The following is a 57671-nucleotide window of genomic DNA, read 5'->3' on the forward strand; positions in this document are numbered from 1 at the left end:
TAGAAACAATGTACCCCGATTCAATTTGAACTTGTTGTGCTAAAATTTCTAACGTATCAAGAGCAAGCAACGGAATACCTAAAGCATAACACAAACCTTTTGCTGCAGAAACCCCAATACGTAATCCAGTGTAAGAACCCGGCCCTTGACTAACCGCCACAGCATCTAAATCAGCTAAACTAAGGTTTGCTTGTTCTAAAACATCGGCAATAAAAACATGTAAGTTTTCGGCATGCGCAAATCCTTGCGTAGCAATTTCTTTTAAAGCAACAATTTCATTTTTATTAGAAAGAGATACAGAGCAGTTTTTGGTTGCGGTTTCGATGTTTAAAATAAGTGCCATAGCTGTTTTTATATTACGCACAAAGATACAACCAAAAAATAAAGATTAAAAAGTGATAAAATAAAAAAACTCACTGTTGCAAAAACAACAATGAGTTTTAAAAAATCAATAATTGGTTGGAGGTTTATTTTTTAGTTTCGTTAGTTACTTTGGTACCCGAAGTTAATGTTTTAGAAACCACAGAATAAGGCCCAATAATTACTTCATCACCTTGAGCTAACCCGCTAATGATTTCGATATTTGAATCGTCTTGAATTCCGGTTTTAACCACTTTAATTTTGGCTTCATCTCCGTTTTTAACAAAAACACATTCAAATTGCGTGTCCGATTTTTTTGCAGAATCGCTAGTTTTTGCGGTTGCAGCAACAGCACTTGTGTCGGCTTTTAAAACCACAGCGCTAATAGGAATGGCAATAATATTTTCTTTTTTATTGGTAATAATATCAACCGTTGCTGTCATACCTGGGCGGAATGGTGAATAAAATTCTGATTTTCCTTCCATTAAATCAGCATACGAATCTTTATCAATTCGAACTTTTACTTTAAAGTTGGTAACCTGATCGGCAGAAGTTGCATCGGCAGATGAATTAGAAATGCTGGTTACCGTACCTTTAAATTTCTTTTTGGCATAAGCATCAACTTCAATATTTGCTCGATCGCCAATATTAACTTTTACAATATCATTTTCGTTCACATCAACTTCAACTTCCATATTGTTAAGATTGGCAATACGTAACAATTCGGTACTTGACATACCTTGCGTACCCATAACGCGCTCGCCTAATTCTACAGAAAGTTTAGAAATAGTTCCGTCTGATGGTGCGTAAATGGTTGTACGGCGCAAGTTATCTCTACTTTCGGTTAAAGTTGCTGTAGAACTTTGTACATTGTAATAAGATGATTGTTTAGCAGCAACCGCAACCTCGTAAGTAGAAACTACTTTATCCCATTCAGATTTAGAAATTACGCCTTTTGCAAACAATTGTTTGTTACGGTCGTAATTTAGTTTTGCTTCTTTAAGTTGAGCTTCGGCTTGTTGTAAACCTGCTTTAGAAGTTGATAAAGTTGCTTCGGCACGATTTACACCCGATTGATATAAATCTGGGTTGATGCGCACCAACAAATCTCCTTTTTTAACTTGTTGTCCTTCTTTAACAGGTAATTCGATAATTTCTCCTGAAACCTCAGAAGCAATTTTCACTTCGATTTCTGGTTGAATTTTTCCGGTGGCAGAAACCATCTCGGTTACCGTTTGCATTTCAACCAAGTACGTTTCTACCTGCGTATGATTTGCATTTTTATCTTTACTTAGCGTTTTAAAAGCGATAAAACCAACTATTAAAATCCCTAATCCAATAAATATTTTTTTCTTCATAACTTATTTTGTTAATTCTGTTACAGGAATGCCGAAGTAAAATTCTAAAATTTTTGTTTTAAAAATATAATCATATTTGGTGCGCAATGCTTCTGATTGTGCGTTTACATGCAAGGTTTGTACTTGCGTAAGATCAAAAACGTTTAACAAACCAACTTCATATCTTTCACGGGCATATTCTAAAGATTGTTCTCTAAAACTTAATGTTTGCTCGGCAGCTTCATAAGCTTTAAGAGCCGATTTTGTATCGGTATAAGCCGTGTAAACCTTTTTTTCTAAGTTTTGAGATTCTAACTCATAATTTAATTCGGCACGTTTTACGTTTACTTTATTTCGTTCTACATTATTGCGAACCGATAAGCCATTAAATACCGGAATAGATAATGCCAAACCGTAGCTATGCCCTTTGTTGTTGTCAAATTGTTTCCAAATATTTTCTGGACCGCCTAAAATAGGCGAAAAGTTTGGCGCAATTACATTTTCACCGGTGCTTTGCACTGTTCCTACAACAGAATAAGGAGTTGTTGCATTAGGAATATAACCAACCACGCGATCTGAATAGGCTGCACGCGTATTAAAGTTGTAATAAGCTTGTAAGGTTGGCTGAAAACGACTACGTGCTATTTTTAAATCACGGCTTGCCAATTCAATGTTAGTTTCTGCAATTTTAATTTCGGCTCTGGTTTCTTTAGCGCGTTTTACAATTGCAGCAGGTTCTTCTAACATAACTGCGCTTTCTGTAATGGCATAATGTCCTTGATCGGCAATATCAAACGTTTCAAAATCTTCTAACTGTAAAAGTTGCGCTAAACTAATTTTAGAAATAATTAAATTATTTTCGGCAGTAATTACATTTTGTTCGTCTTTTGCAACCGTTGCACTAATATCTAATAAATCACCTTTAGGTAAACTTCCGGCTTCTACTAAATTTTTAGTACGTTCGTATTGTTTTTTATCGTATTCGTGTTGTTGCGTTTGTACACGTAAATTTTCTTTATTAAAAACAATTTGCAAATACGCGTTTATTACGTTTAATGCTACATCATCTTGCATTTTTTGCAATTGATATTTTGAGGCATGCAACGCCAAATTAGAACGGCGCAGGGCATATTGCTTTTCTAAACCACGGTAAATATCTACCCCGGCTTGAATTGCTGCTGACGAGAACTGCGTGGTTTGATTTTGTAACAAACCTGTTGTAATATTTTGGTTTAAACCTACGTTCCAAGAATGGTTTGCACTTGCGTTGATAGAAGGTAAAAAAGCTGCTTTAGCTCCCGTTCTGTCAATCTCGGCAAGTTTAACTTCTAGTTCTGTATTTTGCACAGAAACGTTATGCACCAAGGCATGTTCTACACATTGTTCTAACGTCCACAGGTTTTGCGCGAATGTTGAACCAGAAAAACAAAAGATTCCGAGAAATAGTGATTTAAAAATGAAATTATTTTTCATACCATTTAGTTTATATATGAAGAATTAATTTGAAATTCTCATACCTATATGTCGTATAGGTTTTAAATTTGTTACAAAATAATTAACAATAATGAAAAATATAATAAAATATAACCTTTTAGCTTGTCTTGCTATATTATGCGGGCTGCTTTCAAGTTGTGGCAGCAGCGAAAAAATCATGGCAACAAAACCAGAAGCTGAGTTTCAGAATAAAATTGCGTACAATACTAAAACTTCGTACGTGGGCATGCCCATAAGCGTTGCTATTAAAGACATACAAACGGTATTAAATCAAAACATAACGCATTTAATATATGCAGATAGCATTTTAGCCGATGATAATATGGAAATTAAAATATGGAAAACCAACGCCATACAATTATCAGCAGAAAACGGTAAAATAAAATCAGTTTTACCAGTAAAAATTTGGGTAAAATACCGCTATGGCACTCAGTTTATGGGATTAAATGATACACGCGAATTTAATTTTAACGGTACATTTACCTTTTTAAGCGATGTTGCGTTATCGAATTGGCATTTATCAACAAAATCCAATTTACAACGCATTGTTTGGAATGAAAGTCCGAATATACAAATTGGTAACAAACAAGTTGCTATTACATATTTGATTAATCCGGCTATGAATTGGTTTAAGAAAGATATTGCCAATCAGGTAGATCAGGCAATTGCTAAAACATGCGATTTTAAACCGCAAGTACTTGACGCATTAAAAGCTTTGGCCGAACCTAGGTTAGTAAACGACAAATACGAAACATGGTTAAGCATCAATCCATTAGAAATTTATGCAACTGATGCCACGCTAGAAAAAAACAATGTCGTTTTAAATATGGGGCTAAAAGCCAATATTAGAACCGTTATTGGCAACAAACCGCAGGAAAATGTAAATTGGAATCAATTAAAAATTACAAAAGTAAAAAGCATACCTAACTATTTTAACGGAACTATTGCTGCAATAACCACCTACAAAAGTGCTGCACGGGTTATAACAAATAATTTTAAAGGAGAAACCTTTAGCTCTGGTAAGAAAAAAATTACCATTCAGGAAGTTGATATGTGGCAACAACAAGATAAAATAATTATTGCCTTAACCTTACAAGGTAGTTTAAACGGAACGATTTATTTAAGTGGCATACCAAAATATAATGTAGATTTGCAACAAGTTTATTTTGAACAATTAGATTATGTATTAAACACCAAAAATGTTTTGCACAAATCGGCAAGTTGGTTATTAAACGGATTAATTGTTAGAAAAATTCAGGAGAATTGTACATACAGCATTGCAAACGATATTGAAACAGGCAAAACCATTGCACAACAGTTTTTAACGCATTATTCGCCCATGAAAGGTGTTTATATTGATGGTAAAATGGACAATCTTACTTTTGATAGGTTTGAACTACTAAACCATGCCATGGTAAGTTATATTAACACCAATGGTAACGTAGCAATTTCTATTCAGGGATTAGAATAAAAAAAGAGGTTAAACAACCTCTTTTTTATTTTTATCTTCTTTTTTATTTCCATTCATGATGCGATAAACAACAATACCAACAACAGCAACTAAAATGTACGGAATGACCATTAAATAAACAATTCCGTCGTTTACAGCTTCAGCGGTAACGCTATTTCCATCGCTTTCTAAAACGGCTCTACACATAGCACATTGTGCAGATGCAGGCACGCTAACTACAAACAGCAATAAAACTAAAACAATATTTTTTAATTTAGTGAACATAGTAAGGAGATATCATAATATAAACAATAACCCCGGTAACAGCTACATACAACCATAAGGGGAACGCATATTTTGCGATTTTTTTATGTTGCGGAAAATTACCTACCATAGCACGAGCATAGGTTACTAAGACAACTGGAATAATAATAATTGATAGTAAAATATGCGTGATTAAAATAAAGAAATAAACATATCTAATTGTTCCTTCACCACCAAAAGGAGTAGAATCAGACGTCATGTGATACGCAACATATAATCCTAAAAAAACAACCGAGCAAAGCATGGCAAGTTTCATTAAGTTTTCGTGCAATTTACGTTTACCATTTTTAACAGCAACAACAGCAAGTACAAGCAATACTGCAGTAAAGCCATTAATCGTTGCATAAATTGGAGGTAATTGGCTTAATGGTTCTACATCGTAACCAAAATCTTTTAATTTAACACCAAAAAGCAGTGCTACAACAACTGGAATAATAATTGAAATTACAGTAATTAATTTGTTGTACTTTTTAGCATCTTGAGCAGTTTCCATTTCTTATTCGTTAATTAATTTTTGAATATCTTCTTTAATCATTTGTACACCTTCTTCAGACAATCCGTCATAAAAAACCATTGGGTTTCCGTATTCATCTTTACGAGTACGTATATTCCCGTCTTTATCAATTAAGCAAAAGCTGCCTGAGTGATAAAATCCACCGGGTGAATTAGGATCAACGCCAGCATTCAACTTAAATTCTTTTTCGGCTAAGTTATATACATAATCTCCATCGGCACGTAAAAAGTTCCAATTGTAATGTTTGGCACCCAAATCGTCAGCATAAGCTTTTAATTGTTCAACCGTATCGGTTTCTGGATCGATTGAAATGGATGCAATACCAAATTGAGGATTCCCATAAAATTCTTTTTGCAATTCCATCATATTACGATTCATAATCGGACAAATGGTTGGGCAGGGTTGTAAAGAAAAATTCTACCACATAAACTTTGCCTTTGTAAAAATCGTTGGTTATGGTTTTTCCGTCTTGATTGGTAAGTTCGAAAGATGGGGCAACACCAACGGCCATTAAATCTGATTTTTGAAATTTAGCAGCAATTTTTGGAACAAAGTAAATTCCAAAAATTAAAATAATAAACGAAATGCCTATATAGGTTTTGTTCTTATTCATTTACAATAATATTACGGTTATTTTTTTTAAGAGCTAATCGGTATTCGGCTAAAATTACTTTAACATCGTCACTCATTTCGTTATGCAAATCTGCTGCCGAAATGGTATTATATCCTTCTTTATAAGATGATTTTCCGTCTTTTTTGTTGTAGCCTTTACGCCGCGTAAATTTAAGTCTTTATCTATAATAAAAACGTTTGGGGTAAAATAATGTTCGTTTAAATCACCTACCAATTCTAATTCATTATAATAAGCAGCAATTTCTGCAGGAGGTGCAAAAACAAAAAACCAACGGTATAAATCAGACATCGGATTTAATTCTTTTAAAAGTTGTGCTGCATCTGCTTCAGTACCTTCTGGTAAAACATAAACCAACTGAAAATCATTAAAATCACGATTTTTGTTGTATATTTTTTGTAGAAGATTAAATGAGTTACCTTTTTCTTTTAGTAAATCATATCCAGGAAAACCAAGAATAGTAATTTTTTCTGAAAGAGAAATCGTATCACCTGAAAGGGATTTCCAGGCTGGAATATTAGGAATTTGTTCTGTAACTACAGGTAATTTGGTAAATCCGTTTTTACCAGATGCAAAAAAAACATAAAAAAGCAAAGGCAAGCAAAATAAAAAAAGACATACCGTTAACTTAATAACTTTGCTTTTTTTAGATTCTGGAAAGGCATTCATAGGAACTGATTTTTAATACTATACAAAAATAGAAAAAGGCGGTTAGAAAACCGCCTTTTTTATGATAATATATAGTTTTTAGAAAATCCAAAGATATTGTTGATCTCTAAATACGTTATGTACATAATCTCCTTCTACCAATAAGATAAAAACAAGATACGCAATTAAGAATGCTAATGTACCAACAATGGTCCAACGTAAACTTGCCTTTTCACCTTCTAAGTGCATGAAAGCCCACATAATGTAATATGCTTTCCAAATAGTTAAAATAATGAAAATCCAGTTTAACAAGTTCATATATAAGAACTTTGTTTTATATAATGAATCGGGTTTGTAAATCCCTAAAACTACTTCAATGATTGTAAGTACTGATAGGATAATAAATACATTCCAAATTCTTTTTGTACTATTCTCTGAATGTGCAGCCATAATAAAATCTTTAATTGAAATAATAAATTATACTAAGTAGAAGAATGTGAAAACGAATACCCACACTAAATCTACAAAGTGCCAATATAAACCAACTTTTTCTACCATTTCATAATTACGTCTTCTTTCATAAGTACCTAAAAGTACATTGAAGAAAACAATAATATTTAAAATAATTCCTACTGAAACGTGGAAACCGTGGAAACCAGTAATAAAGAAGAAAAAGTTACCAAAGTTTTTATGACCGTATTCATTACGTATTAAGCTTGCTCCTTCAACAACCATGTTTGCATCTTTAATACGCTGTAAAGATTCTTCACGATTTAAAATAACTTTTTTCTGATCTACAACTTGTTCAGTACGGATCAAGATATTTGGATTAGCTTCAAATCCTTTTACTACTTCTTCTAAAGAATATGTAGGTACTTTTGCAGTGTTTGTAAACCAAACGCCTTCGTTACGTCCTTTTTCAACTCTTTCATGAGGAATTGTAGCAGCAAAATCTCCTAAAGCAACACGTTCACCATCTGTATTCACAAACTGAATGATAGAACCACCTTTTGTTTCTAAAGCACCGTAAGTACCTTGAATAAAGTTTTTCCATTCCCAAGCTTGAGAACCAACGAAAACTAAACCTCCAATAATTGTTAACAACATGTAGAAGGCAACTTTAGTTTGTTGCATTTTTTTACCTGCATCTACAGCTAAAACCATAGTTACAGAAGAGAAAATTAAAATAAATGTCATCAATGCAACATAGTACATTGGTGCATCTACTCCGTGTAAAAAAGGAAAGTGATTAAACACCTCATCGGCTATAGGCCATGATCCTATGAATTTAAATCTAGCAAACCCATAAGCAGCGAGAAAGCCAGCAAATGTTAAGGAATCAGATAAGATGAAAAACCACATCATTAATTTACCATAACTTGCTCCAAGTGGTTGAACACCTTCTCCACCACCCCAGTGTGTTTCGTTAGCTATTGCTCCCATTATTAATTTATTAGTTAAAAGTTTTCAAATTTACGTTTTTTTTTAATTATAGAAAGAGAAAAATAAAAACAAATACAGCCACAACACACCTAAAAAGTGCCAAAACGTTGCAGACAACTCAATTCCAACAGGTTGAGCGGCCGTGTACTTTTGTTTAGAGTTATTATAAATAACAATCAACAATGACACAATCCCTCCAACAAGGTGGGCTAAGTGCACAATAATTACAATATACAAAAAGGAAGTAGTAATTGTACTTTCTGTACCTGTAAAATATAATCCTGAATCTATAACTTGTCCAAATCCTACAAATTGTAAGATTATAAATACAATTGCTAACAACAAAGTAAGCCAAAGCATTGAACTTGCTTTTTTAGGATTACTGTGTTTTACGCTTTTTACAGCAAAATGAAAGGTAAAACTACTTAATATTATAACAATTGTACTAAATAAAAAAGCCGAAGGCATTTGAAAATCATCTAGCCAATCGGGTCTAGATTTACTAATTACGTAAGCACTAGTAAAACCAGCAAACATCATTACTATACTAATCATACCAAACCACAGCAACATTTTGTATGATTTGGCTTTTTTATCGTATTCTTCTTGATTAATCATTTTATCTTAAAAATTTATCTACAACATACACAATTTGCAATAAAGAAATGTAAGATACGCTCACTAACATTAAAGATCTTGCGGCTTTAGTTGACATTTCTTTATACAATCTCATAGCATAATAAAGCATCCACAAACCAAGTGCAACAACAATAACTGCAGCAGTAAAACTAAGCTTTAAAGTTCCGGTAATACCAAACGCAGGAATTACAGAAGCAATAATTAACCAAATAGTATATAAAATAGTTTGTAATGCAGTTTTTTTATCTCTTTTACCTGTTGGTAACATATAAAAACCTGCTTTACTATAATCGTCATATAAAAACCAACCAATTGCCCAAAAATGCGGAAATTGCCAGAAAAATTGAATTAAAAATAAAGTTCCTGCTTCAATACCAAATTGATTGGTAGCAGCAACCCATCCTAACATAAATGGAATAGCTCCCGGAAATGCACCAACAAAAACAGATAAAGGGGTTTTTGTTTTTAACGGAGTATAAACACTTACATATAAAAAAATAGAAATTGCTCCAAACATGGCTGATTTTGGATTAATAGCATATAAAATTGCTAAACCAATCAGTGTTAAAACAGTTCCTAATATGAACGCGGCTTGCGTTGACATGGCACCAGATGGAATAGGACGCTTTTTGGTTCTATCCATTTTAGCATCTAAATCTTTCTCTATAATCTGATTATAAACATTAGAAGCACCAACCATGCAATATCCGCCAATTGCCAATAAAATTAAAGTACTCCATTTAAAAGGAAACTCAGCAGAAACGCCTAATAAATATCCCACAATGGCTGAAAAAACAACACTTACCGCCAACCCCATTTTTGTGATTGCTTTAAAGTTGTCAAAAACAGATTTTAAGGAAGTTTTTTTATGTAAAGTTTCCAAATTAACTTTTGTTTACAGATTACTAATTATTGGCAAATATACTTCTAAAATACATTTAAGTCCAATTAAAATCTGCATTTTTAGCGATTGAATTTGCTAAAGTTATATTAAATGTTGCTTTTAAATTAAAAAGTACTTTTTTTAAATAGAAAATCTAATATTTACAACGGTAAAATGCCTTGTATACTAAACTAACAAGTTACGATTAATAATCTGTATACCAATTAAAAAGATCTGTACGTAAACCAACCTGAAACCAAGTTGTGTTTCCTTTTGGGGTTGACACAGTGCTTTCTAAAGGACTAAAATCACGATAAATAACCGAACCAAATAATTTTAAATTTAAACTTGGGTTAACCAAATACCCTGCTTGCAATTCGCCATTAAATAAGTGCGTTTTATTTCCTTGACCAATTTTAACATCATTATCTCGATAGCGATTATAATCGTACGATATGTTAATGTTGCTTCCGTAATTTATGGCTGTAGCATCGGTTCCAAAATCAAATCCTTTTACACCGTAAACCAATTTTGCATTAGCAAACCAACGCCCTTTGTAATAATTTGCAATGGCAATTACTTCTCTAAAATTGGCCCCCCACAAATGCCCCATAGATTGGTTGTTTTGTGCGTAATTGGTTATTACGCGGCTGTGCGAATAGGTATAAGGGCGAACGCTGTTATATTCTAACTGCAACATTAAATTTTTAACCTTAAAAGCATTGTAATATTTGGCACCTATTTGGTAGGCGTATTTATTTTTCCAGCTATTGCTTCCGTTTGTCATATCGCTTAAAGAAAATTCATCTAAAAACAACTGACCATACATGTTAATCGAATTAGAAAACTTGTACTTTCCTGTTAATCCTAAAGCTGCATTGCCTGTTCTGGATGAAGAGTTAAATTCTACCGAACGGTAAAAAATAATTGGGTTAATAAAGTTCATATCAAAACCACGATTGTTTGTGTTTTGCCAAATTACGGTTTCAAACAATCCTAAGTTTAATCGGTTATTAACATTCCAGCTTAAATAATGATTGGCCATATATTTTGTAGCATATGTTGCATCAACCGTTGCTTCACGACTCGGATCTTTTAACCACATAAACGTATTTGTGTATTTAATTTTCCAGAACTTGGTGTTAATTTTAAAATACGGATACGGGCTAGCTACATCAGAAATAATCAATGAGCGATATCCGTCACCAATAAAATTACGACCATATCCTAACTGAAAATCAAAAAATTCGCTCGGTGTGTACGTAATATTAGCATGCGCCGAAGGAACATCAAACGCATCTGTTTTAAATCGTTTAGCAATACCAATTCCGGGAATAATTGCTGGGTTACCACCATCTGGTCGAATACTTTCGGCATATTGCGTTACATAATCTGCATATCGCGCCTGCGATTCAAAAACAGTGGTAGTAAACGAAACTTGTTTACCTAATTGCCCAGAAACTTTAAACAAACGGGTATTGGTGTAGGTATAATCCTGATCAGAATTTACATCTTTTCCTAATCGTAAATCAACAGAAAAATCAATCAAAAACCAATAATTATTGCCTTTAACCGCAACAAGATTTTCGTTAAATATTTTACGGCCCAACCAGCTGTACTTATTTAGTTTTATTTCGTTGTAACGTTTTTCAAAGTCATAATATTTTGCTACATCTTTATACAAAAAAGGTTTGGATGCGGTATGAAAGTTTGCTCCAACTTGGTTAACCATGGGGTCAAATTCATTATAATACAAATGCGTAAAAGGAATATCTAAATCACTCGTAAAAATTTCGTTGTTGTACTTTTGTGTTTTTATAGACTCAACTTCGTTTAACCCCTTATTTCCGTTAGCAAAAGAAACACTGCTTTCGCTGGTTTGCCCCAACAAATTAGCTTGCGTATCATGATTAGAAACCGATTGCAACGGAATATTGATACGCAACGAATAACGAAATGTTTTTTTTACGCCATTTACTTCGTAAGGTTTTACGGTAGGTAACGCGTTAATAACTTGCTGCGTTGCTTCGCGCAGTTCATTAGTTTCTGCATCAATATATGTGCTGTTAAACTTTCCTAACGTATCAATTTGTACTAAAGCATAAATTGTACCTCTATAATTACTTACAACTTCTTTTTCAGGCACTTTAAAATTGTGAAAAATAAAATTTTGCATGGTATTGTAAAAACAAGCTTCTGTTGGCGTACTTTCGCAAGATGGAAAAAGCGGAACTTGTTGTTTATAGCTTTGTTGGGCAAACAATACCGAGGTTAGTAAGGTGGTTAGTAGGACAATTAAGCTTTTAGTATTCATATTTAGTTTTTGGTTTTTCTTTTAATAATCTGACGTGCTTTCGTAGCCGTTTACAATTGCATCTGCGGATGATGTACCAATGCGTTTTACACCCAATTGAATAAATTGTAAAGCTTCGTCTGTATTTCGCACACCTCCAGAAGCTTTTACCGGTAATGGTGATGCATTTTCTAGCATTAATGTTATTCCTTCTCGCGTAGCACCATTTGCAACCCCAGGTTCTGTTTTATAAAACCCAGTAGATGATTTAACAAATACCTTTTCGTAAAACTTTTCATCAAAATGTTTCATTACTACATTTTTAATTAAAGCCGAAAGCTGCGCTATTTGAATGGGTGTTAATGCAGCAGTTTCTATAATCCATTTTACAACTTTATTATTATCTAATCCTAACTTAGTTGCCAAATAAACTTGTTCTTTTACATAATCAATTTGCTGATTTTTAAAAGCAGTATAATCAATCACGTAATCTAACTCATCAACGCCATTATTAATAGCTTGTTGTGCTTCATCTAACTTTTCTTGTGTCGAATTTGTACCTTCCGGAAAAGAAATAACCGTTCCAACCACCACCGGCGATTTTTTCGCTGTTATTTCAGCTTTAGCTAAAGCAACAAATTCTGGTCTAATCATAACACATTTATACCCACCTTTTATTGTATCTAAAATAAAATTGTGTACAACTTGTTTATGCGTTACCTCATCAACCTCAGCTTGGCCAGAAGTTTTAAGGTATGTCGAATCTAAATATTGTTTTATGTCCATAAGTATAAAAATACAAAAATCCCAATTGAGAAATTGGGATTTTTTATAATGTATTAAAAATTAATTGGTTTTAATTTTTATGTATTGTTGGTAAGCAACAAGCGCTAAAACAATTCCTACAGTATTTGCCAAAACATCATAAACATCGGCAAATCGGCTGGTTGTTAAAGTTGCCTGTAAAAACTCAATAAACACACCTAAACAAAAAGCTGAAATAGCTACTTTACTATTTACTTTTTTTAACGATTGTTTATTAGGTTGAAAATAAATCAGCCAAAATAAAACTAAAAAAAAAATAAATACCGGTATGTAGTACTTTATCATAACCTAAAAAGGGAACCTGTAAATCTGAGATCGATTTTGCAGGCGCTAAGCAACTAACTATTATAGTTAATGTCCACCCTAAAGCTATGAAAAGCTTAAGTTTATGCACCAATAATTTCTTTGTATGCTGCGTCTGATAATAAACCTTCTAATTCCTCAGTATTAGTAAATTTAATTTTAATCATCCAACCTGCACCGTAAGGATCAGTATTTACAGATTCTGGAGCAGTTTCTAACTCTTCATTAAACTCAACAATTTCTCCTGTTAAAGGTAAAAATAAATCCGAAACGGTTTTAACAGCCTCAACTGTTCCAAAAACTTCGTCTTTATCTAATGTTTGATCTAAAGCATCAACTTCAACATAAACAATATCTCCTAATTCTTTCTGAGCAAAATCAGTGATTCCTACTGTTGCGATATCTCCTTCAATTGATACCCACTCGTGATCTTTTGTGTACTTTAAGTTTGCTGGTATATTCATCGTGTTATTATTTTAAGCAAATGTATATTTAATATTTATTATTTAAAAATTTTAAGTCTTAATTTCCAAGTATATATCGTAATGTTAATCCTGCCCTAATATTTGTTGTAGGAAAAGTTGTTGATATAACAGCTTGCGAGAACGTATGATCGTAATAAAACAACGCCGTTAAGTTTCGTGAAAACGAATAATCTGCTGAAACTCGAATACTCCAAATATCTTGTCCTGCAGTTAGCTCACTGTATTCGTAATCTAAATAACGAACAAAAGTTGATGCGCGTCGGTACGAAATATCTCCTTTAATGTTTAAATCGCTTCGAATAACACCGCGGTTTGCTTCTGCAAATCGAGAATTAATTGTTACATCTTTTACTCGGTATCCCAATCCAAAAATATATTCATTTCCTTGCACTTCGGTTAACAACGAATTATCTAAACTTAAAGATAAGGTTCTGTCGCGTTTTACTTCACCCAAAAAGCGGAAAGAATTTTTCAACTCAAACTCAACCTTAACCAACGGATTAAATTGCTCTGCTAAGTTAACGTTAGATACAATGGTTTTGTTGTAAAAGTTTCCAACTCCGTTATTATCTTGTCCGCTCGGATTTACATCATAATCTAAATTCGATCTAAAATTATTTATGGTATAGGATGCGCGATAACCGTGTTGAACGGTAAACCTTCTAAACGTATCCTGAAAATATTTAAACTTCATCAAGCCATCGTATTTTACATTCCAGTTCGGAATTGGCACATCTCTAAACAAACCTTTTTTAACGCTGCCCGCATCACCGCCAGAATAGGCTGCCAACATAGACGGTATTAAAACGCTTTGGCTGTTTTTACCAAACCCAACCGGATAACCTTGGTTGGTAACAAAAAACTTGTAGCTTGGATGCGTACTTGCCGGAATTGGGTTGTTTGCATCTCCGTATCTCGGAATGTTTGGTCCGTAATATTCTTCAGCCAAACGGTTTGCCATAACCATTCTATTTTCTCTAAACTGATCAAATGTTTTAGAATTATTTTCGTCTGATGTTGCAAACGATGTTTTAATTAAAACGGTCGAAATCGAGAAATTACCATAACTATTTGGTGATAACGAATTGTAAATTCCTTGCGGTGTAACTTCGTATTGCTCGGTATAATTTTGGTTGATGTTACGATCGGCGTAAATATCAATTTTTAAATCAGGTAAAATTTCTAACTGCCCGGTAATATTTAGCGTTTTGTTAGAAACCTTAGTAAAGCTTTGGTTAAACTCCGGATAATAGGTTAAGTACCCGTTGCGTGCCATTTCATATCGAATATCCGATTGGCTACCAAAAATAAATCCTAAGCCTGGTTTTGTTGTTCCCCAAAATCCTAAACCTGGCGTATAGCCTGGTAAAACCGTTCCGGAATTATCTGCATAATTTACCTGCAACATTTTTAAACTGGTTGCTATACCGATTAATTTTTCAGATAAAAAAGAACGTTTGTTATCTAACCTTTGCGGTTGCGCCGTAACCTTTTCTCCTGGTTTAGGTGGTAAAGCTGGCGTTGTTGGCTTTTTAGGTTGCTTGGTTTTTGTTAACCCAATGTATTTGTAAAACGAATCCATGGTTAACGTGGTATTTAATCGATGCGCGCCCGAGTTCTGAATCGTATTCCCTAAATCAAACGTTGTGCCTTGGTAAGCAATGCTCGACATGGCATCTGGCGATCGTTGCCAGTTAAAATTACTGGTATACGAATACGATGATTTTACAAACGAAAACACCGGAATTTTATTAATTGGTAAATCATAATTTACAATAAGCTGTTGATTATGCGTATTGGCCGTACCAACATCTAAATAATTATGATAAACGTTATAATCTGCAATCTGGTTTAGGTTATCGTCTAAATAATTTCGAACCAAATTATTATTCGTTCCGTTGTAATTTAAACGCAAGCTTTTGGTTAAATCAAAACTAAATCCGTACGTATAATTCATAAAATAATTGCGTCTGTAAAGCGGATCAATTTCGATGCCTTGCACCTCAACTTGTCTAAATTGTTGGCGGTTGTATTGGCGGTTTACATCGCTCGAAAACGAAATGCTTGATGGCAAATAATTCAAATTAAAATCGCGCAACAAATCCCAATATTTACTTTTTTCCATAAACTTGGTTTTCTTAAACGGTTCTACTGCATCAACCGCTGGAAAAGCATAAACATAATCTACCGACGATCGGGTTTGAATATCGGTACGTTCTTGAATTTGAAAATCGCGATGATAAACTTCGTTATGCGAATGCGAAAGCGTAAAGTTTTCTACATCATAGATTTGCGATTTCTTTTCCGGATTTTTATCCTTACGTAAACCAATTACGTTAATACTGGTACGTTTGGTATAATCTTCCGCCTGATTTTCAATTCTTGATTTTTCAGCCGGATCTTGCGTAATGCTTAATAAACTTTTCAGCTCAATATCTTGGTAATACGGATCGTATTTTGGCGTAATGGTTTCTTCACCAACCGAATAATTGAACGGAATATGAACGCCCCATTTTTTTGGCAACAATTTTCCTAATCCAATATTGGTTAAAACGTTGTACTGAAACATATCTTCACGGCTACGTTCGTTCGCTCCATCTTCAATACCACCAAAACCGCTGGTAGATTTTCTTGTTGTTGCAGAAATAGATGCAAAATCGGCCAAATTGGTATCCATGCTGGCAACAGCAGCCCAACCGCCTTTTTTATCTAAGCCCGACATACGCAATTCATCGGCCCAAATTTCGCCTTCAATGGTTGTTGATGAAAGGTTGCGCACCCCAATCATTAATGTACGTACCAAACCAACATTTGGGTTACCACGTATTCCAATTAACGTTGCGTTTTCTCGAACACCTAATGATGGATCGATTTGATAATCGTATACATAAGCAACACCATCATTCGGATCATCATCGGGTGGTAAATTATTTTGTAACGCCAATATTTTTACTTTAGAAAGCAATTCTATCGGAACTTCAATTTCGTTAGCTAATGGCCAAACGCGGTACGGATCGCGTTCGTTAGGTTGCGTAACTTTTAAAGGAATTTGGATCTCATAAAAGTTTTCTGTAAAATCGTTTCCAAAACGAATAAAAGCAGCCATCTGATTATCTAACAACGCTGCACGGTTAGGTAAACTTTCGGCGTGTAAAAACATACGTACGTTTTTGTACTGACGCATATCTACGCTAACGTTTTTAAATACCGCACGGGCATCACCCGGTTCTAAACCACCGCTTGGAGACCCGTCGTAACTGTAAACTTTTAAAGCTAACGATTGCTCGTTTTGATTGATTATGGTATTGTTGTTGTTAAATTGTTCGCGTACAACTCCCGGAGGTAATACGTAATTTACAGGTTGTTTATTAAAGTTTTCTTCAATACTAACCGTGGTAACATCAAAACCAGTATTGTCATTATTTACGTTTGGATCTTTATAATCTAATGATGATGTATATCTTCTCCATTGTCCGGTAACCAAATCTAATGATCCGAAACGCACAGTAATTTCTTCTTCAAAACCGGTTAAAAACATACGCATAAAACGAATCGATCTAAAATCAGAAATATCACCAATTACGTTACGTGCATCTTTTGCAATTTCGGCAATTGGAATTTTGTACTGCACCCAACGCACATTTTCAGATCCGGTTGGGGTTCTAACACCGTTTGTAGTTACTACATCGCTTACATAATTTGTACCTACGGTAGGATTTGGGGCAATTTCAACCTCAACCTTATAATAAGCTTCAATGGTATTTAAGGTATTATCGCCATTTATATCTTCAACATCTGGTTTGGTTGTAGATCCGCGGCTGTTGTTAGACACATTTACTGGTGAGTTGCCTTGCGTGCCGTTGTAATTTTTATAACGTTCAATAACATTACCCGAAGCTTCAACAAAATATTGGTAATTATCGCCTGCCGGATCGGCTAAACTTGCAAAACCAGGATATAAAGCAGCTTCTTCAGCATCTGTTAATCCATCTAAACCAATATCTTGAACCGCACGATTTGCCGGATCGGTATCAAACGCATAAATTAACGATTGTGAAGATGGAATTTTACCCCATGCTGATGTATGCGTTGGTACGGTTGAACCTACTGATGGCAATCCGTTTTCGTAAAACTTACGGCCATCTTTTAAAATGTCTTCTGATACGTCACCTAAGTTTAAAACAACTTTACCGTTATTTGTTGTGCTTGTTGCACCGTCAGGATCGGCACTGTAATACGGATCCATCATCCAAAATTGAATATATTCTACGTTAGATTGTTCAAAGTTTGGTGTAGATAAGGCACGCATAATTCCGCCCCAATTGTTTCGTGGGTTCGCTAACGATTCGTCAGACAAATCGATCGCCGGATTAAAGTTATACGGCCCACGCTGATTTGGATAGTAGGTTAAATCTAAAGTTGAAACAACCGTACTTTCGCCTTGTACAATATTGGTGTTTGGATAAATTTCTTGACTGTAAATACGACGGGTTTTGTTGTTAGAAACGTCGCGCAAGCTTAATCCGTTTGGGCGTTGGCTGTCAATATAAAAAATAGGATCAATGGTGTACCAAGATAATTTAGCACGTCTAAATCCTGCTGACAAATCGTTTTCGGGCTTTTCACCTCCATAATTTATAGGCGGGCTGGCAATAAACCACGATTGCGGCGAACGCAAATCAATGTAATTCTGAGAACCTTCAAAATCATCAATATAAATGGTTGCTTCTCCATTCATCTGATCTTGTTTAGATGCGCCCGGCATTAAGTAAGCCATTTCTGCACGAACTGAAATGTTTGACGGCACATCGGTATCTACGTTTGGCAACTTGTTAACCAAGCGCGTTAAGAAAGGAACTTCTGACGAATAAATTCCGTTAAAACCAAAAATGGTATTGTTAACCGATTCTTGACCGTAGTTTGATTTTACGGTAAACGGGCGTTCTACCATGCGCAACAAAGTTCCGCCAACTTTAATTTTATCGCTAAATTTATGTTCTACATCAAACCCAAAAAAACGTCTGGTTTGTTGACCAAAAACAGCATTATTTTCTAATGAAATTTCGACAGGAATGCTTGAGTTTTGTAACGAAGGATCTAAAATATCTACCATTCCGGCCTGATAATTTACGGTATAATCTACCCCTTCAACCAAAACACGACCACCAGCACGAACAACAACTGATCCGGGTGGTACATTAAAAGCACCTAACGGAATTCCGCCACTGCCCGCAGCCGATTTAAATCGTCCTTTAATTTGAAATTTATTTTTAGAGCTGTCTTGCAGTGCTAAAGATTGTGATTTGGTATAAATGCTTTTATATACATATTTTCGCTGGTTGGCGTTGTAATTGGCTACATTATTTTCGTCAGCTGCTAAATAATCCTCGGTTGGGCTGGTACGTAATTGCTCAAATAAGCTGCTACCAAATGGCTCAACCGAAGTAAAAATAATTCGACCGTTTTGCTGATCAACCGTAATACCAGGAACAAAGTCAAAAAAACCATCGCCATTTGGCGCAATATCGTTAGTATAATTTAAACGGTCTAATCCAAAAACACGAATTAATGGCGTATCGGCCACGCCTTGTGGTAACGCAACCTGAGGCTGTGTCATAGAAAAAGCCGGCGCAGGCGAGATATAGTTTAATGGTGACGGATCGGTATAAAGAATATTTAATGTAAAATCTTCTTGAGATAATTGATACGCGCCAGGTAATTGATAAATGTTTTTCATCATCAAATCCCAAGTTGGCTCGTTAATGCTGTTTAAACTACTTTTTAAAAGTTTTAAAACTAAGTTTTGAGATGAAGGAACACCGTTTGGATTTACAACAGTTGCATCAATTCCGTCGGTTCCAAATTCACCTACCTGATAAATTTTATCGCCAATGGTATATTGGTAAGCAACTGCCAAAACCTCATCGTTAGCTAAACGTTGGTTTAACGAAATATAACCTAATTGCTCATGATAAGTAAATTCGGTTTCAGTAAGTTTACGAGCGTTTTCAAGTTTAGAATAATCTATTCCTTCACGCACCTGAACTTGAGCGTTAAACCCATTGTTTACCGTTGCAATATCTCGAATCGCATTATTTAGTAATCCACCTGCACCAATTAAGCTTGGATCGAACAAGTTGTTTTTGTTATCGGTTGGTACGTTAAAAGGCGTTCCTCTAAAAAAGTTCGGAATGTTTTGGTCTGCCACACCAACGGCACGTTGCGTAATATCAACATTACGATTGTTTGAAATCCTTGATTCTCCTAAGTCTTGAATACCGATTAGGTTACGTACATTATTGTTTGTGGTATTTACAACTGTTTGCTTATTGGTTACCCAAACCTCAATACGAGTAATTTTTACTCTTGAATTAATATAAGGATATGACTTTAAGGCTTCGTCATATTGATTTCTAAAGAATTGTGATAAAAAATAGTGGCGGTCGTTATCATAATCTAAACCAAATAAAGCAAATTCGGTTAAGGTACCTCCACCCTGAGCGGTTACGCTACGCGTTTGTGATTTTTGTTCGGAGAAAACTCCGGTAACGGTTGTATTACCAAACTTTAACTGTAATTTGGCTCCAAATAAACTTTGTGCTCCACGAATTAAAGAATTACTTAGCGGAAAGGTTACGTTACCAACTTCTACTTTTTGTAGAATACTATCTTCGTTCGGTTTAAAATCTAATTTAAACTGATTTTGAAAAGTAAAGGTTGATTGGGTATCATAATTAGCCATTACGTTTAATCGGGTACCTACCTTACCTTGTAAACTCATGCTAATACGTTGGTCAAAATCAAAAGTAAAATTACTTCTGTTTCTGGGAGAAAATGCTGGGTTATCTTGTTTAGTAAAACGCCCTCCTAAATCTACTTCTACAGATCCGGTGGGTTTGACATCGATTACGTTACTACCAAAAACCAGCTCGAAAAACTTAGAATTAACGTAATATTTAGGTAATAAATCACGTCTTTTTTCTTCTGGTGCTTTTCCGTCAACAGCTTTAATTTTATCGCGATAATACTCGCGCATAGAATCTTTAATCGCCAATTCATGATATTGTTCTGGCGTTAAAAAAAGTGGATAACGAATATTAAAATCTTCATGCTTGCTACTATAAATATACCGATCGGTAACCGGATCATATGTATAGGCATCTAAAATAGTACTAGGGTTTTTAAGCTCTATTTTACCAAAGCTTGCTCCGCGTATGCTATCTTGTTCTTGTTGTTGCGCAAATAAGGCACTGTTAAATAGTATTGTTAGTAGTACAACGGCTATTTTAAAATTGAATTTTGGTTGGTAGGTTTTCAATTCTTATAAATTTTTAAGCGCTTTTTTAATCAGAGTTTCAACACTTGCTTGCGGATCTTCTTTAATTATTTTGTCGATCACCTTTTCTGCAGTTTTACGTACAAAACCAAGTACCTCTAAAGCTTCTAACGCTTCATTACGATTGGTAGTACTTATAACTTCATTCTGCATTTCAATATTATAAATCTTACTAATTTTATCCTTCAAATCAATAATTACACGCTGCGCTGTTTTTAGCCCTACGCCTTTTGCCGATTGAATGGTAACATTATCGCCATTTGCAATAGCCTGAATAATGGTTGTTGGTGCAATGGACGATAACATGGTTCGTGCTGTACCAGGACCAATACCAGAAACCGAAATTAACAACTTAAAAAGTTCTCGTTCGGCTTTATCAAAAAAACCATATAAGGTATGCGCATCTTCTTTAATATGTAAAAAGGTAAACAACTTAATTTCTTCCTGATCGGGCAGGCTAGAATAAGTGTGCAACGAAATGCTAAGTAAATAACCAACACCATTAGTTTCTATAACTACTTCTGTTGGCGATTTTTCGGTTAACTTTCCTTTTATGTACGCTATCATTATAATATGTTTTTAAGTAAAAGCTGCCTTGACAAAATCAAGGCAGCAATTAAAATTTATTTTTTTGTTTGTTTGCGTTTCGCTTTTTCTTGAGCATCTACAACTGCAACAGCAGCCATATTTACCATCTCATCAACGCTGGCACCTAATTGGAAAATGTGAGCGGGTTGCTCTAATCCCATTATAATTGGTCCGATTGAGGTAGATTTATTAAGCTCCTTCATTAACTTGTAAGTAATGTTTGCAGCATCTAGGTTTGCAAAAACTAAAGCATTAACCTTTTTATCAACTAATTTAGAAAACGAAAAGTTTTGTTTTAACATGGTTGGGTTTAAAGCAAAATCGGCTTGTATTTCACCATCAACTACCATATCAGGGAATTTTTCGTGTAAAATTTTAGCTGCTCTGTTCATTTTAACTGCACTTGGCGCTTTAGACGAACCAAAGTTTGAGTACGATGCTAAAGCAATAGCAGGTTTTTCGCCAAACATTTTCATTGTATGATCTAACATAACCGCAATGTCAGCAATTTCTTCTGCTGTTGGATCTGGATTGATTGCTGTATCTGATAAGAAAACAGGTCCACGATCGGTAAGCATCATATTTGTTGTAGCAACTTTTTTAATGTTTGGATGCTTATCTAAAATTTCTAGAATTGGTTTTACAACCGTTGGATAACTTCTAGAATATCCTGTAACTAACGTATCAGCTTCACCATGTTTTACCATCATTGATGCAAAATAGTTACGCTCGCGCATCATTTTGTTTGCATCATATAAAGTTAATCCGCGACGGCTACGTTCTTTCCATAATAAGCTTGCGTATTCTTCACGTTTTGCTTTAAATTCTGGTGCTTTAGGATCAATAATTAAAACTTCATCATCAAAACCGATTTCTTTTTTCAGTTCTAAAATTGTTTCTTTATTACCTAATAAAATTGGGAAACCAATTTCTTCTTCAAATACAATTTGAGCCGCTTTTAAAACATCTAAGCTATCTGCCTCAGCAAATACTACACGTTTTGGATCTGTTTTTGCACGGTTTGTTAATAAACGTACCATTTTATTATCAGATCCCATACGGTCGTTTAACTCTTCTTTGTACTTATCCCAATCAGTAATTGGATCTAAAGCAACACCAGATTCGATAGCTGCTTTTGCGATTGCTGGTGGAATTTCAGTAATTAAACGCGGATCAAACGGTTTAGGTAAAATATAATCTTTACCGAAAACTAACTTTTTCTCGCCGTATGCAATGTTTACTTGTTCCGGAACGGTTTCTTTAGCTAAGTTAGCAATTGCATAAACTGCTGCTAACTTCATTTCTTCATTAATTTTAGTTGCTTTAACATCTAAAGCACCTCTAAAAATGAATGGGAAGCCTAAAACATTATTAACTTGGTTTGGTTTGTCTGAACGGCCAGTTGCCATAATAACATCATTACGCGTAGCAACTGCTAAATCGTAATCAATTTCTGGAACTGGGTTTGCCATAGCAAAAACAATTGGGTTGTTTGCCATAGAAAGTAACATATCTGCCGATAATACGTTTGGCGCAGATAATCCTAAAAACATGTCAGCGCCTTTTACAGCTTCTGCCAAAGTTAATCCGGTTGCATCTTTTGCGTATTGACGTTGTACATCTAATAAATCTGCGCGATCCGTAGATAAAACACCGTCTTTATCGAACATAATAATGTTCTCGATTTTTACACCCAATTGTAAATATAAATTAGCACAAGCTAAAGCTGCAGAACCTGCACCTGAAACAACTAATTTAATATCTTCAATTTTTTTGTTAGCAATTTCTAATGCATTTAACAATCCAGCTGCAGAAATAATTGCTGTTCCGTGCTGGTCATCGTGCATAACTGGAATATTTAATTCCTCTTTTAATCTGCGCTCAATTTCAAAAGATTCTGGCGCTTTAATATCTTCTAAGTTAATTCCACCAAAAGTTGGGGCAATGTTTTTAACGGTTTCAATAAAAGCATCAATATCTTTTGTATCCACCTCAATATCAAAAACATCAATATCTGCAAAGATTTTAAAAAGTAATCCTTTTCCTTCCATTACTGGCTTAGAAGCTTCTGGACCAATATCTCCTAATCCTAAAACTGCAGTTCCGTTAGAAATTACAGCAACTAAGTTACCTTTAGCGGTATATTTATATACATTATTTACATCTTTGGCAATTTCTAAACATGGCTCTGCAACCCCTGGTGAATATGCTAAAGATAAATCTCTTTGTGAAGCATATGGTTTAGTAGGAACAACCGATATTTTACCAGGCTTTGGTTTAGCGTGGTACAATAAAGCTTCTCTTCTTTTCGTGTCTTTGTGCATTTATGTTAGTTTGTTTATTTTAGAACTTACAAATATAGTCAAAAAATTCTCATCCTATATTTCGTTATTTTTTAAAAAATTTATATTACGCTGTAAACCTGATATTTTGGTGCGTTTTACTGCCGATTTGCTAAATATTTTATTGAAAGCTTCCAGATTTATTTCTTCCCAATCAGATTTACTGTATTTTAATAAATCGGTATTCGGTGCAAACAGCGGTTCTGCATGCGGTTTTGAGAACCGATTCCAAGGACAAACGTCTTGACAAACGTCGCAACCAAACATCCAATCGTCAAATTTACCTTGCATTTCGGTCGGAATTGCATCTTTTAATTCAATAGTAAAATACGATATGCATTTACTACCATCAACCAAATAAGGTTCAACAATTGCTTCGGTTGGGCATGCATCAATACAAGCGGTACAAGTTCCGCAATGATCGGTAGTTGGATTGTCGTACGCCAAATCAATATCAAGCACCAATTCGCAAATAAAAAAGAATGAACCGGTTTTACGCGAAATTAAATTGTTGTTCTTGCCTACCCAGCCTAAACCGCTACGTTGCGCCCAAGCTTTATCTAAAACCGGTGCCGAATCTACAAAAGCACGTCCATTAACTTCGCCAATTTGCTCGTTTAACGTATGCAGCATTTCTTTAAGTTTAGTTTTAATTACATGATGGTAATCTTGGCCGTAAGCATATTTAGAAATTTTATAGGATTCCGGATTTTGTTGCTCGGCTGGATAATAATTTAAAAGCATAGAAACTACAGATTTTGCCCCGTCAACAATTAAACGCGGATCTAAACGCATGTCAAAATGGTTTTCCATGTATTGCATTTGTCCGTGTCGTTTTTCGCTTAACCATTTTTCTAAACGCGGCGCTTCGGTTTCTAAAAACGTTGCTTTAGAAATACCACAAGCTAAAAAACCGAGGCGTTGGGCTTCGGCTTTTATTAAGTCTGAATATTTTTGCTTTTGAGAATCAATCATTTACTTATCGAATAATCCGGTTTGTAAATTAGGATTGGTTTTGTTTAAGTGCTTATATGCTTTTTCGGTTACTTCGCGCCCACGTGGGGTTCGAACCAAAAATCCTTCTTGAATTAAAAACGGTTCGTAAACTTCTTCAATAGTTTCGGCATTGTCTGACACAGCCGTTGCTAAGGTTGAAATACCAACCGGACCTCCCTTAAATTTATCAATAATTGTGGTTAAAATTTTATTATCCATTTCGTCCAATCCGTGTGCATCAACATTAAGCGCACGTAAAGCGAATTTAGAAATTTCGACATCAATTTTACCATTGCCTTTAATTTGGGCAAAATCGCGAACACGGCGCAATAAAGCGTTAGCAATACGTGGAGTTCCGCGACTGCGTCCAGCAATTTCTATAGCTGCTTCTAAGGTAATTGGCATGCCTAAAATATAAGCGCTTCGCTCTATAATTTGGCTTAATAATTCGGTGGTATAATATTGCAATCGGGACTGAATACCAAAACGCGCTCGCATGGGCGCAGTTAATAAGCCCGAACGGGTAGTTGCCCCAACCAAGGTAAACGGATTTAGATTGATTTGAACGGTACGTGCGTTGGGCCCCGACTCAATCATAATATCAATTTTAAAATCTTCCATGGCAGAATACAAATATTCTTCGACCACGGGGCTTAAACGATGAATTTCATCAATAAAAAGCACATCACGCTCTTCTAGATTTGTTAACAAACCGGCTAAATCGCCAGGTTTATCTAAAACCGGACCTGAAGTGATTTTGATACCTACCCCTAATTCGTTTGCTAAAATATTGGCTAAAGTTGTTTTACCTAATCCGGGAGGACCATGAAAAAGCGTATGATCTAAAGCTTCATCACGTTGGTTTGCAGCTTGTACAAAAACCTTTAAGTTTTCTAAAACCTGATCTTGTCCGGCAAAATCATCAAAAGACAGCGGACGCAGCTTGCGTTCGACATCATTTTCTTCGTGCGAATATTTTTGGTTGGTTGGATCTAAATTCTCGTTCATGGGAACAAAGATAAAAAGAAAAATGTTGATTGGTTACTTTTTATTTGATTGGCAGCGCGCGTTAGCGGTTGCAGCCTTGCTTGAGCTCTAAGCGCAAGGCACTGGAGCTTAAGCGAGGGTGTAAAACGCGCCCCGCCCTTGAAAAGGCGGGGAACGCTATGTTATTAATTTGTTGGTTTAGTTACTTTTATTTTATATAAATCTAAACGGCGGTCTTTTAAGTTTTTTACGGTTCCGTATTCGTGCAGATCTTTAAGTGCGTACAAATCTACATCGGCAATTAAAACCGCTTCTGCATTTGGCGTTGCTTCGGCTTTAATGGCGTTGGTAGGAAAGGCAAAATCGGACGGAGTAAATACGGCCGATTGTGCGTACTGAATATCCATGTTATTTACGCGTGGTAAGTTACCTACAGAGCCGGCAATGGCAACATAACATTCGTTTTCTATAGCGCGCGCTTGGGCACATGCACGAACGCGCATATAACCGTTTTGCGTATCTGTCATAAACGGAACGAATAGAATTTGCATGCCTTGTTCGGCTAAAATGCGTCCTAATTCTGGGAATTCGACATCGTAACAAATTAAAATTCCGATTTTTCCGGCATCGGTATCAAAAACTTTTATTTCGTTACCGCCTTGCATGCCGTAATATTTCATTTCGTTTGGCGTAATGTGAATTTTACTGTACGAATCGATTTGGCCGCTGCGATGGCATAAATACGTGGTGTTAAACAATTGGCCATTTATTACCTCGGGCATTGAACCTGCAATAATATTTACGTTGAATGAAATGGCGAATTGTTGAATTTTTTTAACAATTTCGTCGGTAGATTCGGCCAGCATATGCATGGCTTCGGCTTCGTACATATCGTTATACGGAGCCATTAACGGCGTGTTAAACAGCTCAGGAAATAAAATAAAATCGGATCCGTAGTCAGAAACGGTTCGAACAAAAAATTCAATCTGATCGTAAAACTCTTCAATATCTTTAAACAAACGCATTTGCCACTGAATTAGCCCCAAACGAATGGTGCTTTTGGTTGCAGAATACGATTTGGTTGCTGGTTCGTAATAAATGTTATTCCATTCTAGCAAGGTTGCGTATTCTAAAGATTCAGTATCTTCTGGTAAATATTTTTTTAGAATTTTTTTTACATAAAAATCGTTAGAAAGCTGAAAGGTTAAGGTTGGATCGTAAATTTCTTTCAGTTTTACTTTTTCGATATATTCACGTGGTGACAAATCGTGCGCATAATTGTGGTAATTTGGAATACGACCGCCAGCCATAATGGCACGCAAGTTTAATTGTTCGCACAATTCTTTACGTGCATCGTATAAACGACGTCCGATACGTAGTTGGCGAAATTCTGGATTCACAAAAATTTCGATGCCATACAAAACATCTCCATCGCTGGTATGCTTTAAAAATTTACCGTGCGAAATGATACTGTTGTAGCTGCTGGTTACTTTGGTATCAACCGAATCAATTATTATGGCTAATGAAACACCCACAATTTCTTCGTTAATGGTAACGCACATTTGGCCTTCGGGAAAAATTTCGATCAACTTTTCTAAATCTTTATAATCCCAAAGCTCATCAGGTTCGGTGCTATAAGCTGTTTTCATGCAGGTAATTAAATTATCGTAATCAGTAACTTCTAAGTTTCGGATCGCAATTTCCATATCCATAATCTAGTATTTTTAATTGATAACGTTTAAATTAAAAAAAATATTTGTTAATAGACAATTAAGCTTTTTATAAATAACATTAATAATTGTAACTTCGCTAAAATTTATACCAAATGAAAGTTAAAATATTATTGGCTGCTGTTGTTTTAACAGCTTCATTTACGGCAAAATCATGGGCTTGGGGAAGCACTGGGCACCGTATTGTAACCGAAATTGCAGAAAGAAACCTAACTAAAAAAGCTAAAAAGAATTTAAAGAAAGTTATTGGCGACCAAAAGTTGGCTTATTTTGCGAATTGGGCAGATTTTGTAAAATCTAACCCTGATTTTAAAGAAAAAGATAGCTGGCATTATTTAAACATTGAAGCTGGATTGGATAAAGATGGTTGTTATGAATCAATCGAATCGTCGAGCGATAGAAACTTATATAAAAGAAGTTTATTACTTATTGATGATTTAAAAAACAATAAGGAGTTAACGAATGAAGAACAGCGTGAAGCTTTGTATTATTTAGTTCATATGATTGGGGATGCACACCAACCGATGCACGTTGGAAGACCGGAAGATTTAGGCGGAAATAAAATTACCGTTGAATATTTTGGTCAACGCACAAACATTCATTCAGTTTGGGACAGTAAACTAATTGATAGCGAGCAATACAGCTACACAGAATACAGCGATATTTTAAACAACTTAACAAAAGAACAGATTAAAGAAGTTCAGGAAGGTGAATTAAAAGATTGGTTGTACGATGCGTACCTAAAAGCGACTGATATTTATAACGAAGTTGATAACAACAGAACGTTACGTTACGAATATCAATACAACAACAAATACAAGTTGGAAGAACAATTGCAGAAAGGCGGATTACGCTTAGCTAAAATTTTAAACGAAATATACGGATAATAAAAAAGGAGGTTTAAAACCTCCTTTTTTTATTTTTTACTAAATAGACCGCCTAACATACCGCCTAGGCCAGAGTTTTTACCTTCGTTTTTAGAATCAGTTAAAGCTGCTAACGCATCTTTTACATCAACTTTACCTTCGGCTAACTTATCTAAGCCAAAAGCGCTTAAATTGCTTAAAATACCGCCTGCATCTTTACCGCCTAATCCAGATAAAATATCTGTAATATTAAAACCAGATTCTCCTGATTCGTTTTTAGATTTAAAGAATTGTAAAACGGTTGGAATAACAGAAGAAGCGAATCCTTCAGCTTTTTTTGCATCAATACCAAACTTAGATGCTAAGTTGGTAGTTAAGCCAGAAACAATTTGACTTACTAAAGGATTAGAAGCTAAATTAGATTTTTCGTCATTAAATAATGCCAAAACTTCATTTGTTTTTCCTTGCTTTAACGCGTTAGAAATTCCATTAAAAATAGATTCACTGGTTTGTTCTGCAACTTCTGGTACTAACTTTTCGTCAGCAGAAATGGTGTGCATTTGTTGTTGCACAAAATTTTGAATAACAGAGGCAAATTGATTCATAAAGGTTGATTTAAATATGAATGGTTAAGATAATAAAAAAAGCTGCTCAATTGAGCAGCTTTTATATTATATTTTAGTGATGTAACTTTTCTTCACCTGGTTGAAAAGGTACCGTTTGTGGTACGAAATCAACGTCAAATCCTGGTTTAGAATAGTCATATGGCCATCTGTGAACTTCAGGAATAGCACCAGGCCAGTTTCCGTGAATTGGTTCTACAGGCGTAGTCCATTCTAAAGTTGTAGCTTTCCAAGGGTTTTGTGTAGCTTTCTTACCATAGAAAATACTAAAGAAGAAGTTCCATAAGAATACCAATTGGAATGCAGCACCTACTAATGCAAAAACAGTAATTAAGATGTTAACATCTACCATTTCGTCAAACATAGGGAATGCAGAATTTGTATAGTAACGACGAGGTAAACCTGCCATACCAATGAAGTGCATTGGGAAGAATACTCCGTACGAACAAACTGCTGTTACCCAGAAGTGAATGTAACCTAAGTTTTTATTCATCATACGTCCGTACATTTTAGGGAACCAGTGGTAAATACCAGCAAACATTCCGTATAATGCAGAGATACCCATTACTAAGTGGAAGTGAGCCACTACGAAATATGTATCGTGAACGTTAATATCTAATGTTGAATCTCCTAAAATAATACCAGTTAAACCTCCCGTGATGAATGTAGAAACCATTCCGATTGAGAATAACATGGCAGGGTTCATTTGTAAGTTACCTTTCCAAATTGTTGTAATCCAGTTAAACGCTTTTACTGCAGATGGAATCGCAATTAATAACGTTGTAAATGTAAACACAGAACCTAAGAAAGGATTCATACCAGAAACGAACATGTGGTGACCCCATACAATTGTAGATAAAAATGCAATTGCTAATACCGAGGTAATCATGGCACGGTAACCAAAAATTGGTTTACGAGCACTTGTAGCTAAAATTTCAGATACAAGACCCATAGCTGGTAAAATTACAATGTAAACCTCAGGGTGACCTAAGAACCAGAATAAGTGCTCGAATAAAACCGGAGAACCACCTTGGTAATGTAAAACTTCTCCAGCAATATAAATGTCTGATAAGAAGAATGAAGTACCAAAGCTTCTATCAAAAATTAATAATAACGCTGCAGATAATAATACAGGGAATGCAACAACTCCAATAATTGCAGTAACAAATAATGTCCAAATTGTTAATGGCATACGTGTCATTGTCATACCTTTTGTTCTTAAGTTAAGAACAGTAACGATATAGTTTAATGATCCCATTAATGATTGCATAATGAACAAAGCCATTGAAATTAACCATAATGTCATCCCTAAACCAGATCCTGGTATAGCTTGCGGCACAGCAGATAATGGAGGATAAATTGTCCAACCTGCAGAAGCTGGTCCTGATTCAACGAATAATGATGAAATCATGATTACTGAAGATAATGCAAAAATCCAGAATGATAACATATTCATAAAACCAGATGCCATATCACGTGCACCGATTTGTAATGGAATTAATAAGTTTGAAAACGTACCTGATAAACCAGCAGTTAATACAAAGAATACCATAATAGTACCGTGCATTGTAACTAAAGCTAAATAAGCGTCGTTTTTCATCACTCCTCCTGGAGCCATTTTTTCTCCTAAAAGGAATTTAAAGATACCGAACGATTCCTCAGGCCAGGCAATTTGCATACGGAATAATAAAGACATTACAATCCCTACTATACCCATAAGAATACCTGAAATAAGAAACTGTTTCGCGATCATTTTATGGTCCATACTAAAGATGTACTTTGTAATAAAAGTTTCTTTAGGATGATCCTCATGCGAATGATCTAGAGTTAAATCGTGTCCTACTGCTGACATATTATTGTGTTTAAAATAATATTTATAATTCTTTATTTGATTACTTGTGCTACAACTGCAGTTGAATCAACTGTAACGTTTTCTGGAACAACAAATCCTGCTTCATCAACGTGCACATTAGCATCTGTGTTATCTGAATTTGCTGCGATTGTTGTTTTTAACGTCTTTTGGTCTTTTAACCAATTGTTAAACTCTTTTTCAGATTCAACAACCACGCGCATTTGCATGTTGTAGTGAGAAGCTCCACAAATTTTATTACATAAAATTACGTAGTTAAATTCGTATGGATCTAAACCTTCTTCACCTTTAGCAATACGCTCAGCACTTTCTTTAGAACGAATTGCGTTAATATTATAAACATCTTCAATTACAGATGGTTTTTCACGCATTTCAGACGTAGTAATCGTTGGCGTAAAAGCAAACTGAGTTACCATTCCTGGAACAGCATTCATTTGTGCTCTAAAGTGAGGTAAATAAACAGAGTGTAAAACATCTTGAGAACGGATACGTAAAACTACTTTTTTACCAACAGGTAAATGCAATTCAGAAACAGCAATATCATCAGCAGCATTTGGATCAGACATATCAACACCCATGGTGTTAACACCTTCAATAAAACGAACGTTCGCTTTACCTAAAACATTGTCTTCACCAGCATAACGAGCTTCCCAACCAAATTGTTTAGCATAGATTTCAACATACATTACGTCTTCATCTTCATCAACAAACATAATATTTGTCCATCCGTAAAGACCATATAAAATTAAACCTGATAAAACAATTACTGGGATAATAGTCCACATAAACTCTAAACGGTCGTTGTCAGCAAAATAAAATGCTTTACGTCCTGCAATACCACGGCTTGCGAAAGCAAACCAGTGTAATAAAGTTTGAGTTAAAAGTTGAACTGCAAAAATAACAACTAATGAAATAATCATTAAGTTATCAACAGTTTCACCGTGTTCTGAGGCTGCATTGGTTAATAAAGGGAAATGCCCCCATTTAGCAATTGAGTAAATAGTTAAAATGTAAAGGAATGCTAAGAAACCAAACATTAAGTAACCATTTACATTATTGTCTCGCTCATTTGCAATCTCAGATGCGTCAGATGCTTCACCTGGAACTGATATTTGAGTTAGATCAAATATTTTAGTTAATTGCCAAACTGCAATTCCTAATAATACTACTACTATAAGTATCAATAAACTTGTCATTTGTTTATTACTTTAAATATTAATACTGAAAATGTTTACTTTCCTCCATTAATGGGTTTTTCTCAGCAACTAACGGTTGTTTAGCAATAGTGCTAAATGTACAGTAAATTAATAAACCAGCAAAGAAAGCAATTGCTCCTAATTCTGGTGCACCAATAAACCATTCATTACCTACTGTACCTGGCATAATCATTACGTAGAAATCTAAATAGTGACCTACTAAAATAAAAATACCAACCATAACGATAATCCAAGTTAAACGTTTGAAATCTGTGTTTAGTAAAATTAACAATGGTAAAACAAAGTTAAGTACTAACATACCAAAGAATGGTAAGTTGTAGTTTTCAATACGCGTGATATAATAAACAACCTCTTCAGGAATGTTTGAATACCATTGTAACATGAATTGTGAGAACCAAAGGTATGTCCAGAAAATTGAGAATCCAAACATAAATTTAGCTAAATCGTGTAAATGCGAAGTATTAACATTTGGTAAATAGCCATTAGCTCTTAAATAAATAGTAACCATTGCAATAACTGTTACAGCAGAAACTAAGAAAGATGCTAACACGTACCAACCGTATAATGTTGAATACCAGTGAGGATCAATTGACATAATCCAATCCCAAGAAGCAATAGATTCAGTAACAATAAAGAACGCTAAGAAAGCAGCTGATGCTTTAAAGATTTTTTTATAGTCTGAATTATCTGTAGCTGTATCTTGTGCAATTGAATGTTTACGAGCGTAAAAGCGGTAGTAATTCCACCCTGCTAAAATTAAAACAGCTGTAATTAACCAACGTGGTACATTTAAGTACGCGCTTTTACCTGCAACAATTGCATCGTAATTAGCACTAGCAGGATCGGTAACCCCCTCAGCCATCCATACAAATAAATGATTGAAATGAAGTCCAGAAAGAGCTAATAATACAAGGAAAATAATAGTACCTGGTAACAAATACCCTGTAATACCTTCCATCACTCTAAATAAAATTGGAGACCAACCTGCCATAGCAGCATTTTGAATAGCGTAAAACGCTAAAACTCCAACAGAAATTAATAATGCAAAAATACATGCAACATAAACCGCAGCCCAAGGTCTATTTTCTAAACCATGTAAAACGTGCTCTAAATGTGCTTGATGTTCTTCTGCATGTAGATCAGCTGCTGCAGTAGCAGCAACTGATTCTGTATCATGAGCAACATGAGCTGTAGCAGCATCATGATGGCCGTGTTCTCTGGCTTGTAAGATTTGTTCAACTTCTTGCGTTGTAGAAGGTGCACTTAAAAACCCAATTGCGATTCCTACGATCCCTAAAGCCATAAGGATAAAAGCAAAAGTTTTTAATTTGTTTGAAAAAATATACATATCTAAACTTTCAAATTTTTACTTAGTTAATTCTCCTTTTAACTTCATTACGTGATCAGCTACTAACCATCTCTCAGTTTGAGATAATTGATTAGCATGTGAACCCATCGAGTTTAATCCATAAGTTTCAACGAAGAAAACTGATCCTGCAGTAATATCTCTATCTGCATAGCTTGGTACGCCAAGAAATTTTTCACGTTTAACTAAAACACCTTGACCATCACCTTTAGCTCCGTGGCAAACTGCACAGTAAATACCGTACAATTGTGCTCCTTCAGCAGCTTGTTTTTCGGTTAAGGTTTCAAATGGTGATTTAGTATTATGAGATAACATTAAACCTTCTGTAGTATTCGGAAGATCGTACGGCGTGTAACCGCGTTTAATACTTCCTTCTGCTGGTAATTGTCCTTCTTTTCCGTTTTTAAATGCAGGTACTTCTGAATACGTTTCATAAGCAACTGATCTGTACATGTTCGGAAACAACTCGTAGTTTGGTTTTGATTTGTTAAAGCATGATGTTGCAACAAACGAAACACCTGCTAATACAAATAACTTATATATAGATTTCATCATGTTCATTTATTATTGCTTATCAATTACTTTAATTTCAACCGCACCCGTTTCTTTAAAGAAAGAAATCATTTCTTCTTCGTTATCTTTAACAGAAACTTCCATTAAAAAATGGTCATCAGTTGTTCTTACATCTGGATTTTCAGCTTTTTTAAATGGCCATAATTTACTTCTCATATAAAAAGTAAGAACCATTAAATGGGCTGCAAAGAAAACAGTCAATTCGAACATAATTGGAACGAATGATGGCATATTCTGAATGAATGTAAAGCTTGGTTTACCACCAATATCTTGAGGCCAGTCAGAAATCATCATGTAATTAATCATCCAAGTTCCGAAAGATAAACCACATAAACCATAAAGAAAAGCGCAAATTGCTAATCTTGTAGGAGCAAGCCCCATAGCCTTATCTAAACCATGAACTGGGAATGGCGTATAAATTTCTTCAATATGATGATGAGCAGAACGTGTTTTATGAACTGCCTCCATTAATACGTCATCATCATTATATAATACGTGTAAAACTTTTGTACTCATGATCTATTAATGATTATGGTTTGTATGATCGTTTTCTCTAGCTTTTTTGAAATACTCACCAGAAGATTTCAAAATAGTTTTTACTTCAGCTTGCGAAATAACTGGGAAAGTTCTTGAGTATAATAAGAATAACACGAAGAAGAATCCAATTGTTCCGATATAGAATCCAGCATCAACAAAAGTTGGCTGGAACATTGTCCAAGATGATGGTAAATAGTCACGGTGTAACGATGTAACAATAATTACAAAACGCTCAAACCACATTCCGATGTTTACAACAATCGAAATAATGAATGACCACATGATAGATGTTCTAATTTTTTTGAACCACATAACTTGTGGAGAAATTACGTTACATGTCATCATTAACCAATATGCCCACCAGTAAGGTCCTGTAGCACGGTTTAAGAAAGCATATTGTTCGTATTCTACACCAGAGTACCATGCAATAACTAATTCAGTAATATAAGCAACCCCAACAATAGAACCTGTAATCATTACAATAATGTTCATTAATTCTATATGCTGAATTGTAATATAATCTTCAAGATTAACAACTTTTCTCATAATGATAAGTAAAGTATTAACCATTGCGAATCCTGAGAAAATAGCACCTGCCACGAAATATGGAGGTAAAATTGTTGTATGCCATCCTGGAATTACAGACGTAGCAAAGTCAAAAGATACAATAGTGTGTACTGATAATACTAACGGAGTAGCTAAACCAGCTAATACTAATGAAACTTCTTCAAAACGTTGCCAATCTTTAGCTCTACCAGACCATCCGAAAGAAACGATTGAATAGATACGTTTTGCGAATGGAGTTATAGCACGGTCACGTAACATAGCAAAGTCAGGTAATAAACCGGTCCACCAGAAAACTAATGAAACTGATAAGTACGTAGAAATTGCAAATACGTCCCATAATAACGGTGAGTTAAAGTTAACCCATAATGACCCAAATTGGTTTGGAATTGGTAATACCCAGTATGCTAACCATGGACGACCCATGTGAATAATTGGGAATAAACCTGCTTGACATACAGAGAAAATTGTCATCGCCTCAGCAGAACGGTTAATAGCCATTCTCCATTTTTGACGGAATAACAATAATACTGCAGAAATTAATGTTCCGGCGTGACCGATACCTACCCACCATACGAAGTTGGTAATATCCCAGGCCCAGCCTATTGTTTTATTTAATCCCCATGTTCCAATACCTGTAGATACTGTATAAATAATACAACCTACTCCCCATAAAAAAGCTACTAAAGCAATAGTAAAAACAGTCCACCATTGTTTATTCGCTCTCGTTTCTACTGGACGAGCAATATCTACAGTTACATCGTGATAAGATTTATCACCAAGAACTAAAGGTTTTCTAATCGGTGCTTCGTAATGAGACGACATATCCTTTATATTGTTTCTAATTAATAATTATAATTGAGTATTTCTAACTTTTACGTTATAGAATACGTTAGGTTTAGTTCCTAAGTGCTCTAGTAAATGGTAAACTCTTTCGCCTTCTGCTAATCTAGCAACGTCAGAAGCTTTATTATTTACGTCACCAAACGTCATTGCTCCTGTTGAACAAGCAGAAGAACAAGCTGTTTGGAATTCATTAGCATCAACTGGTCTACCTTCACGTTTTGCAGTTAAGATAGTTAATTGAGTCATTTGAATACACATAGAACATTTTTCCATAACACCACGAGAACGAACGTTAACGTCTGGGTTTAACACCATACGTCCAATACCGTTATTCATGTTATAATCAAAGGCATCATTTTCACTGTATAAGAACCAGTTGAAACGACGAACTTTATAAGGACAGTTGTTTGCACAGTAACGAGTACCTACACAACGGTTGTACGCCATTTGGTTTTGACCTTGACGACCGTGTGAAGTTGCAGCTACAGGACAAACAGTCTCACATGGAGCATGGTTACAATGTTGACACATAACTGGCTGGAAAACAACTTGAGGATTGTCATTTGCATGCTCTAATCCGTTAAAAGTTTTCACGTTTTCAATTAATCCGCTTGCATCGTTTTTAACCACTACATCATCAGCAAATGTATCTTCTGAAGAATAATAACGGTCAATACGTAACCAGTGCATATCTCTAGATCTTCTTACCTCGTCTTTACCAACAACTGGTACGTTATTTTCTGAGTGACATGCAATAACACAAGCACCACAACCTGTACAAGAGTTTAAATCGATAGATAAGTTGAAATGGTGACCAATAGAACGATCAAAAGATTCCCAAATGTCTACACTTGGAGAAGTTACTGGAGTAGGTTGGTGATCTAAAGATACCATAGGAATTATATTCCATTCAGAAGCATCTTTTGTATTGAAAACTTCTAATGTAGTTTCCTTAACAATATCTCCTCTACCCATTAACGTTTTTTGCAACTGAACACAAGCGAACTCATGATCACCAGAAACTAAAGCAACTGAAGCCGTTTGCTCTGCATTTTGATTTGCGTATAATTTATATGCGCTAACACCAACCTGCATTTCTTTCTGAATTCCTTCTTGTTTACCGTAACCAAAAGCTAAACCGATAGTACCAGCAGCTTGACCTGGCTGAATTAAAGCAGGAACTTTATCTAAAGTTACATCACCAACAGTTATAGAAACATAACTACCGTTTAGTGCTCCATTAGCAACGTTATAGTTTTTAACTCCTAAAGCTTCAGCATCAGCTCTAGAAATTGTTACATAGTTATCCCAAGTTGTACGAGTAATTGGATCTGGGAACTCTTGTAACCAAGGGTTATTTGCTTGTTGCCCATCACCCATTCCTACTTTAGTATATAATACTAAATCTAATCCTTGGTGTTTTGCTTTAGCTAAATTACCAGCAGCAACATTAGCATCAAAAGAAGATGCATTTGCAGTAGCAGTATAATCGGCTTGGTAGAAACCGTCGTGAACTAACTGATTCCAAGTTTTACCAGAAACAGTTGCTAAACCAACAGCTTTTACATAATCGTAATAAGAAGTTGAATTACCTGTCCATGCTAATAAAGCTTCTTGGAACTGTTTTGTATCAAACAAAGGACGTATTGTTGGCTGAATAACAGAATAATGTCCTTTAGCCATAGCAACATCACCCCATGATTCTAAATAATGAGGAGCTGCAGCAGCAATTTTAGAATGTACAGCTGTTTCATCTTCTTTTAAAGTAAATGTAACAGCAAGTTTAGTTTTAGCTAAACCTTCAGCAAAATCAGCACCATTAGCCAATGTATAAACTGGGTTAACACCAGACATAATTAACGTATGTACTTGACCAGCTTTTAAATCTTGAACTAACTGAGCTACATCAGCATCATTTCCTTGGCGAACAAATTTAGGAACACCAGGTAAAAAAGCTTCAGATTGTAATGCAGTATTAATAGCAAAAACTAATTTTTGTGCATCAACATCATCAATACCAGAAACAACTACTGCTTTAGATTTAGCAGAAAGTATTTGTTGGATTGCTTTGTTTACTAACGCTTCTTTATCACCTAAAGAAGGTACTGAAACTGAAGAACCAGTAACAGCATTGTATATTTTTACTAAAATATGTTTTTGTTCAGCAACATTCACAGGAATACGAACATCAGCATTAGCACCAGATAATGACATGATTGACTCAGCCTGAATATGTTTAGACATTTTTCCGTTTTTAGGCACACGGTTACTAGCATAAGCTGCATCGTATCCACCACCTTGCCAGTCTCCTAAGAAATCAGCTCCAACAGAAAAAATTACGTCAGCAGCAGCAAAATCATAATCTGCTAAAGCACGCTCGCCATAAACTTGTTGGTAAGCATCTAAAGCTTTAGATGAAGAAACAGCATCATAAACAACATGTTTTGTTGTAGGATATTTAGCTGTAAATTCAGCGATTAATTTGTCTGTTGACGGAGAAGCCATTGTGTTTGTTAAAACAACAATTTTACCTCCAGTAGCCTGCGCATCGTTTAACGATTGTGAAACAGTTGACAATACTGTATCCCAAGATGCTTCTTTACCTTCAACAAGCGGCGCTTTTAAACGAAAGTTATCGTACAATGACAAAACAGATGCGTGAACACGAGCGTTAGCTCCAGTTCTTGCCTTGTCTAAATTATTGTTTTCAACTTTAATTGGACGACCTTCACGAGTTTTGATTAATACGTTAGCAAAATCAAATCCATCTGCAATAGAAGTTGCATAGTAATCCGCTACACCAGGAATAATTTGATCTGGCTGAACTACATAAGGAATAGATTTTACAACTGGGCCTTCACAAGCTGCTAATGTTGCAGCAGCAGTACTAAACCCAACGTATTTCAAAAAGTCACGACGAGTAGTAGATGAAGCAGATAGTTTTTCTGCATCTCCTAAGAATTCATCTGTAGGAATTTCTTCAACAAACTCGTTGTTTCTTAGCGTCTCAACAATAGAGCTATTTTCGTTAAGCTCTTCAACACTTGTCCAGTATTTTTTGTTTGATGCCATTTTATATAGATATTAACTTCTTTATATTATTAATAGTGACATTTACCACATTCTAAACCACCCATTTGAGCAACGGTAACTTTCTCAACACCGTATTTTTTAGCAAGCTCTTCGTGTACTTTAGCATAGTAATCGTTACCCTCAACTTTAACATTTGTCTGTCTGTGACAGTCAATACACCATCCCATAGTAAGCGGTGAATATTGTCTAACAACTTCCATTGTTTCAACAGGACCGTGACATGTTTGACATTCTAAACCAGCAACAGTAACGTGTTGTGAGTGGTTAAAGTATGCAAAATCAGGTAAGTTGTGAACGCGAACCCATTTAACAGGAGTTTGCTCACCAGAATACTCACGTGTCTCTGGATTCCAACCTACTGCATTGTATAATTTTTGAATTTCTTGAGAATAGAATTCTTTAGAATGCGTAACGTAAACCGAGTCAGGAGCACCTTCGAATGAACTAATATTTTCGTGACAGTTCATACAAACGTTTAACGAAGGAATACCAGACGTTTTAGATGTTCTAGCTGCAGAGTGACAGTATTTACAGTCAATTCCATTTTCGCCGCGTGTATTTTGTGAGAGAAGTGAATTGGTTGCACTGGCTCATAACCCTGATCTACACCTAACTGCATGAAATAACCATACATAAACCATGCACCAGCAATTAATAAAACAATTGCACTAACAAGCATTAAAAACTGGTTACGTACAAAAGCCTTCCAAATTGGCAATGAGTTTTCAGTAGAATATTCAATTCCGTTAGCTTTAGCAATTTTAGTTAAAACTGTTTTAACCAAAATTAGAACAGTGATTAATAATCCTAAAACAATAGCTAATAAACCTAAAACTAAGTTGTTAGAAATTGCATCTTGATTACCACCCTGTCCTTGTGTAGTTGCAGTAGTTGCAGCATTTGCTTGAGGTTCAGCCTTTGGCTCATCAGTATAAGCTAAGATATTATCAATATCTTGGTCTGACAACTGAGGGAATCCTGTCATTACAACGTTATTCCACTCTGCAAAAAGCTTAACAGCCTCTGGATCACCAGCTTTAATCATGGCGCTACTGTTTCTAATCCAGTCGCCTAACCAAGCACGGTCTCTAACTTCACCAATCCCTCGTAAAGGCGGCCCAGTCATTTTACTATCCAACTTGTGACAAGCAGCACAGTGTGTGTTAAAAAGTACCTTTCCTTGTGCTGCATCGCCCGATCCAGCATCTTGAGCAAAGGAGCTTAGTGTTAGCGACCAAACAAGGGCTAAACTAAACATTAATTTTTTTGAAAACGAACTATGGTTTCCCACTTTTCTCATAATTAAATTGATTATCAACAAAATTTGGTATAATTTTTCCATTCAGAACGGAGCATACCCTATTTACAAACTCCAACAAAAATACAACATAACATTGATTTTATAAACCTTAAAATAAGCCAGATATTAATTTAAAACAATTCTAAATAACATAATTGGTTTTTAGACATTAAATTAATTGTACTTTTGTAAGGAACAAGTACAATTTGATACAAACAATTTATGAAAAAAATAATTTTACTCGTTTTTCTATCGGTTATAAGTAGTAATTTCTATGCTCAGAGCAGTAATACAATTACTACAAACGATTCAAAAATTAACAATTTACTGGAAGAAAAAAGAAAGATAAACTCTAAAATAACCATTAACGATCAGTATAAAGTTCAGATTTATCATGGTGACATTGAGACCGCTCGTAAAACTTTAGAAGATTTTAATAGCAAGTTTGAAGATTATGACGGTACGATAGTTTTCTCATCACCTAATTATAAATTATGGATCGGACCGTTTAAAAACAGAATTCAGGCAACTAAAGCATGGTCTGAAATTAAAGAAAGTTATTCTAGAGCATTAATTATTAAACCAAGCAAATAATTAAACTTTTATAAATAAAAAAAGCTACCTAAATGGTAGCTTTTTTTATTTTGAATTATCTTTTTAATTTTTTCTTCACCTCAATTTGGTGGAAAGCTTCGATAATGTCGTATTCTTTAATATCGTTGTAGTTTTTAATTTGCATACCACAATCGTATCCTTTAGAAACTTCTTTCACATCATCTTTAAATCGTTTTAAGGTTGCTAATTCACCTGTGTAAATTACAACACTTTCACGAATTAAGCGGATTTTGCTTGAACGTAAAATTTTACCATCGGTAACCATACACCCGGCAATTGTACCAACTTTAGAGATTTTAAAGGTTTCACGAATTTCAGCAGTACCCAAAATTTCTTCTTTTAATTCTGGAGATAACATACCTTCCATCGCATCTTGAATATCATCAATCGCATCGTAAATAATAGAATACGTTTTGATATCGATTTCTTCTTTATCTGCTAATTGTTTAGCACTTGCTTGAGGACGAACGTTAAATCCGATAATAATTGCATCAGATGCAGACGCTAACAACACGTCAGATTCTGTAATCGCACCAACACCTTTGTGAATGATTTTGATTTGAATCTCGTCTGTAGATAATTTTTGGAATGAATCTGATAAAGCTTCTACCGAACCGTCCACGTCACCTTTAAGAATAATATTTAACTCTTTAAACTGACCTAAAGCGATACGACGACCAATTTCTGCAAGTGTGATGTGTTTTTGTGCACGAACCGATTGCTCACGTAACAACTGCGTACGTTTAACCGCAATTTGTTTCGCTTCACGCTCGTCTTCAAATACATTAAATTTATCACCCGCAGTTGGTGCACCATCTAATCCTAAAATAGAAATTGGAATAGAGGGACCTGCTTGCTTAACCGCATTACCACGTTCGTCAAACATAGCACGAACTTTACCATGATTTTTACCTGCTAAAACATAATCACCAATACGTAATGTACCAGCTTGTACTAACATAGTAGTTACATAACCACGACCTTTGTCTAATTGCGCCTCTACAACAGTACCAACAGCTGGTTTGTCTGGATTTGCTTTTAATTCTAAAACTTCTGCCTCTAATAAAACTTTTTCAAGTAATTCTTTCATTCCGATTCCTTGCTTAGCCGAAATATCTTGAGATTGGTATTTACCACCCCAATCTTCAACTAAGTAATTCATTCCAGCAAGTTTTTCTTTAATCTTTTCTGGGTTAGCCGTTGGCTTATCAACTTTATTGATAGCAAAAATAATTGGCACCCCAGCCGCTTGCGCGTGAGAAATTGCTTCTTTTGTTTGTGGCATGATATCATCATCAGCCGCAATAACAATAATTACAATATCTGTAATTTGTGCTCCACGTGCACGCATGGCAGTAAATGCCTCGTGACCTGGTGTATCTAAAAACGTAATACGTTGTCCGTTAGAAAGTTTTACGTTATAAGCACCGATGTGCTGCGTAATACCTCCAGACTCACCCGCAATAACGTTTGTTTTACGTACGTAATCTAATAAAGATGTTTTACCGTGGTCCACGTGCCCCATTACGGTAACAATAGCCGGACGTTCTTGTAAATCTTCTTCATTATCTTCTACCACTACAATTGCATCTTCAATATCAGAAGTTGTGAATTCTACTTGATATCCAAATTCATCAGCAACAATAGTTAAGGTTTCTGCATCTAAACGTTGGTTCATGGTAACCATGATTCCTAACGACATACATGTTCCGATTACTTTTGTAATTGGTACATCCATCATTGATGCAATTTCACCAACGGTAACGAATTCAGTAACTTTTAAAATTCTACTTTCTGCTTGAACCGCGCGCATCTCATCATCCGTTTTTTGACGGTGAACATCTCTTTTATCTTTACGATATTTAGCAGATTTAGATTTTGTGGTTTTGTTTTGTAGCCTTTCTAAAGTTTCTTTAATCTGATTTTTAACTTCTTCTTCTGTTGGCTCAACTTTTACAGCTGGTGCAGGACGATTGTTCCCTTTTTTGAATCGATCGTTTTTATTAAAGTTACGGTTAGGTTGTTGCGAACGGTTGTTATTGTTGTTTGCATTACCACCTTCTTTATTAGCGTTATTTGCTGTATTAGTGCCTTCGCCTTGTGGTTTAACAATGCGTTTGCGCTTGTTTTTGTTCTGAGAATTATTATCTCCAGCTTTATTACCTGGCCCTTTAGCATTGTTTTTAGGATCTTCTTTTTTCTTTTTTGGTTTATCAAATTGTGATAAATCAATTTTTTGACCTGTAAATGAAGGACCCGATAAGGTTTGGTAATTAGTTGCAATAACAGTTTCCTCAGGGGTAGTAGGATTTGCGGCATCAGTTGTTGCAGAAACTGCAGCTTTTGGTGCGTCCTCCTGATTTTTTTGAGGTTGTTTCACTTTATTAAATTCTTGAGCGTCTTTATCTTTATTTTCAGACTTTGTTTTGTTTTGTTTTGGAGTAGTAGTTGTTGGTGTTGGTTTTTCTTCTTTAGCTGGTGTTGCTGCAGGAGCTGCATCAGCTTCAGTAGGCTTTACGTCCGAATTTGTAGTAGATTTAACTTCAGTTTTGTTTGTGTTCAATTCAATTTTATCAACAAATTTAGGTTTAGCAATTTCAGCTTTCGCTTTAACAACTTCTTTTTCTTTTTGTTGACGACGTTTTTCCTCCTCTTCTTTTTGCTTTTGTAGCTCTTTCTCTTTTTGGATTCGTAACGCTTCTTTTTCTTTACGAATTTCTTCAGTTGCTTCTATAGATTCAACTTTTTTACCTTTATCGGCAGAGAATTGAGCAGATAAGAGTTTTTCTTCCCCCTTCGAAATTTTGGCATTTGGATTCGAGTCAATAGTGTGACCTTTTGACTTTAAGAAATCCACAGCGCGATCTAGAGAAATATTTAATTCCTTTAAAACTTTATTAATTCTTATTACTCTTTCTTCAGACATAAATCTTTTATTTTCTATTTTATGGGTTGTTTTACATTGTTATACAGTTTTTAAATGATTATTGATCTAATTCATTTTTTAAAATTTGAACAACTTCTACAACGGTTTCTTCTTCTAAATCAGTTCTACGAACTAACTCTTCGATTTTTAATTTAAGTACATCGCGGGCTGTTTCTAAACCAATTTTTAAAAACTCCTCGATTACCCACTCTTCAATTTCATCATCAAATTCACTTAACGCCACATCATCTTCTTCAATAATATTTGCGCCTTCACGAATTACGTCAATTTCATATCCGGTTAATAAACCAGCCAATTTAATGTTTTGACCTCCACGTCCGATGGCTTTTGAAACTTCTTCGATTTTCAAAAACACTTCGGCTTTTTTATTTTCTTCATCGATTTCTACAGAAGATACTTGCGCTGGTGCTAAAGCACGGCGAATAAATTCTTCTGAGTTATCTGTATAAGGAATTACGTCTATATTTTCATTACGCAACTCACGAACAATACCGTGAATACGAGATCCTTTTACCCCAACACATGCTCCTACAGCATCGATACGGGTATCAAAAGTTTCTACAGCTACTTTGGCTTTTTCTCCTGGAATACGAACTACTTTTTTGATAAAAATATGTTCGTCAGCAATTTCAGGAATTTCTTGTTCGAATAATTTTTCTAAAAACGTTTCTGACACACGTGACATGATCACTTGTGTTTTATTTCCTTTTAATTCTACAGAATCAATTACTCCTTTAATAACATCTCCTTTTTTGAAATAATCGTTCGGGATTTGTTTTTCTTTCGGTAATACAATTTCGTTATTGTCATCATCATGTAAAATAGCAACTTTTGGACGTACGTGGTGTACTTCTGCTTGGTAAATAGTTCCTATTAAATCGTGAAAATGTTTAAATAAGTTGGTATTATCAACTTCTTGAATTTTTGTAATTAAGTTTTGGCGTAAGGCTAAAATAGCTCTACGTCCTAGGCTCATTAATTTTACAGATTCTGACACGTCTTCATCAACTTCAAAATCAGGTTCAATTTTACGAGCTTCTGATAATGAGATTTCAGAGTTTTCATCTTCTACTTCACCATCGTTTACAACAGTTCGGTTTCTATAAATCTCCATATCACCTTTATCAAGGTTGATAATGATATCAAAATTATCGTCAGATCCGTAACGCTTCTTAAGGGCGTTTCTAAAAACTTCTTCTAATATAACCACCGTGGTTACATCGTCTAATTTTTTTCTAATCTTAATTCTTGAATCGATTCGATTAATTCTTTATTCTCCATGCGGAATATATCTTTTAAAAAACAATTATAACTGTAGCACTTTTAATTTCGTCATACGGTAACGTAAGTGTTTTTTCAACCGTATGTTTTCCTTTACCAATTGGCTTAGGCTCTCTAACTGACCATGTAAAGGTAACATTTTCTGTAGTAACTTCTGCAATAACAGCTTCAAACTTTTCACCATTGGTTTGCAAAACCGCTACATTTCTACCCTTGTTTTTAGCAAATTGTCTTGGCAAACTAAACGCAGTTAATGCGCCGTATGAGGCAACTTCTAATTCAAAATCAACTTCTTCGCGATCTAAATTGTGCTCTACCGCTCGAGAAACATCAATACAATCTTGAATACTTACACCATTATCTCCATCGATAATGATTTGTATTTTATTTGCTTCACTAATTGTTAAGCTAACCAAAAACAAGTCTTCGCGTTGTTCTAAAGCCGCTTGTAATAATGAATTTACTTGCTCTTTAAATGTCATAACTTTATAAAAAGAGGGAAGCACCGCTTCCCTCATTATTTAACTTTTATATAAAATAACGGGGCAAATATACAAAAAAATATTTAATTATTGATTATCAAACCTATAATGATTCTTTTTTTTTTACTTTTTACCCAAAAAAAACACGAATTTAATTTATTCTTCCAAACTTATATTTTTGAGTTTTGAAACAGAATAAAAAAAGCCCGAATAAAAATTCGGGCTTTTGTTGGCCTACTAGGACTCGAACCTAGAACGACTGAACCAAAATCAGCTGTGTTACCATTACACCATAGGCCAATACTATTTTGTAGTATTACGCTGGCAAAATTACGCCTTTTTTAATAGTAAGCAAGTCTTTGTCTAATAAAAAAACAACTTTTTTAACCACAAAAACCAAACACACTGGCAGTAAAAGCTTTAAGAGTTTAAATACTTTTAAAAACAGAATAAAAAAAAGCCCGAATAAATATTCGGGCTTTTGTTGGCCTACTAGGACTCGAACCTAGAACGACTGAACCAAAATCAGCTGTGTTACCATTACACCATAGGCCATACTATTTTTATAAAAAAAGTATGTTTTAAAATGTTGGTCTACTAGGACTCGAACCTAGAACGACTGAACCAAAATCAGCTGTGTTACCATTACACCATAGACCAGTATCTGCACCTTAAAAGCCAGTGCTTCTGTAATGCGAGTGCAAATGTATAACATTTTTCTTTGTGTCCAAATAAATTTTCAAAAAAAAATACATTTTTAAAAATCAACCTAATAATTACAAAAAAAAGTTTTTCTTTGTATAGCTAATTATAAAAGCTTCAATTAAATAATTTCTCGAATGAATTTTAATTTTAAAAAATGGAATACAATTGGAGGTTGGATTGTATTTATTATAGCTCTTACAACCTATGTACTTACAACCGAACCAACTGTTAGTTTTTGGGATTGTGGGGAATACATTACAACCTCTGCAAAACTTCAGGTTGGGCACCCACCAGGCGCTCCCTTATTTCAAATGATAGGTGCTTTTATGTCTATGTTTGCTTCTAAACCAGAAAACGTAGCATACATGGTTAACTTAATGAGTGCGTTATCTTCTGCCTTAACAATTTTATTTATGTTTTGGTCTATGACCTTAATTTTAAAAAAGTTAGTAAATTATAAGGTTTCAGAAAACCAAACCATTCAAGGAATTGTAATTTTAGGAGCAGCAGCCATTGGTTCATTAGCTTACACATTTTCAGACAGCTTTTGGTTTAATGCTGTTGAAGCGGAAGTTTATGCCATGGCATCACTTTTAGTAGCTGTTTTAGTTTGGGCTGCATTACATTGGGAAGAAGAAATGGATGCGCCAAAAGGAAACAGATGGTTGCTTTTAATTGCTTTTATTATCGGCCTTTCTTTTGGTGTTCACATTATGGCATTGCTTACAATCCCATCAATCGGATTGATTTATTACTTTAAACGCTATGAAAAAATCACGTTATTCAATTTTATAATTGCAAACGTTTTAATTGTTGCACTTTTATATTTCATTTTTAAATTTTTATTCCCGTTTATATTAGCATTATTCGGAAAAACCGAAATTTTCATGGTAAACAGTTTAGGTTTACCGTTTAATTCTGGAACTATTTTTACAGCAGTTGTAATTGTAGCCTTATTTATCTTTTTTATTAAAAAAACCAACAAACCAGAAAAAGCAAAACAAAACACCATTGTTTTATCTTTTCTATTTTTATTTATTGGTTTTACAACCTGGTTAATGTTACCAATTCGTGCCAACGCAAACGTAGTTATTAACGAAAATAAACCATCTGATGCGGCCGAACTTTTAGCTTATTACAACCGCGAGCAATACGGAGAACAAAATACATTTTGGGGGCCATATTATACAGATGCATTTGCGAGCACCAGCACAAAAAATCCGTTTAAAGATGCAAAACCAAACTACGAACGTGATGCAGCCACAGGCAAATATGTAATTGTAAACGATTATAAAAACGCAGAAACTAATCCGAACGAAGATCATGTTGGATTTTTACCTCGTTTAACAAGCCGTGATCATGCCGAAAATTATATGGCATTTACCAGCGTTCCGAAATTTACCATTAAACCAGAATATAGTGGTGAAGATGAATTGGTAGAAATTGTTCAAGGCGTTCGCGAAGGTTTTGCAACCGGCAAAATTGGCAACGACGGTATGTTAGATTTTTTTAGAGCATACGGCCCGTATATCAATATTGAAAAACCAAGTTTTTGGGATAACATGAAATACATGTTTGAATATCAGTTTGGTTACATGTACGGACGTTATTTGTTATGGAATTTTGTTGGAAAACAAAATGACGAACAAGGCCGTTACGACAACAAAAACGGAAACTGGTTAAGCGGAATTAATTTTATTGATGAAATTCGTTTAGGCAAACAAACCGATTTACCAAGCGATATTGCAAATAATGAAGGTAGAAACACGTATTACTTTTTACCATTTATATTAGGCTTGGTTGGTATGATTTTTCATTACAACAAAGACAAAAAAAGCTTTTATGTAATGTTGGTGCTTTTCTTATTCACCTCATTAGCTTTAAAAGTTTTCTTAAACGAACGTCCGTTTGAACCGCGCGAGCGCGATTATGCCGTAGTTCCATCTTTCTACGTATTTGCTATTTGGTTAGGATTCGGAGTTTATGCCTTGTTTGATGAAGCAAAACGTTTTTTAAGCCCTAAAATAGCTGCACCAATTGTATTGGGCGTAAGTTTATTGGCAGCTCCGGTATTAATGGCAACCCAAAACTGGGACGACCATAATCGTTCAGGCCGTAATTCGGCATGGGCAATGGCAAAAGCGTATTTAGATTCGTGCGAACCAAATGCAATTTTATTTACCATTGGTGATAACGATACGTTCCCGCTTTGGTACATGCAAGAAATAGAAAATTATCGTACCGATGTACGTATTGTAAATACGCAGCTAATTTATACCGATTGGTACATTGATCAAATGAAAGCCAAAGCGCACGATTCTGATCCGCTACCAATTACCTTTACACACGATCAGTACGTGGGTAACAAACGCGATTTAGTGTTAATTGAAGAAATTACAAAAGATACATTAGATATTAAAGAATACATGGATTTCATTAAATTAGATGATCCGCGTAGCACCCGTACCTTACGTAACGGACATACCATTAATATTGCTCCAGGTAGAAATATCGAAATTCCGGTAAACAAAGAAAATGTATTGAAAAACGGATTGGTAAATCCAAAATTCGCAGATTCAATAGTTGATAAAGTTGTAATCAACATCAAAGATCAAGCAATCTCGAAAAACAGATTGATGATGTTAGATATTATTGCAAACAACAACTGGGAACGTCCAATTCATTTTACTGGTGGAAGCTTTGGTGATGATGATTATATTTGGATGAAAGATTACTTGCAGTTAAACGGATTAGTTTTTCAATTGGTTCCTATTAAAACACCGTTCGCAAACAGCCGCAGCGTTTTAGATATGGGCCGAATTGATTCGGATAAAATGTACAAAACCGTAATGTCTTGGGATTTAGGCAGCAATGGCGATCCAAATGTTTATCATGATCCAGAAACGCGCCGTCAGGTAATTAATTACCGATCTAACTTAGCCAGATTAACCGAACAGCTTTTAGCTGAAGGTAAAAAAACAGAAGCTAAAAATGTTATTGAATTAGCAGTAACAAAATTCCCGGTAGAAAAATTTGGTTTTTATACCTTGGTAGATCCGTTTGTAAATGGTTATTACCAGGTAGGTGAAAAAGACAAAGCTCGTAAGTTAGCCGAAAGCTTAATTAACAAACAAATTGAAGTTTTAAATTATTACGAAAAAGGAGATATTAATTTTCAAAACGAAAATTATTTTGAAATTGCGCAGAATTTAGAAATCTTCAGAACCTTTTTGATAACCATGCAAGAAAACGGAGATAACGAGTACTACGAAAAATACCGAAAAGTTTTTAACGACTGGAATGGTATTTATGAACGTTTTGGTCGTGATATGGAATAACAATAAAATTGAAAAAACACGGAATTTACAAGTTGTAAATTCCGTATTTTTGTTTTTATGAAATGGTATTTTGTAAAATCTCCCACTTGGGTTAAATGGTTGTTTACTACACAAACCTGGAGCATCCCAACCGATGAAAAATACGTTTATTTAACTTTTGATGACGGCCCAATTCCTGAGGTTACGCCATGGGTTTTACATGTTTTAAATCAGTTTCAGATTAAGGCAACCTTTTTTTGTATTGGTGATAACGTACAAAAACATCCAGAAGTTTATAAGCAAGTACTTGCTGAAGGGCATCAAATCGGAAATCATACCTTTAATCATTTAAACGGATGGAAAACCAATACGCAATTGTATTTAGCCAATATGGCTCAAACCGAATCCATCATTCAAAACAGCAATAAGCTATTCCGCCCGCCTTATGGTAAAATAACACCAAAGCAAAGCGATAAGTTAATTAGCCAAGGTTATAAAATAATAATGTGGGATGTTTTAAGTGCCGACTTTGACCAAACCATTACGCCAGAAATGTGTTTACAAAACGTAATTCAGAACACAACATCCGGTTCTATAATTGTATTTCACGACAGCATTAAAGCCAAAATAAACCTAGAATATGCTTTACCTAAAACCATTGCATATTTGCTAGATCAGGGCTATAAATTTAAAACGCTTTAAGATTATCTCTTAAAGCGTTTTTTTTATTTTAAAGTTCGTAAAGTTAAAACTGTAATTTCGGGCCAAACCCCAACGCGGCCAGGATAACCGTGATAACCAAAACCGCGGTTTACATATATAAACCTTTCGTTTTGCTCATAAAGCCCGCCCCAATGTTTGTACACATAACTTACAGGGCTCCATTGAAATCCGTTAGGTAATTCAAACCCAAACTGAAATCCGTGCGTATGGCCCGATAAAGTTAAATCATACCAAACATCGCTTTGTGATAAAATTAAATCAAAATGTGACGGATCGTGCGAAAGCACCAATTTAAAATCGGATGGAGCAACGCCTTGGCCCGCTTTTGTTATATCGCCTTGTTCTCCAAATCGGGCGCCCCAATTTTCAACCCCAAGTAATGCAATAGAATCTGAAGCGTTATTTAAATAAACATGCTCGTTTAACAACAAATTAAAATCCATTTTTTGATGAGAATCTTTTATCGCCTCAAAATTAGCTGCTTTTTGTTGTTCGGAATCAAATTTTACGTACATGCCATAATCGTGATTTCCTAGTACAGAATATTTACCATATTTTGGCATTTTTATTTGCTTAATAAAAGGAATCCAGCGTTCGGTTTCGGTTGCTTTATTGTTCACCAAATCACCAGTAAAAACAAACAAATCAAATTCTTGCGCATTTATAAGCTCAATTGCTTTGGCAATTTCAACTTCGTTATCTAAACTTCCTAAATGCATATCAGAAATTTGCAAAACTTTAAAACCATCAAAACTTTGCGGCAGGTTTTTCAGAAAAACTTCTTGCTCAATCACCCTAAACTTATAACGGCCATAAACAATACCGTGAACAAAAGCTCCAAAATGAATTGCGGCAGCCAACAGAGCCAAATAACCAAAAAGCTTTGAACGGCGTGGTAAAAAATCGGAAACGTTATTTTTTAAACGTGAAAACTTATTTAACTTGAATAAGCCAAAAAGTACGCGAAAAATATCTTCAGCCAATAAAAAAATGGCAATCCATAATTTCGGAATGTAAAAAGTTAAAAAAATACCGATTGCCAATAAGCTTTTCGGATTTTGTCCGGTAACGCGATTGTAGGTAAAAAAGCTATAAATCAAATAGCCTAAAACAACCAGCGTAAATACAATATAAAATTGCCTTGCTCTTTTATTTTTTACAAATAATTTAAATAATTGGTAGGCGTAAATATCTGTTACTGCAATAAATGTGAGTAGAAATACGTAAAACATGTTGTGCGATAAAATTCTTGTTGCAAAGGTAGTATTTTTAAAAATGCCATAAGCCGCATCCTAATAAAAAGTAAATAGATTAAGAAGTATGAAAGGAACTTTGTATTTTTGATACTTATAAAAATTTACACATGTCACAAAATCGTCTTTTTCTACTCGATGCCTACGCGTTAATATTTAGAGGTTATTATGCTTTTATAAAAAATCCGAGAATTAATTCTAAAGGATTAGATACCTCTGCCATTATGGGATTCATGAATTCGTTATTGGATGTTATTAAACGTGAGCGCCCCGATCATTTAGCGGTAGCTTTTGATAAAGCCGGAAGCGCTGCCCGATTAGAAATGTACAGCGAATACAAAGCAAATCGTGACGAAACCCCAGAAGCTATTAAAATTGCAGTACCTTACATTCAGGAAATATTACGTGCCATGCACATTCCAATTGTTGAAGTTGCAGGGATTGAGGCTGATGATTTAATTGGAACCTTAGCCAAACAAGCCGAAAAAGAAGGTTTTCAGGTTTTTATGGTTACCCCAGATAAAGATTATGCCCAATTAGTTTCTGAAAATATTTTTATGTACCGCCCTGCTCGCATGGGCAATGGTATCGAAATTTGGGGCGTGCCCGAAGTTTTAGAAAAATTTGAAATTGAAAGACCTGAACAAGTTATTGACTTTTTAGGAATGATGGGTGATTCAGTTGATAACATTCCGGGATTACCTGGCGTGGGCGAAAAAACAGCTAAAAAGTTTTTGGCCGAGTACGGAACCATGGAAAACTTATTGGCCAATACGCATCAACTAAAAGGTAAAATGAAAGAAAAAGTTGAAGCAGCTAAAGAGCTGGGCTTACTTTCTAAAAAACTAGCAACCATTTTGTTAGATTGCCCGGTTACGTTTGATGCCGAAGCTTATAAATTAGAAAAACCCGATGTAGCAAAAACCGAAGCGATTTTTCAGGAATTAGAATTCCGCCGCATGCAGGAGCAATTCTCAAAACTTTTTGCAGATGGAGCTGATTTTGACGAGGTAGTTTCTACCACCGACGAATTTAAGGTTGCTGTACCCAAACATTACAAAAAAACAGAAGCATCCGATCAATTTTCATTGTTCGAAATGCCAGAAGATGGTTTACCCGCTTTTTCAAGCTACAAAACCTTAGCAGATACTGATCATTTATACCAAACCATTCAACCCGGATTTGGAGTAAAAATATTAGTACAAAACTTACTAAACCAAACCTCAGTTTGTTTTGATACCGAAACAACCGGATTAGATGCATTGCATGCCGAATTGGTTGGTATTGCATTTTCGTATCAAGAAAACCAAGGCTATTATATTCCGTTTCCTGAAGATAGAAACGAAGCGATTGAAATTTTAAATCAACTAAAACCATTTTTCGAATCTGAGAAAATAGAAAAAGTTGGACAAAATTTAAAGTACGATTTAAAAGTGCTATCTAACTATGGCATTCAGGTAAACGGCCCGCTGTTTGACACCATGATTGCGCATTATTTAATTAATCCGGATATGCGCCATAATATGGATGTTTTAGCCGAAACATATTTGGGTTATTCGCCAAAACCAATTGAAGAATTGATTGGAAAAAAAGGGAAAAATCAGAAATCGATGCGCGAAGTAGATTTAGAAGATGCTAAAGAATATGCGGTTGAAGATGCTGATATTACCTTTCAGTTAAAACATAAATTTGAACCGCAATTACAAAAAGCCAATACGCGAAAATTATTTGACGAAATTGAGATTCCGTTAGTAAAAGTTTTAGCAGCTATGGAACACGAAGGCATTCGTTTAGATGTTCCGTTTTTAAACGAATTATCAGAAAAAATTGCTGCAGAAATTAAAGCGTTAGAATTAAGCATTTACGAAATTGCAGGTACAACCTTTAACATTGCATCGCCAAAGCAATTAGGCGAAGTTTTATTTGATACGTTAAAAATTGGTAGCGGTAAAATTAAAAAAACCAAAACGGGCCAATATGCAACCGGTGAAGAAGTTTTAAGCGATTTAGCGAAAGACAATGAAATTGTTCAGAAAATTTTAGAATATCGCCAAGTTGTAAAGCTACAAAATACATATATTGATGCATTGCCAAAACAAGTTGATGCAACAACCAATCGTGTACATACCGATTACATGCAAACCGTAGCTGCCACCGGACGTTTAAGTTCAAACAATCCGAACTTGCAAAACATTCCGATTCGAACCGAACGCGGACGATTGATTCGTAAAGCATTTATTCCACGCGATGAAAATTACACATTAGTTTCGGCCGATTATTCTCAAATTGAATTGCGTATTATTGCAGCCATTTCTGGTGAAGAAAACATGATTCAATCATTTAAAAATGGAGAAGATATTCACCGTGCAACAGCAGCTAAAGTTTTTAATGTTCCTTTAGACGAAGTTACAAAAGAACAACGTAGCCATGCAAAAACGGTAAACTTTGGAATTATTTATGGTGTTTCGGCCTTTGGTTTAAGCCAACAAACCAATTTAAGCCGCCAAGAAAGTGCTGCACTTATTGATGCCTATTACAAAACGTACGCGTTTACGTAATTTTATTGATGAGCAAATTGCATTTGCTCGTGATAATGGTTATGTACAAACCGTTTTGGGGCGCCGTCGTTATTTACGCGATATAAATTCGGGTAATGCTATGGTGCGTGGAGGTGCAGAACGAAATGCCGTTAATGCACCTATTCAGGGTTCGGCGGCCGATATTATTAAAATTGCGATGATTAACATTTATAATAAGTTAACTCAAGAAAACTGGAAATCTAAAATGTTGTTGCAAGTACACGACGAATTGGTTTTTGATGTGCATCGCGACGAATTAGATAAAATTAAACCAATGATAAAACATGAAATGGAAAATGCATTTAAGCTAATTGTTCCGTTAGAAGTTGAAATTGGCGAAGGTAAAAACTGGTTAGAAGCGCATTAATCTACTATAAATAAATGTTTAAAAAAGAGGTTGTTAAGCAACCTCTTTTTTTATTCAAAATAAGCAACTATTTTTAACCATCAATTTTTAGCGTTTCGTTTTATGAAAAAAATACTTTATATTTTTCTAATAATATCCTTTTCAGCAACTGCACAAAGCAATATTAGTAAAATTGACAGCCTATTAACGTATTACAACATCAATCAGAAAATGATGGGGCAATACGCCATTAAACTTGGCAACAGCACCGTTTTAGAAACGGCTTATGGCAACAAAACCAATCCAACCGTAAAGCTAAACAACGAAAGTAAATTTAAAATTGGTGATATAACTAAAATGTTTACAGCAACCTTAATATTACAATTGGTTGATGAAAAAAAATTAAAACTTACCGACAACTTAAATAAGTTTTACCCGAAAATACCCGAAGCAAAACAAATTACCATAGAAATGTTGTTGCGCCACCGTAGCGGATTACCAGATTATGTGGGCATTGAAAATGTAGAAAATACAACAAGCCAACAAGTTTTAAAATGGATTGAAGCTAGTGATTTATTGTTTGAGCCAGGAACAGCAACCAAGTTTGCCAGCACAAATTATTTTTTATTGGGCGAAATTTTACAGCAAATAACTCAAAAAACATATAACGATAATCTGATTGCGCGCATCTGCAAACCGCTTAATTTATATTTTACATCGCTACAAGGTTATGCAATTACCGAACCTAAACAGCCGGCAGCAAGTTATTTGTTTCGTTTAAACCATTGGGTTGAAACCAACGAAAAATATTCGCCAGCATTATACGCAGCAAACGGCATTATTTCGAACGCAAAAGATCTTAGTAAATTTATTCATGGCTTATTTAGTTACAAACTACTAAAAAAAGAAACGGTTGATAAAATGATTGAAACACAAAACGGATTTGGCTTGGGTATTACAGCAATTCCGTTTGGAGATCGTGTGTTTTATGGCCATGCAGGCAGAATTGATGCAAACCAAACCGTAGTTTTATATAACCCGGGCGAAAAATTAGCTTACACAGCTTTAAACAACGCGGTAGCTACAAATACAAACGAAATTAACATTTCGGTATTAGCCATATATTTTAATCAGCCATTTGCATTCCCAGATTTTACAGATTTAGAAATTCCTGAAAGCATTTTAAAAAATTATATCGGAATTTATAAATCGGATGATTTACCAATAGAAATAAAAGTATTTATTGAAAACGGAAAATTATTTGCACAAGCAGCCGGCCAAGCCGATTTTCCGTTAGCTGCAAAATCAGAAACCGAATTTCAGTTTCATCCAGCACGTATCAAAATAACTTTTAAAAACAACGAATTTATTCTAAATCAATCAGATGCAAATTACTTGTTTACAAAACAGTAAAAGCCAAAAGCAATATAAAATAATAAATTTTTGATAAAAAACATACAGTTTATCCCATATCCGTTTGTTTAATTAATAATTATGATTAATTTTGCACTCCTTTAATTAGGAATGGAATGTTTAATTAAATAATTTTTATTGTGAACAATTTAAGCTACAAAACTGTATCAGCTAACAAAGCAACTGTTCAAAAAGAATGGATTGTAGTTGATGCTGAAGGTCATAACTTAGGTCGCTTAGCAACAAAAGTAGCAATGCTTTTAAGAGGTAAGTACAAACCAAGTTATACACCACATGTTGACTGTGGAGATAACGTAATCGTTATCAATGCTGAAAAAATCAATTTAACTGGAAACAAATTAAATGACAAAACTTACGTTCGTCATACAGGTTACCCAGGTGGACAAAGATTTTTAACAGCTAAAGTAATGCAACAAAAAAACCCTGCATTATTAGTAGAAAAAGCGGTAAAAGGAATGTTACCTAAAAACAGATTAGGTGCACAATTATTCCGTAATTTAAATGTATACGTTGGTGCTGCTCACAAACATGAAGCGCAACAACCTAAAACTGTAAACTTAAACGAGATTAAGTAATGGAAGTAATTCACAAAATCGGTAGAAGAAAAACTGCTGTAGCACGTGTTTATGTTTCTAAAGGAACAGGAAACATTACAGTAAACAAAAAAGAATTCGCAGTATATTTCCCAACTGCTACTTTACAATACAAAGTTATGCAACCTTTAGCTATGACTGAAAATGCTGCTAACTTTGACGTAAAAGTAAATGTTTACGGTGGTGGAACTAACGGACAAGCTGAAGCAGTGCGTATGGCAATTGCAAGAGCTATGTGTGAAGTTGATGCTGAGAACAGAGCAATTTTAAAACCAGAAGGCTTATTAACTCGTGATCCACGTATGGTTGAGCGTAAGAAATTTGGTCAGAAGAAAGCTCGTAAGAGATTCCAATTCTCTAAACGTTAATATTTATTTATTATTAAAAAATCTAAGTTTTTGTTGCACGCCTGCTGAGGCAGGAGGTAGTTTAGCATCTAAATGGCTGAGACCGAATTATTCCTCGCTACTCATTCATTGCTAATCATCAAGAACGTAAACTATTCACAAAAATGGCAAACAAAGTAGAAGTTAAAGAATTACTAGAAGCAGGTGTTCACTTCGGACACATGACTAGAAAGTGGAATCCAAACATGGCTCCTTATATTTACATGGAGCGTAATGGAATTCACATTATTAATTTATATAAAACTGCAGCTAAAATTGAAGAAGCTAATGAAGCTTTAAAAAAGATTTCTGCATCAGGTCGTAAAGTTTTATTCGTTGCGACAAAAAAACAAGCGAAAGACATCGTTGCTGAAAAAGCAGCAGCTGTAAACATGCCTTACATCACTGAAAGATGGCCAGGTGGTATGTTAACAAACTTCGTTACAATTCGTAAAGCGATCAAAAAAATGACTGCTATCGATAAAATGAAGAAAGATGGTACTTTCATGACTTTATCTAAAAAAGAACGTTTACAAGTTGACCGTTT

Annotated in this window: 40 protein-coding genes, 3 tRNA genes and 4 pseudogenes (2 of these 47 cut by a window edge); 10 read left to right on the plus strand and 37 right to left on the minus strand. The window is 34.9% G+C overall.

Translation table 11 applies throughout. The features are described 5' to 3' along the window. The 3 genes from tsaB to K5I29_RS09545 all read right to left on the minus strand — a co-directional run. Window positions 1-343 carry the 5' portion of a tRNA (adenosine(37)-N6)-threonylcarbamoyltransferase complex dimerization subunit type 1 TsaB gene (gene tsaB / locus K5I29_RS09535; RefSeq protein ID WP_264432832.1) on the minus strand. It extends 329 nt beyond the left edge of the window, so only the first 343 of its 672 coding nucleotides appear in the window; it begins with the start codon at window positions 341-343; the stop codon falls past the left edge of the window. Window positions 344-467: 124 nt separating this feature from the next. Beyond that, window positions 468-1718 (minus strand): efflux RND transporter periplasmic adaptor subunit, encoded by a 1251-nt coding sequence (locus K5I29_RS09540; RefSeq protein WP_264432834.1) that lies wholly within the window; start codon window positions 1716-1718, stop codon window positions 468-470. Between the two features lie 3 nt (window positions 1719-1721). Further along, the gene (locus K5I29_RS09545; RefSeq protein ID WP_264432836.1) at window positions 1722-3170 is read right to left on the minus strand and encodes a TolC family protein; all 1449 of its coding nucleotides are present in this window, start codon (window positions 3168-3170) and stop codon (window positions 1722-1724) included. 178 nt (window positions 3171-3348) lie between these two features. Here K5I29_RS09545 and K5I29_RS09550 point away from each other — a divergent pair, with 178 nt between their 5' ends. Then, on the plus strand, window positions 3349-4662 hold the full coding sequence (locus K5I29_RS09550; RefSeq protein ID WP_264432837.1) for a DUF4403 family protein: 1314 nt from the start codon (window positions 3349-3351) through the stop codon (window positions 4660-4662). Window positions 4663-4671: 9 nt separating this feature from the next. Here the strand turns inward: K5I29_RS09550 and K5I29_RS09555 are convergent, their stop codons facing one another. From K5I29_RS09555 to K5I29_RS09640, 18 genes and pseudogenes are all read right to left on the minus strand, one after another. Next, window positions 4672-4926: a hypothetical protein gene (locus K5I29_RS09555; protein WP_264432840.1), complete on the minus strand. Its 255-nt coding sequence runs from the start codon at window positions 4924-4926 to the stop codon at window positions 4672-4674. Beyond that, window positions 4916-5458, minus strand: a complete 543-nt coding sequence (locus K5I29_RS09560; protein ID WP_264432841.1) for a DUF420 domain-containing protein — start codon at window positions 5456-5458, stop codon at window positions 4916-4918. The genes K5I29_RS09555 and K5I29_RS09560 overlap by 11 nt, the downstream gene beginning before the upstream one ends. Before the next feature lie 3 nt (window positions 5459-5461). Then, a pseudogene (locus K5I29_RS09565) lies at window positions 5462-6092 on the minus strand (SCO family protein). Between the two features lie 72 nt (window positions 6093-6164). After that, window positions 6165-6779 (minus strand): hypothetical protein, encoded by a 615-nt coding sequence (locus K5I29_RS09570; protein WP_317134276.1) that lies wholly within the window; start codon window positions 6777-6779, stop codon window positions 6165-6167. A gap of 78 nt (window positions 6780-6857) precedes the next feature. Further along, window positions 6858-7208 (minus strand): cytochrome C oxidase subunit IV family protein, encoded by a 351-nt coding sequence (locus K5I29_RS09575; RefSeq protein ID WP_264432843.1) that lies wholly within the window; start codon window positions 7206-7208, stop codon window positions 6858-6860. Window positions 7209-7235: 27 nt separating this feature from the next. Then, complete coding sequence (locus K5I29_RS09580; RefSeq protein ID WP_264432846.1) at window positions 7236-8201, minus strand: cytochrome c oxidase subunit 3; 966 nt, start codon at window positions 8199-8201, stop codon at window positions 7236-7238. A gap of 42 nt (window positions 8202-8243) precedes the next feature. Further along, complete coding sequence (locus tag K5I29_RS09585; RefSeq protein WP_264432847.1) at window positions 8244-8819, minus strand: cytochrome c oxidase subunit 3; 576 nt, start codon at window positions 8817-8819, stop codon at window positions 8244-8246. A gap of 1 nt (window position 8820) precedes the next feature. Then, entirely contained in the window at window positions 8821-9723 is a 903-nt protein-coding gene (gene cyoE, locus K5I29_RS09590) for a heme o synthase (protein ID WP_264432849.1), read from the minus strand. A 205-nt stretch (window positions 9724-9928) separates the two neighbouring features. Beyond that, window positions 9929-12037 (minus strand): gliding motility protein RemB, encoded by a 2109-nt coding sequence (locus tag K5I29_RS09595; protein WP_264432851.1) that lies wholly within the window; start codon window positions 12035-12037, stop codon window positions 9929-9931. Between the two features lie 21 nt (window positions 12038-12058). Then, window positions 12059-12802, minus strand: coding sequence for a deoxyribose-phosphate aldolase (gene deoC / locus K5I29_RS09600; RefSeq protein ID WP_264432853.1), 744 nt, complete (start codon window positions 12800-12802; stop codon window positions 12059-12061). A gap of 60 nt (window positions 12803-12862) precedes the next feature. Next, window positions 12863-13126 (minus strand): VanZ family protein, encoded by a 264-nt coding sequence (locus K5I29_RS09605; protein WP_264432855.1) that lies wholly within the window; start codon window positions 13124-13126, stop codon window positions 12863-12865. 101 nt (window positions 13127-13227) lie between these two features. Next, entirely contained in the window at window positions 13228-13608 is a 381-nt protein-coding gene (gene gcvH, locus K5I29_RS09610; RefSeq protein WP_264432856.1) for a glycine cleavage system protein GcvH, read from the minus strand. A gap of 58 nt (window positions 13609-13666) precedes the next feature. Beyond that, entirely contained in the window at window positions 13667-20947 is a 7281-nt protein-coding gene (gene sov, locus K5I29_RS09615; RefSeq protein ID WP_264432858.1) for a T9SS outer membrane translocon Sov/SprA, read from the minus strand. 3 nt (window positions 20948-20950) lie between these two features. Then, window positions 20951-21532, minus strand: coding sequence for a Holliday junction branch migration protein RuvA (ruvA, locus tag K5I29_RS09620; RefSeq protein WP_264432859.1), 582 nt, complete (start codon window positions 21530-21532; stop codon window positions 20951-20953). A 56-nt stretch (window positions 21533-21588) separates the two neighbouring features. Then, entirely contained in the window at window positions 21589-23877 is a 2289-nt protein-coding gene (locus K5I29_RS09625; RefSeq protein WP_264432861.1) for an NADP-dependent malic enzyme, read from the minus strand. 54 nt (window positions 23878-23931) lie between these two features. Next, a complete protein-coding gene (queG, locus tag K5I29_RS09630) occupies window positions 23932-24870 on the minus strand; it encodes a tRNA epoxyqueuosine(34) reductase QueG (protein ID WP_264432862.1) in 939 nt (312 codons plus the stop codon). Continuing rightward, on the minus strand, window positions 24871-25899 hold the full coding sequence (ruvB, locus tag K5I29_RS09635) for a Holliday junction branch migration DNA helicase RuvB (protein WP_264432865.1): 1029 nt from the start codon (window positions 25897-25899) through the stop codon (window positions 24871-24873). Between the two features lie 164 nt (window positions 25900-26063). Continuing rightward, entirely contained in the window at window positions 26064-27584 is a 1521-nt protein-coding gene (locus K5I29_RS09640; protein WP_264435186.1) for a carbon-nitrogen hydrolase family protein, read from the minus strand. Between the two features lie 119 nt (window positions 27585-27703). Here K5I29_RS09640 and K5I29_RS09645 point away from each other — a divergent pair, with 119 nt between their 5' ends. After that, on the plus strand, window positions 27704-28495 hold the full coding sequence (locus tag K5I29_RS09645) for a S1/P1 nuclease (RefSeq protein WP_264432866.1): 792 nt from the start codon (window positions 27704-27706) through the stop codon (window positions 28493-28495). A gap of 29 nt (window positions 28496-28524) precedes the next feature. On the opposite strand, the gene K5I29_RS09650 is transcribed toward K5I29_RS09645, so the two are convergent. From K5I29_RS09650 to K5I29_RS09690, 9 genes and pseudogenes are all read right to left on the minus strand, one after another. Beyond that, on the minus strand, window positions 28525-29079 hold the full coding sequence (locus K5I29_RS09650; protein WP_264432868.1) for a hypothetical protein: 555 nt from the start codon (window positions 29077-29079) through the stop codon (window positions 28525-28527). A gap of 73 nt (window positions 29080-29152) precedes the next feature. Further along, window positions 29153-30949, minus strand: coding sequence for a cytochrome c oxidase subunit I (locus K5I29_RS09655; RefSeq protein ID WP_264432870.1), 1797 nt, complete (start codon window positions 30947-30949; stop codon window positions 29153-29155). A 32-nt stretch (window positions 30950-30981) separates the two neighbouring features. After that, window positions 30982-32163 (minus strand): cytochrome c oxidase subunit II, encoded by a 1182-nt coding sequence (locus tag K5I29_RS09660; RefSeq protein ID WP_264432872.1) that lies wholly within the window; start codon window positions 32161-32163, stop codon window positions 30982-30984. Between the two features lie 19 nt (window positions 32164-32182). Then, window positions 32183-33532 (minus strand): quinol:cytochrome C oxidoreductase, encoded by a 1350-nt coding sequence (locus K5I29_RS09665; protein ID WP_264432874.1) that lies wholly within the window; start codon window positions 33530-33532, stop codon window positions 32183-32185. 18 nt (window positions 33533-33550) lie between these two features. Next, window positions 33551-34102 carry a c-type cytochrome gene (locus K5I29_RS09670; RefSeq protein WP_264435187.1) on the minus strand — a complete coding sequence of 184 codons (552 nt, stop codon included), beginning with the start codon at window positions 34100-34102 and terminating at the stop codon, window positions 33551-33553. A gap of 12 nt (window positions 34103-34114) precedes the next feature. Next, window positions 34115-34639 (minus strand): DUF3341 domain-containing protein, encoded by a 525-nt coding sequence (locus K5I29_RS09675; RefSeq protein ID WP_264432875.1) that lies wholly within the window; start codon window positions 34637-34639, stop codon window positions 34115-34117. A 6-nt stretch (window positions 34640-34645) separates the two neighbouring features. After that, entirely contained in the window at window positions 34646-36049 is a 1404-nt protein-coding gene (nrfD, locus tag K5I29_RS09680; RefSeq protein WP_264432877.1) for an NrfD/PsrC family molybdoenzyme membrane anchor subunit, read from the minus strand. 27 nt (window positions 36050-36076) lie between these two features. Continuing rightward, entirely contained in the window at window positions 36077-39142 is a 3066-nt protein-coding gene (locus K5I29_RS09685) for a TAT-variant-translocated molybdopterin oxidoreductase (RefSeq protein ID WP_264432879.1), read from the minus strand. 29 nt (window positions 39143-39171) lie between these two features. After that, window positions 39172-40463, minus strand: a pseudogene (locus K5I29_RS09690) (cytochrome c3 family protein). 222 nt (window positions 40464-40685) lie between these two features. On the opposite strand from K5I29_RS09690, the gene K5I29_RS09695 reads away from it, so the two are divergent. Further along, window positions 40686-41057 (plus strand): SPOR domain-containing protein, encoded by a 372-nt coding sequence (locus tag K5I29_RS09695; protein ID WP_264432880.1) that lies wholly within the window; start codon window positions 40686-40688, stop codon window positions 41055-41057. Between the two features lie 55 nt (window positions 41058-41112). On the opposite strand, the gene infB is transcribed toward K5I29_RS09695, so the two are convergent. From infB to K5I29_RS09725, 6 genes and pseudogenes are all read right to left on the minus strand, one after another. Continuing rightward, entirely contained in the window at window positions 41113-44004 is a 2892-nt protein-coding gene (infB, locus tag K5I29_RS09700; RefSeq protein ID WP_264432882.1) for a translation initiation factor IF-2, read from the minus strand. Window positions 44005-44062: 58 nt separating this feature from the next. Continuing rightward, window positions 44063-45306, minus strand: a pseudogene (gene nusA, locus K5I29_RS09705) (transcription termination factor NusA). A 14-nt stretch (window positions 45307-45320) separates the two neighbouring features. Continuing rightward, a complete protein-coding gene (gene rimP, locus K5I29_RS09710; RefSeq protein ID WP_264432883.1) occupies window positions 45321-45788 on the minus strand; it encodes a ribosome assembly cofactor RimP in 468 nt (155 codons plus the stop codon). Window positions 45789-46017: 229 nt separating this feature from the next. Beyond that, window positions 46018-46088 (minus strand) — tRNA-Gln (locus K5I29_RS09715). Window positions 46089-46272: 184 nt separating this feature from the next. Beyond that, window positions 46273-46343 (minus strand) — tRNA-Gln (locus K5I29_RS09720). A 34-nt stretch (window positions 46344-46377) separates the two neighbouring features. After that, window positions 46378-46448, minus strand: a tRNA-Gln gene (locus tag K5I29_RS09725). A 179-nt stretch (window positions 46449-46627) separates the two neighbouring features. Between K5I29_RS09725 and K5I29_RS09730 the strand changes: the two genes are divergently transcribed. Both K5I29_RS09730 and K5I29_RS09735 read left to right on the plus strand, forming a co-directional pair. After that, window positions 46628-49831 carry a DUF2723 domain-containing protein gene (locus K5I29_RS09730; protein ID WP_264432886.1) on the plus strand — a complete coding sequence of 1068 codons (3204 nt, stop codon included), beginning with the start codon at window positions 46628-46630 and terminating at the stop codon, window positions 49829-49831. A 57-nt stretch (window positions 49832-49888) separates the two neighbouring features. Continuing rightward, window positions 49889-50512: a polysaccharide deacetylase family protein gene (locus K5I29_RS09735; RefSeq protein ID WP_264432888.1), complete on the plus strand. Its 624-nt coding sequence runs from the start codon at window positions 49889-49891 to the stop codon at window positions 50510-50512. 23 nt (window positions 50513-50535) lie between these two features. On the opposite strand, the gene K5I29_RS09740 is transcribed toward K5I29_RS09735, so the two are convergent. Beyond that, complete coding sequence (locus K5I29_RS09740) at window positions 50536-51765, minus strand: metallophosphoesterase (RefSeq protein ID WP_264432889.1); 1230 nt, start codon at window positions 51763-51765, stop codon at window positions 50536-50538. Between the two features lie 131 nt (window positions 51766-51896). Between K5I29_RS09740 and polA the strand changes: the two are divergent. The 5 genes and pseudogenes from polA to rpsB all read left to right on the plus strand — a co-directional run. Then, window positions 51897-54732 (plus strand): annotated as a pseudogene (polA, locus tag K5I29_RS09745) (DNA polymerase I). A 102-nt stretch (window positions 54733-54834) separates the two neighbouring features. Beyond that, window positions 54835-56124 (plus strand): serine hydrolase domain-containing protein, encoded by a 1290-nt coding sequence (locus K5I29_RS09750; RefSeq protein WP_264432890.1) that lies wholly within the window; start codon window positions 54835-54837, stop codon window positions 56122-56124. Window positions 56125-56264: 140 nt separating this feature from the next. Beyond that, on the plus strand, window positions 56265-56720 hold the full coding sequence (gene rplM / locus K5I29_RS09755) for a 50S ribosomal protein L13 (RefSeq protein WP_264432892.1): 456 nt from the start codon (window positions 56265-56267) through the stop codon (window positions 56718-56720). After that, window positions 56720-57106 carry a 30S ribosomal protein S9 gene (gene rpsI / locus K5I29_RS09760; RefSeq protein ID WP_264432893.1) on the plus strand — a complete coding sequence of 129 codons (387 nt, stop codon included), beginning with the start codon at window positions 56720-56722 and terminating at the stop codon, window positions 57104-57106. The genes rplM and rpsI overlap by 1 nt, the downstream gene beginning before the upstream one ends. 143 nt (window positions 57107-57249) lie before the next feature. Further along, window positions 57250-57671 carry the 5' portion of a 30S ribosomal protein S2 gene (rpsB, locus tag K5I29_RS09765; protein ID WP_264432894.1) on the plus strand. Its footprint extends 328 nt past the window's final position, so only the first 422 of its 750 coding nucleotides appear in the window; the start codon lies at window positions 57250-57252; the stop codon falls past the right edge of the window.

The sequence above is a fragment of the Flavobacterium agricola genome (assembly GCF_025919725.1).
Taxonomy (GTDB): domain Bacteria; phylum Bacteroidota; class Bacteroidia; order Flavobacteriales; family Flavobacteriaceae; genus Flavobacterium; species Flavobacterium agricola.

Coding starts and splice junctions, on each gene's coding strand:
- K5I29_RS09560 (WP_264432841.1), bottom strand. CDS start 5,458: ATGGAAACTGCTCAAGATGCTAAAAAGTACAACAAATTAATTACTGTA.
- K5I29_RS09545 (WP_264432836.1), bottom strand. CDS start 3,170: ATGAAAAATAATTTCATTTTTAAATCACTATTTCTCGGAATCTTTTGT.
- K5I29_RS09570 (WP_317134276.1), bottom strand. CDS start 6,779: ATGAATGCCTTTCCAGAATCTAAAAAAAGCAAAGTTATTAAGTTAACG.
- K5I29_RS09655 (WP_264432870.1), bottom strand. CDS start 30,949: ATGTCAGCAGTAGGACACGATTTAACTCTAGATCATTCGCATGAGGAT.
- rpsI (WP_264432893.1), top strand. CDS start 56,720: ATGGAAGTAATTCACAAAATCGGTAGAAGAAAAACTGCTGTAGCACGT.
- nrfD (WP_264432877.1), bottom strand. CDS start 36,049: ATGTCGTCTCATTACGAAGCACCGATTAGAAAACCTTTAGTTCTTGGT.
- K5I29_RS09695 (WP_264432880.1), top strand. CDS start 40,686: ATGAAAAAAATAATTTTACTCGTTTTTCTATCGGTTATAAGTAGTAAT.
- ruvA (WP_264432859.1), bottom strand. CDS start 21,532: ATGATAGCGTACATAAAAGGAAAGTTAACCGAAAAATCGCCAACAGAA.
- K5I29_RS09670 (WP_264435187.1), bottom strand. CDS start 34,102: ATGAAATCTATATATAAGTTATTTGTATTAGCAGGTGTTTCGTTTGTT.
- K5I29_RS09575 (WP_264432843.1), bottom strand. CDS start 7,208: ATGGCTGCACATTCAGAGAATAGTACAAAAAGAATTTGGAATGTATTT.
- K5I29_RS09540 (WP_264432834.1), bottom strand. CDS start 1,718: ATGAAGAAAAAAATATTTATTGGATTAGGGATTTTAATAGTTGGTTTT.
- K5I29_RS09665 (WP_264432874.1), bottom strand. CDS start 33,532: ATGTATATTTTTTCAAACAAATTAAAAACTTTTGCTTTTATCCTTATG.
- K5I29_RS09660 (WP_264432872.1), bottom strand. CDS start 32,163: ATGACAAGTTTATTGATACTTATAGTAGTAGTATTATTAGGAATTGCA.
- ruvB (WP_264432865.1), bottom strand. CDS start 25,899: ATGAACGAGAATTTAGATCCAACCAACCAAAAATATTCGCACGAAGAA.
- K5I29_RS09605 (WP_264432855.1), bottom strand. CDS start 13,126: ATGATAAAGTACTACATACCGGTATTTATTTTTTTTTTAGTTTTATTT.
- gcvH (WP_264432856.1), bottom strand. CDS start 13,608: ATGAATATACCAGCAAACTTAAAGTACACAAAAGATCACGAGTGGGTA.
- K5I29_RS09580 (WP_264432846.1), bottom strand. CDS start 8,201: ATGGGAGCAATAGCTAACGAAACACACTGGGGTGGTGGAGAAGGTGTT.
- K5I29_RS09750 (WP_264432890.1), top strand. CDS start 54,835: ATGAAAAAAATACTTTATATTTTTCTAATAATATCCTTTTCAGCAACT.
- K5I29_RS09730 (WP_264432886.1), top strand. CDS start 46,628: ATGAATTTTAATTTTAAAAAATGGAATACAATTGGAGGTTGGATTGTA.
- queG (WP_264432862.1), bottom strand. CDS start 24,870: ATGATTGATTCTCAAAAGCAAAAATATTCAGACTTAATAAAAGCCGAA.
- deoC (WP_264432853.1), bottom strand. CDS start 12,802: ATGGACATAAAACAATATTTAGATTCGACATACCTTAAAACTTCTGGC.
- rimP (WP_264432883.1), bottom strand. CDS start 45,788: ATGACATTTAAAGAGCAAGTAAATTCATTATTACAAGCGGCTTTAGAA.
- K5I29_RS09650 (WP_264432868.1), bottom strand. CDS start 29,079: ATGAATCAATTTGCCTCTGTTATTCAAAATTTTGTGCAACAACAAATG.
- K5I29_RS09735 (WP_264432888.1), top strand. CDS start 49,889: ATGAAATGGTATTTTGTAAAATCTCCCACTTGGGTTAAATGGTTGTTT.
- K5I29_RS09550 (WP_264432837.1), top strand. CDS start 3,349: ATGGCAACAAAACCAGAAGCTGAGTTTCAGAATAAAATTGCGTACAAT.
- infB (WP_264432882.1), bottom strand. CDS start 44,004: ATGTCTGAAGAAAGAGTAATAAGAATTAATAAAGTTTTAAAGGAATTA.
- K5I29_RS09555 (WP_264432840.1), bottom strand. CDS start 4,926: ATGTTCACTAAATTAAAAAATATTGTTTTAGTTTTATTGCTGTTTGTA.
- K5I29_RS09740 (WP_264432889.1), bottom strand. CDS start 51,765: ATGTTTTACGTATTTCTACTCACATTTATTGCAGTAACAGATATTTAC.
- K5I29_RS09685 (WP_264432879.1), bottom strand. CDS start 39,142: ATGGCATCAAACAAAAAATACTGGACAAGTGTTGAAGAGCTTAACGAA.
- K5I29_RS09585 (WP_264432847.1), bottom strand. CDS start 8,819: ATGATTAATCAAGAAGAATACGATAAAAAAGCCAAATCATACAAAATG.
- K5I29_RS09595 (WP_264432851.1), bottom strand. CDS start 12,037: ATGAATACTAAAAGCTTAATTGTCCTACTAACCACCTTACTAACCTCG.
- K5I29_RS09675 (WP_264432875.1), bottom strand. CDS start 34,639: ATGAGTACAAAAGTTTTACACGTATTATATAATGATGATGACGTATTA.
- K5I29_RS09645 (WP_264432866.1), top strand. CDS start 27,704: ATGAAAGTTAAAATATTATTGGCTGCTGTTGTTTTAACAGCTTCATTT.
- K5I29_RS09625 (WP_264432861.1), bottom strand. CDS start 23,877: ATGCACAAAGACACGAAAAGAAGAGAAGCTTTATTGTACCACGCTAAA.
- K5I29_RS09640 (WP_264435186.1), bottom strand. CDS start 27,584: ATGGAAATTGCGATCCGAAACTTAGAAGTTACTGATTACGATAATTTA.